This is a genomic window from Streptomyces sp. NBC_01571 (assembly GCF_026339875.1).
GTDB lineage: Bacteria > Actinomycetota > Actinomycetes > Streptomycetales > Streptomycetaceae > Streptomyces.
On sequence record NZ_JAPEPZ010000001.1, the window covers coordinates 2056404 to 2114074 of the forward strand.

General features: G+C 68.5%; 53 protein-coding genes and 3 pseudogenes (1 of these 56 only partly in view). 36 read left to right on the plus strand and 20 right to left on the minus strand.

Annotated features, from left to right (window positions below):
• Positions 1-80: 80 nt before the first annotated feature.
• Entirely contained in the window at positions 81-320 is a 240-nt protein-coding gene (locus OHB41_RS09180) for a hypothetical protein (protein ID WP_030213852.1), read from the minus strand.
• Between the two features lie 518 nt (positions 321-838).
• Positions 839-1270: a hypothetical protein gene (locus OHB41_RS09185; RefSeq protein ID WP_059073248.1), complete on the minus strand. Its 432-nt coding sequence runs from the start codon at positions 1268-1270 to the stop codon at positions 839-841.
• 274 nt (positions 1271-1544) lie between these two features.
• On the opposite strand from OHB41_RS09185, the gene OHB41_RS09190 reads away from it, so the two are divergent.
• Genes OHB41_RS09190 through OHB41_RS09200 form a run of 3 tightly spaced genes read left to right on the plus strand, consistent with a single transcriptional unit; the run spans position 1545 to position 2851 of the window.
• Positions 1545-1700, plus strand: coding sequence for a hypothetical protein (locus OHB41_RS09190; RefSeq protein ID WP_266697384.1), 156 nt, complete (start codon positions 1545-1547; stop codon positions 1698-1700).
• A 9-nt stretch (positions 1701-1709) separates the two neighbouring features.
• Positions 1710-2618, plus strand: a complete 909-nt coding sequence (locus OHB41_RS09195) for a site-specific integrase (protein WP_266697385.1) — start codon at positions 1710-1712, stop codon at positions 2616-2618.
• Positions 2615-2851 (plus strand): hypothetical protein, encoded by a 237-nt coding sequence (locus OHB41_RS09200; protein ID WP_030213840.1) that lies wholly within the window; start codon positions 2615-2617, stop codon positions 2849-2851. The genes OHB41_RS09195 and OHB41_RS09200 overlap by 4 nt, the downstream gene beginning before the upstream one ends.
• Before the next feature lie 103 nt (positions 2852-2954).
• Here the strand turns inward: OHB41_RS09200 and OHB41_RS09205 are convergent, their stop codons facing one another.
• On the minus strand, positions 2955-3797 hold the full coding sequence (locus OHB41_RS09205; RefSeq protein WP_266697386.1) for a hypothetical protein: 843 nt from the start codon (positions 3795-3797) through the stop codon (positions 2955-2957).
• Between the two features lie 27 nt (positions 3798-3824).
• Here OHB41_RS09205 and OHB41_RS09210 point away from each other — a divergent pair, with 27 nt between their 5' ends.
• Both OHB41_RS09210 and OHB41_RS09215 read left to right on the plus strand, forming a co-directional pair.
• Positions 3825-5132 (plus strand): NsdA family TPR-like regulatory protein, encoded by a 1308-nt coding sequence (locus tag OHB41_RS09210; protein WP_266697387.1) that lies wholly within the window; start codon positions 3825-3827, stop codon positions 5130-5132.
• Positions 5133-5276: 144 nt separating this feature from the next.
• The gene (locus OHB41_RS09215) at positions 5277-5633 is read left to right on the plus strand and encodes a hypothetical protein (protein WP_266697388.1); all 357 of its coding nucleotides are present in this window, start codon (positions 5277-5279) and stop codon (positions 5631-5633) included.
• Here the strand turns inward: OHB41_RS09215 and OHB41_RS09220 are convergent.
• Positions 5623-6443, minus strand: a protein-coding gene (locus OHB41_RS09220; RefSeq protein ID WP_526024903.1) for an IS5 family transposase whose coding sequence is annotated in 2 segments (ribosomal slippage) — positions 5623-6101 and positions 6101-6443 — 822 coding nt in all. Because the reading frame shifts where the segments join, the coding sequence is not laid out codon by codon here. The two genes, OHB41_RS09215 and OHB41_RS09220, sit on opposite strands and share 11 nt — an antisense overlap.
• Before the next feature lie 257 nt (positions 6444-6700).
• On the opposite strand from OHB41_RS09220, the gene OHB41_RS09225 reads away from it, so the two are divergent.
• Positions 6701-8137: an IS1380 family transposase gene (locus tag OHB41_RS09225; RefSeq protein WP_266705751.1), complete on the plus strand. Its 1437-nt coding sequence runs from the start codon at positions 6701-6703 to the stop codon at positions 8135-8137.
• A 151-nt stretch (positions 8138-8288) separates the two neighbouring features.
• On the opposite strand, the pseudogene OHB41_RS09230 reads toward OHB41_RS09225, so the two are convergent.
• The 4 genes and pseudogenes from OHB41_RS09230 to OHB41_RS09245 form a co-directional block, all read right to left on the minus strand.
• A pseudogene (locus OHB41_RS09230) lies at positions 8289-8718 on the minus strand (DUF6420 family protein).
• A 253-nt stretch (positions 8719-8971) separates the two neighbouring features.
• Positions 8972-9580 carry a hypothetical protein gene (locus OHB41_RS09235; protein WP_266697390.1) on the minus strand — a complete coding sequence of 203 codons (609 nt, stop codon included), beginning with the start codon at positions 9578-9580 and terminating at the stop codon, positions 8972-8974.
• Positions 9581-9826: 246 nt separating this feature from the next.
• Positions 9827-10513: a hypothetical protein gene (locus OHB41_RS09240; protein WP_266697391.1), complete on the minus strand. Its 687-nt coding sequence runs from the start codon at positions 10511-10513 to the stop codon at positions 9827-9829.
• Positions 10504-10953 carry a homing endonuclease associated repeat-containing protein gene (locus OHB41_RS09245; protein WP_266697392.1) on the minus strand — a complete coding sequence of 150 codons (450 nt, stop codon included), beginning with the start codon at positions 10951-10953 and terminating at the stop codon, positions 10504-10506. Before OHB41_RS09245 ends, OHB41_RS09240 begins: the two co-directional genes overlap by 10 nt.
• Before the next feature lie 622 nt (positions 10954-11575).
• Between OHB41_RS09245 and OHB41_RS09250 the strand changes: the two genes are divergently transcribed.
• The 5 genes from OHB41_RS09250 (at position 11576) to OHB41_RS09270 (ending at position 17407) form a co-directional block, all read left to right on the plus strand.
• Positions 11576-12409, plus strand: a complete 834-nt coding sequence (locus OHB41_RS09250) for a hypothetical protein (protein WP_266697393.1) — start codon at positions 11576-11578, stop codon at positions 12407-12409.
• 293 nt (positions 12410-12702) lie between these two features.
• The gene (locus OHB41_RS09255) at positions 12703-13110 is read left to right on the plus strand and encodes a hypothetical protein (protein ID WP_006378868.1); all 408 of its coding nucleotides are present in this window, start codon (positions 12703-12705) and stop codon (positions 13108-13110) included.
• A gap of 17 nt (positions 13111-13127) precedes the next feature.
• A complete protein-coding gene (locus tag OHB41_RS09260) occupies positions 13128-14264 on the plus strand; it encodes a hypothetical protein (RefSeq protein ID WP_266697394.1) in 1137 nt (378 codons plus the stop codon).
• Positions 14261-14815: a helix-turn-helix domain-containing protein gene (locus tag OHB41_RS09265; protein WP_006379184.1), complete on the plus strand. Its 555-nt coding sequence runs from the start codon at positions 14261-14263 to the stop codon at positions 14813-14815. The genes OHB41_RS09260 and OHB41_RS09265 overlap by 4 nt, the downstream gene beginning before the upstream one ends.
• 216 nt (positions 14816-15031) lie before the next feature.
• Positions 15032-17407: a DNA topoisomerase gene (locus OHB41_RS09270; RefSeq protein WP_266697395.1), complete on the plus strand. Its 2376-nt coding sequence runs from the start codon at positions 15032-15034 to the stop codon at positions 17405-17407.
• 244 nt (positions 17408-17651) lie between these two features.
• On the opposite strand, the gene OHB41_RS09275 is transcribed toward OHB41_RS09270, so the two are convergent.
• The gene (locus tag OHB41_RS09275) at positions 17652-18548 is read right to left on the minus strand and encodes a hypothetical protein (RefSeq protein ID WP_048818822.1); all 897 of its coding nucleotides are present in this window, start codon (positions 18546-18548) and stop codon (positions 17652-17654) included.
• Positions 18549-18682: 134 nt separating this feature from the next.
• Between OHB41_RS09275 and OHB41_RS09280 the strand changes: the two genes are divergently transcribed.
• The gene (locus OHB41_RS09280; protein WP_266697396.1) at positions 18683-23110 is read left to right on the plus strand and encodes a WD40 repeat domain-containing protein; all 4428 of its coding nucleotides are present in this window, start codon (positions 18683-18685) and stop codon (positions 23108-23110) included.
• A gap of 262 nt (positions 23111-23372) precedes the next feature.
• Here the strand turns inward: OHB41_RS09280 and OHB41_RS09285 are convergent, their stop codons facing one another.
• Positions 23373-24377 carry a hypothetical protein gene (locus tag OHB41_RS09285; RefSeq protein ID WP_266697397.1) on the minus strand — a complete coding sequence of 335 codons (1005 nt, stop codon included), beginning with the start codon at positions 24375-24377 and terminating at the stop codon, positions 23373-23375.
• A gap of 292 nt (positions 24378-24669) precedes the next feature.
• On the opposite strand from OHB41_RS09285, the gene OHB41_RS09290 reads away from it, so the two are divergent.
• From OHB41_RS09290 to OHB41_RS09305, 4 genes are read left to right on the plus strand one after another with little or no spacing between them, the layout of a single operon-like run.
• On the plus strand, positions 24670-25569 hold the full coding sequence (locus tag OHB41_RS09290) for a hypothetical protein (protein ID WP_103543565.1): 900 nt from the start codon (positions 24670-24672) through the stop codon (positions 25567-25569).
• A gap of 55 nt (positions 25570-25624) precedes the next feature.
• On the plus strand, positions 25625-27919 hold the full coding sequence (locus OHB41_RS09295; protein WP_266697398.1) for a hypothetical protein: 2295 nt from the start codon (positions 25625-25627) through the stop codon (positions 27917-27919).
• Positions 27916-31335: a hypothetical protein gene (locus OHB41_RS09300; protein WP_266697399.1), complete on the plus strand. Its 3420-nt coding sequence runs from the start codon at positions 27916-27918 to the stop codon at positions 31333-31335. Before OHB41_RS09295 ends, OHB41_RS09300 begins: the two co-directional genes overlap by 4 nt.
• Positions 31336-31380: 45 nt before the next feature.
• Entirely contained in the window at positions 31381-31917 is a 537-nt protein-coding gene (locus OHB41_RS09305) for a hypothetical protein (RefSeq protein WP_266697400.1), read from the plus strand.
• 72 nt (positions 31918-31989) lie between these two features.
• On the opposite strand, the gene OHB41_RS09310 is transcribed toward OHB41_RS09305, so the two are convergent.
• From OHB41_RS09310 to OHB41_RS09320, 3 genes are all read right to left on the minus strand, one after another.
• A complete protein-coding gene (locus OHB41_RS09310) occupies positions 31990-32559 on the minus strand; it encodes a hypothetical protein (RefSeq protein ID WP_266697401.1) in 570 nt (189 codons plus the stop codon).
• Positions 32560-32598: 39 nt separating this feature from the next.
• On the minus strand, positions 32599-33255 hold the full coding sequence (locus OHB41_RS09315; protein ID WP_266697402.1) for a hypothetical protein: 657 nt from the start codon (positions 33253-33255) through the stop codon (positions 32599-32601).
• 383 nt (positions 33256-33638) lie between these two features.
• Complete coding sequence (locus tag OHB41_RS09320; protein ID WP_234372776.1) at positions 33639-34232, minus strand: DNA-binding protein; 594 nt, start codon at positions 34230-34232, stop codon at positions 33639-33641.
• Positions 34233-34924: 692 nt separating this feature from the next.
• On the opposite strand from OHB41_RS09320, the gene OHB41_RS09325 reads away from it, so the two are divergent.
• The 18 genes and pseudogenes from OHB41_RS09325 to OHB41_RS09410 all read left to right on the plus strand — a co-directional run bounded on the left by OHB41_RS09325 (position 34925) and on the right by OHB41_RS09410 (position 49923).
• Positions 34925-35239, plus strand: coding sequence for an SH3 domain-containing protein (locus tag OHB41_RS09325; RefSeq protein WP_256905548.1), 315 nt, complete (start codon positions 34925-34927; stop codon positions 35237-35239).
• Between the two features lie 251 nt (positions 35240-35490).
• Positions 35491-35847 (plus strand): SH3 domain-containing protein, encoded by a 357-nt coding sequence (locus tag OHB41_RS09330; RefSeq protein WP_266697403.1) that lies wholly within the window; start codon positions 35491-35493, stop codon positions 35845-35847.
• 200 nt (positions 35848-36047) lie between these two features.
• Positions 36048-37328: an MFS transporter gene (locus OHB41_RS09335; RefSeq protein WP_266697404.1), complete on the plus strand. Its 1281-nt coding sequence runs from the start codon at positions 36048-36050 to the stop codon at positions 37326-37328.
• 121 nt (positions 37329-37449) lie between these two features.
• Positions 37450-38619, plus strand: a complete 1170-nt coding sequence (locus OHB41_RS09340; RefSeq protein WP_266705753.1) for an MFS transporter — start codon at positions 37450-37452, stop codon at positions 38617-38619.
• Positions 38616-39308 (plus strand): HAD-IA family hydrolase, encoded by a 693-nt coding sequence (locus tag OHB41_RS09345; RefSeq protein ID WP_030213744.1) that lies wholly within the window; start codon positions 38616-38618, stop codon positions 39306-39308. Before OHB41_RS09340 ends, OHB41_RS09345 begins: the two co-directional genes overlap by 4 nt.
• Before the next feature lie 271 nt (positions 39309-39579).
• A pseudogene (locus tag OHB41_RS09350) lies at positions 39580-39666 on the plus strand (hypothetical protein); the annotation flags it as partial.
• An 83-nt stretch (positions 39667-39749) separates the two neighbouring features.
• A complete protein-coding gene (locus OHB41_RS09355) occupies positions 39750-40679 on the plus strand; it encodes an ATP-grasp domain-containing protein (protein WP_266697405.1) in 930 nt (309 codons plus the stop codon).
• Between the two features lie 35 nt (positions 40680-40714).
• Positions 40715-41968: a glutathione synthetase gene (locus OHB41_RS09360; RefSeq protein WP_266697406.1), complete on the plus strand. Its 1254-nt coding sequence runs from the start codon at positions 40715-40717 to the stop codon at positions 41966-41968.
• Complete coding sequence (locus OHB41_RS09365) at positions 41965-42312, plus strand: hypothetical protein (protein ID WP_266697407.1); 348 nt, start codon at positions 41965-41967, stop codon at positions 42310-42312. The genes OHB41_RS09360 and OHB41_RS09365 overlap by 4 nt, the downstream gene beginning before the upstream one ends.
• 101 nt (positions 42313-42413) lie before the next feature.
• A complete protein-coding gene (locus OHB41_RS09370; protein WP_266697408.1) occupies positions 42414-43640 on the plus strand; it encodes an MFS transporter in 1227 nt (408 codons plus the stop codon).
• 46 nt (positions 43641-43686) lie between these two features.
• A complete protein-coding gene (egtD, locus tag OHB41_RS09375; RefSeq protein WP_266697409.1) occupies positions 43687-44679 on the plus strand; it encodes an L-histidine N(alpha)-methyltransferase in 993 nt (330 codons plus the stop codon).
• A 277-nt stretch (positions 44680-44956) separates the two neighbouring features.
• On the plus strand, positions 44957-46225 hold the full coding sequence (locus OHB41_RS09380) for an MFS transporter (protein ID WP_266697410.1): 1269 nt from the start codon (positions 44957-44959) through the stop codon (positions 46223-46225).
• Positions 46222-47061 carry a tryptophan synthase subunit alpha gene (trpA, locus tag OHB41_RS09385; protein WP_266697411.1) on the plus strand — a complete coding sequence of 280 codons (840 nt, stop codon included), beginning with the start codon at positions 46222-46224 and terminating at the stop codon, positions 47059-47061. The genes OHB41_RS09380 and trpA overlap by 4 nt, the downstream gene beginning before the upstream one ends.
• 31 nt (positions 47062-47092) lie before the next feature.
• Positions 47093-47713 carry a hypothetical protein gene (locus tag OHB41_RS09390; RefSeq protein WP_266697412.1) on the plus strand — a complete coding sequence of 207 codons (621 nt, stop codon included), beginning with the start codon at positions 47093-47095 and terminating at the stop codon, positions 47711-47713.
• Between the two features lie 171 nt (positions 47714-47884).
• Positions 47885-48271: pseudogene (locus OHB41_RS52595) on the plus strand (DUF8094 domain-containing protein); the annotation flags it as partial.
• 107 nt (positions 48272-48378) lie between these two features.
• Positions 48379-48846 (plus strand): DUF8094 domain-containing protein, encoded by a 468-nt coding sequence (locus OHB41_RS52600; protein ID WP_526025037.1) that lies wholly within the window; start codon positions 48379-48381, stop codon positions 48844-48846.
• Positions 48847-48889: 43 nt separating this feature from the next.
• The gene (locus OHB41_RS09405) at positions 48890-49615 is read left to right on the plus strand and encodes a hypothetical protein (RefSeq protein ID WP_266697415.1); all 726 of its coding nucleotides are present in this window, start codon (positions 48890-48892) and stop codon (positions 49613-49615) included.
• The gene (locus tag OHB41_RS09410) at positions 49612-49923 is read left to right on the plus strand and encodes a hypothetical protein (protein WP_158713645.1); all 312 of its coding nucleotides are present in this window, start codon (positions 49612-49614) and stop codon (positions 49921-49923) included. Before OHB41_RS09405 ends, OHB41_RS09410 begins: the two co-directional genes overlap by 4 nt.
• Before the next feature lie 172 nt (positions 49924-50095).
• Here the strand turns inward: OHB41_RS09410 and OHB41_RS09415 are convergent, their stop codons facing one another.
• The 6 genes from OHB41_RS09415 to amcB form a co-directional block, all read right to left on the minus strand.
• Complete coding sequence (locus OHB41_RS09415) at positions 50096-50908, minus strand: phosphotransferase family protein (protein WP_103544522.1); 813 nt, start codon at positions 50906-50908, stop codon at positions 50096-50098.
• 890 nt (positions 50909-51798) lie between these two features.
• Entirely contained in the window at positions 51799-52314 is a 516-nt protein-coding gene (locus OHB41_RS09420; protein ID WP_266697416.1) for a hypothetical protein, read from the minus strand.
• A gap of 44 nt (positions 52315-52358) precedes the next feature.
• The gene (locus tag OHB41_RS09425; protein ID WP_266697417.1) at positions 52359-53084 is read right to left on the minus strand and encodes a hypothetical protein; all 726 of its coding nucleotides are present in this window, start codon (positions 53082-53084) and stop codon (positions 52359-52361) included.
• A gap of 30 nt (positions 53085-53114) precedes the next feature.
• The gene (locus OHB41_RS09430; protein ID WP_103544525.1) at positions 53115-53801 is read right to left on the minus strand and encodes a pentapeptide repeat-containing protein; all 687 of its coding nucleotides are present in this window, start codon (positions 53799-53801) and stop codon (positions 53115-53117) included.
• A gap of 74 nt (positions 53802-53875) precedes the next feature.
• Positions 53876-54067 carry a multiple cyclophane-containing RiPP AmcA gene (gene amcA, locus OHB41_RS09435; protein WP_030213706.1) on the minus strand — a complete coding sequence of 64 codons (192 nt, stop codon included), beginning with the start codon at positions 54065-54067 and terminating at the stop codon, positions 53876-53878.
• A complete protein-coding gene (amcB, locus tag OHB41_RS09440; RefSeq protein WP_266697418.1) occupies positions 54064-55215 on the minus strand; it encodes a cyclophane-forming radical SAM peptide maturase AmcB in 1152 nt (383 codons plus the stop codon). Before amcB ends, amcA begins: the two co-directional genes overlap by 4 nt.
• A gap of 214 nt (positions 55216-55429) precedes the next feature.
• Between amcB and OHB41_RS09445 the strand changes: the two genes are divergently transcribed.
• Positions 55430-55951: an NUDIX hydrolase gene (locus tag OHB41_RS09445; RefSeq protein ID WP_266697419.1), complete on the plus strand. Its 522-nt coding sequence runs from the start codon at positions 55430-55432 to the stop codon at positions 55949-55951.
• Between the two features lie 8 nt (positions 55952-55959).
• Here OHB41_RS09445 and OHB41_RS09450 read toward each other — a convergent pair whose 3' ends face one another.
• Positions 55960-57414 (minus strand): hypothetical protein, encoded by a 1455-nt coding sequence (locus tag OHB41_RS09450; protein ID WP_266697420.1) that lies wholly within the window; start codon positions 57412-57414, stop codon positions 55960-55962.
• A gap of 201 nt (positions 57415-57615) precedes the next feature.
• On the opposite strand from OHB41_RS09450, the gene OHB41_RS09455 reads away from it, so the two are divergent.
• Positions 57616-57671 carry the start of a TnsA endonuclease N-terminal domain-containing protein gene (locus tag OHB41_RS09455; RefSeq protein WP_266697421.1) on the plus strand. It continues 328 nt past the right edge of the window, so the window shows 56 of its 384 coding nt (coding positions 1-56); it begins with the start codon at positions 57616-57618; its stop codon lies beyond the right edge, outside the window.

Sequence of the window (57671 nt, forward strand, 5' to 3'; positions counted from 1 at the left end):
CTTGACCTTGACCGACGCTCGCCCCGACCTGCTGCGCGGCGAGCCATCGGGGACGGCTGCCTGACCGGGCGTGGTGAACATCAGGGCCAGACGGTGTCGGACTCGGGACGCAGATCCGGCCAATCGGCCAAGAAGCGGGTGACCTTGTCGGCGGGCACGACGACTCCGGAGGACTGCGTCAGGAGCCGCACGTACTCGACATCCTCGACGACCCCGATGACTTCCTCCCAGGTGTCATCGTCGAAGGCCTGGAGCAGCCCGTAGCCGGTGTCCGTACGCTCCAGACCGGCGCCCCAGAAGGCGGGCGTCCGGCTGTGCAAGCTATGCGGCGCCGCCCAGGAGCTGTAGCCGCTGCTGCACGGCTTCGAGCGTGGCTTCCAGCCAGGCGGCTGACCGGGCACCCCGACAGGCCTGACCGGGCGTGCGACATAAGCGCGACACCCTCCCGCGATGCTGGTGAACGAACCGGCCGGGGAGGGGCGATGGGCGTCACGCCCATTGCGATGCAGCCGGGGCTGGCCGAGCTTCGCCTCGGTGATCGTCCCATCGACCAGGGCGGGCAGCGACCTGGCGGGCAAGTCGGGCTTGCCCTCATCCGCCGCGTCTTGCGGTCCGGACGGTTCATGTCCCCGACTGTGACACCGGCTGCAGCCAGCACCCGGGCGAGCTCGGCACCGTAGGCGCCGGAGTCCCTGTCCACACCGGGTCGGGGCAACAGAAGCAGCCGGATGATCTCGATCGGGTGCGGATGGCGCCCATGGAGTCCGCGCCTGCACCCGCAGGCGGGGCAGCCTCAGGCATGGCGTTGAGGGCGGTCAGATGAATGGAGTGCTGGTCTTCAGAGACCGTGCTTCTCGTGGTCGTAGGGCTCGTTCGGCCGGTGGACCGCGATGCGCACGACGGGTGTGGACCCGTCGGTCTCCGGGCGCTGCGCGGCCGGCGCTGGCGTCCGGGTCTGGGGTCTGAGCTCACGGGCGATACAGAGGATGCAGGCGACGATGGCCAGCACGATACAGAGGAGCGCCAGGCTCTGTAATGGCGTCAGGGGGTACATGGGGAGGTCCTTTCGGAGAGTGGAGCGTGGGAGCCGCCGAAACTCGCAGAGCTCGGCGAGGGTGTGGCCGCAGGAGAGGTAGGCGACCTCATACAGCGGGCCCTGGCCCCAGCTCGGGTCCCAGTCCTCGGGTGGCAGGGCGGGTTCGACGGTGCATTTGATGATGTCGCGGGGCGGCCCGGCTCGCTGGTCTCGTCGTAGGAGCAGAAGGGGCACCGGTCTGTTCCTTAAAGTTCAGCGCTTCTACGGATACGGCCGTGCGCAGTCCCGACCCGCGCCCGGAGGATGAGCCGTTTCCGGCTGCCTGACGGCTAGCTTTCAGGCATGGACGAGAACGACGAGCAGCCTCGACTTCGACAAGACAGAGATCGACTGGCGCCCTGAAAGGGCAGCCGCGGCACTTGCTGGCCCGTACGCGGACATCTATCGCAGCCACCTGGCGGTCGCCCGGTGGGCCGACGGTTATGCCGAGCGGTACCAGGCGAGCAACATGGCCGCCGCGCCCCCCGAGCACAGGGACGGGTTCGTGGAGGGAGTTCTGTGGATGGCCGCCTTCCTGCGGCAGCGTGATCTGCTCCCTGACGGTGACCTGCTGCAGCAGGACGAGCCGGGACTCCCGGACCGGGACAGCACGCCCGATTCGTAGAGTGACGGGATGGACTCCCAGACCCAGGCCCCGGACCCCTACGCGATCCTGCACGGCTGGCTCGCCGGATCGTACGTCCGGCCCGACGGTCAGCAGGTCATCGGGCGCGTCTGGGACGAGGACACCAAGTACCGTTACGGCCTCTACCTCGCCGGGATCGACGCCCCGCCCGGCTGGAAGCAGGACTGGTTCATCTACATCGGCGGTCTCGTCTGGCACTTCGAGCCCCTACACATCCAGGACTGGGCCGCACGCCTCACTGCCTTCGACGGCACCCCGCTCGCCGCCACCTCCCGCGGCCGCGCCGTCTCCGCCGTCCGCTCGTACTACGCCCACTGCGAGGACGACCTCGGCGCCGCCCGCTGGAACCTCCCGCCCCGCCGCGCGCTCGCCGGCCCCACCCCACCGGCCGCACGTGAGACCCTCACCCGGTTCCAGACCGACGCGCTGCGCACCGCCGCCGACCGCTACCGCGGCCCGCACCCCGAACGGGCCCGCCTCGCCGCCTACATGACCCTCGCAGGCCTGCGCCCGGGCCAGTCCATCGCGGCCGTCATGCAGTACGTCCAACGCGACAACCAGGCCGGTCCCACCTGGAGACTGCCGGTCAAGAACAACAGCGCCTCCGCCGTCGGCCCGCTCACCCCCATCCCCCGACCCCTGGTGTGGGCGCTGGACGAGTACCTGCCGGTGCGCACCCACAAGGCCCCGCACTCCACCGAGACCGAGGGCCCGCTGCTCCTCTCCCGCACCGGCCGCGGTCTCGATCACGTCACCTTCACCCGGCTGCTGCGCGAGGTCGCCGCCACCCACCCCGACCTCGAAGAGATCGCACCCGGCCTGCACCCGGACGTCGTCGCCCACTCGCCGAGCCCCTTCGCCGACGAGTCTGGCCCGGCCGACGGGGACGGGCGATGATGCTGTACCGGGCCGTCCTCCAATTCGTGGAGGACGGCCCGGGTGTCACCGGCGACTGGAGGGACAACCCCGCCCCCGCCCGCGCCATGTACAAGAAGTGCGTCGGGCTCTACACCCACGACCCCGCCGTCGTCGTCCAGTTCGTCGCCGTCGAGGACGACGGGACGCGCCGGATCATCCGCAAGTGGGTCGTCGACCGCGAGGTCGTCACCGAGGAGGGCGACCCGCTGTAGAACCCGTCCAGGCGCTTGCGCAGGGCCAGGCAGAAGCCAGGAAACAGCTGGTACGGCCCTCCTGCAAGCCGCCCCCGCGGGGGCCGTAATCCCTGCGCCAGGGTCAGCCCGCGAATGCGAGGTAGGAGCCGACCGTGAGGCCGGAGAACGTCAGGAGCTGGCGCGGCTTGAGGAGGGTGAACGCCGCGTGCAGGGTGATGCCGGCTGCGACGGCGTACGGCGTGGTCTGTGGGATCAACAGCACGATCTCGGCGGTGATGACGGCGGCGGCGACCAGGCGCCACAGGCGGATGTCACGGGGGGTGAGGTTGCTTGTGTGTCGTAGGACGACGCCGGGGATGGCGTTCTGGCGGCGGTACGGAAGCTGGTCCTTCAGCTGGGTGTAGGCATACATCCACTGGGCGAGGTAGAGGCCGGTGCGGAACTGGACGGAGCGGATCTTCTGCACGGCGCTGTTCCAGTAGAGGTCGGCGGTGACGAGCGCGAGGAGAATCTGGGCCCAGGTGTTGGCCGTGCTGGGATGATGCTCGATGGTCAGGCCGTGGCCGAGATCTCCGGCGACCACCAGGCACGCGCCGGTCAGGAGGGTGAAGCGCACGGCGGCGGGGCTCTTAAGGTAGAGGAGTTCCATCGCGGCCCCGGCCAGCACGAGCAGCAGCGTGAGGCGCGGGGCGATCCCTACGGCGAGGATGACGGCGGCGGCCGTGCGGACGATCAGGGCGGGCCGGTAGATGCCTGCGAGCAGACGGCTGCGGCGCGGGCCGAAGCGCTGCTGGGCGAGGCGCAGGCTGAGCGATCCGGGTGCGAAGCGGCTCCAGCCTCCCTGTCCGAAGGAGAGGGCGAACCGCAGGGCCAGGACGCTGCCGTAGGCGATGCGGAACAGTTGGAGTCGTCCGGGATCGGTCGGGCTGCGGAAGCCGGACGCGAGGGCGTCAAAGAACCACACGGCTGTCCTCGGCCGTCACCGGCCCAGGTGCCGCCCCATCTGCTGCACGACCCGAAGTTCGTCCAGGCCGCCCGCGATCACGACTTCACGACGCTCTTCGCCATGGCCCACAGTCACGGGGTCAGCTACTACCGGATCGGCGAGGCTGCCGGCATCAAGGCCGACCGGGTGTCCCTGATCGCACGGGGCAAAGCGAGCTTGACTGCGCTTGACACAATCGTCCGGGTTGCGGACGCACTTCGGATTCCGGGTGCCCATCTCGGGCTCGCTGAGCGACCCTGGGAGGACAGCACCCCCAAGCCCCACCTGGAGTCCGACGATGACAGAGACGACCCCATGAACCGCCGTCAGCTGCTGCGCGGCGTGCTCGCTGCCGGTCTCACCGGGACGGCACTCACCACCTTGGCCGACACCCGCCAGTCGCTGGACCTCGCGCTCGCCGCCGACACCGAACCGGCCGACCTGTCCGACCTGGAGACGGCCGCCGAGACGTACGGGTACGGCTACCACGGACAGCCCCCCGCCCAGGTCCTCGCCGACCTCGTCACCGACTTCGGCGAGCTGCGCCCCCTCCTGAGTACCCCTCAGCCCATCGCCACCCGCGCCCGGGTGTGCCGGACCGCCGGGCAGATGGCCGGCATGACAGCGATCGTGCTGATGGACCTCGGCGCCCGCAGGCACGCACGGTCGTGGTTCGCCACCGCCGCCACGGCGGCCCGGGAATCCGGCGACAAGCAGCTGCTCGCCTGGATCTGGGCGCGCGAGGCGATGGTCCCCCTCAACTACGGCGCCCCACAGGCCGCCGCCCGGCTCGCCGAGCAGGCCCGACAGGTCGCAGGGGACCGACCGACCGCCGCGGCGACCCTTGCGGCCGCCGTCGCCGCCCGCTCCTACGCCCTCTCCCACCGGGACGAGCAGGCCCGCGAAGCGCTCACGGCAGCCGACGCGTTCATGGAACGGCTCCCCGCCGGCGCACGGACCGACACCTGGTTCACCCACGGCGAGCAGAAGCACCACGTGCACCTCAGTCACGCGCTGACCACGCTCGGCGACACCGCGCGGGCCCACGAGAGCCAGATCCGAGCACTGGAGCTGTCCGCCCCGACCAGCACCATGACCCGCTCCCTGCTCCAGATCGACGCAGCCGCCTGCCTCCGCCACGACGGCGACCCCGAGCAGGCATGCCAAAGGACGATCGCCGTGATGGACGACCTCCCTCACGCCTACCGCACCGGACTCGTCCACCGCCGTGCACTGGACCTGTACCGCTCGATCGCCGCACAGCACCACCGCGAGCCCGCCGTACGTCAGCTCCGGGACGTACTCGCGGCCTGATGGCGAGACGTTCGGGGGCCTTCTCCTTCCTCACGGGCCAACTCGCCCCAGAATTGCGCCCCTTAGGGGTCGTTTCCTTTGGCTGAGGCTCCGTGCTTTTGACCGGCGACGATGTGTGTCAGTGCTCTGTGAAAGCCTCCGGGCATGAGCTACGACTTGGCTGTGTGGGAAGGTGAGAGACCGGCGGATGACACGTCCGCTGCCCGGGTCTTCAGCGACCTGTACGACCGCTATATCGACAGTGAGATCGAGGAACCTCCGTCCGAACGCATAGCGGCATACGTCGCGGCGCTTCTTGAGCGGTGGTGCGACCTCACCGAGGACGAGGAGGACACTTCGCCCTGGTCGACGGGCCCGTTGATCGGCGAAGCCAGTGGTCCGTTGATCTACTTCCCGATGCGGTGGAGCATGGCTGAGGAGGCGTCGGCCTACGCGGCAGCCGTGGCGGAGTCCATGGGTCTGGTCTGTTTCGACGTGCAGCAGGACCGGCTCAGGCCTTGAGCAAGGTCGCCAACCGGCGATAGCCGATGAGGACTGCGGCTATGCCGACGAAGGCGAGGAAGTGTTCAGCCTTGCGCTCGTATCGACGGTGGAGCCGACGGCAACCGGCGAGCCAGGACACGGTCCGTTCGACCACCCACCGGTGACGGCCGAGACGTTGTGAGGACTCGATGCCCTTGCGGGCGATGCGATGGCGGATGCCGCGTTCGCGGAGCCATCGACGCAGGTGGTCGTAGTCGTAACCCTTGTCTGCGTGGAGCTTGTGGGGGCGTCGTCGACGAGGTCCGCGTCGGGACCGGATCGGCGGGATGCCCAGCACGAGCGGTTCAAGACCGAGGCTGTCGTGCATGTTCGCGCCGGAGATGCCCAGTGAGAGCGGCAGTCCGTTTCGGTCGGTGATCAGGTGGATTTTGGATCCGGGCTTGCCACGGTCAGTCGGATTCGGTCCCGTCAGAGGCCCCCTTTTGCAGCCCGCATGCTGACGGAGTCGATGGCGCAGCGCGACCAGTCCAGTTCCCCGCGGGCGCCGAGTTCGTCAAGGATGACGCGGTGGAGCCGAGCCCAGACCCGGGCTCGGCTCCACTGAGCGAAGCGTCGGTAGACGGTCTGCCAGCTCGGACCGAACACCGGCGGGAGCTGCCGCCAGGTACAGCCCGAGGTGGCCACGAAGATGATCGCGGCCAATGCTTCACGGTCACCCGCCCTGCGCCGGCCGCCTCCCTGCGGGCGTATGACCTCCGTCGGCGGTACCACCCGCCGAAACAGCATCCACAACTCGTCCGGCACCAGCCGCTCGACCAAATCCGTCATGCACGGCTCAACGAACGATCACGCCATAAGAAACGACGTCTTAAAAGGTGATTCATGGGTGCAGGACTACCGACCGGTCGCACATATGAGCCCGGGCGGAGCGGTGGATCGCTACGCTGGTCGCAGGTGCGGCGCTCCCCCCGTGGCGCCGCACCGACCCGCTCTAGCCTCGCCGTTTCACTTGGGTACGGCTGGCTTTGGGGCGGAAATGCGAAAGTGCCTTCCTGACCTGGGACGATGAACCTTGCTGAGGAGTTCTGTCGGTCCAGGCGGAGGGCACTTTCTACGTGCAGGCTATCGGGTTGCGTCCCAAGATCCAGGTCAGTGCAGATGGTTCGGGGGTGGTCGGGCATGCCGGGGCACGGTTACTGGCCGATCTCGCTGATGCCACCGGGCTGACCGCCGCGTACTCCACCGCGCTCAGGCCACTTCGGCCGCGCGGGACCGGGCATGATCCGGGCCGGATCGCCACCGACCTGGCGGTGATGCTCGCCGACGGCGGTGAGGCCATCGCGGACCTGGCCGTACTGCGGGACCAGGCAGGGGTGTTCGGTTCGGTCGCCTCGGCACCGACGGCCTGGCGACTGCTCGCCGACACCGACGAGAGGACACTGGCTTCTCTGCGCGCGGCGCGTGCCCAAGCTCGGGAAGTCGCCTGGATGCAGGCCGCCGAGCAAGGCGAGGGCATACCCGCAGTCCGGGCCGCGGGACGCATTCTGCCCGGGCTGGTCCTGGACCTCGACGCCACGCTGATCACCTGCCACTCCGAGAAGGAGCAGGCCGCACCCACCTATAAAGGCGGCTTCGGCTTCCACCCGCTGCTGTGCTTCCTGGCCAACACCGGCGAGGCACTGGCGGGCCGACTCCGTCCCGGAAACGCCGGTGCCAACACCGCGAGCGACCACATCACGGTGTTCGACCAGGCACTCGCGCAGATCCCCGACGCGCAACTTCACGGCACCGACATCCTCGTCCGCACCGACAGTGCCGGATCCGCGAAAGCATTCCTCGCCCACGTCCGCGACGTGCGGAAACGAGGAATCCGTACCTTCTTCTCGGTCGGATACGCCATCACCGAGCCGGTCCGCCGAGCCATTCGGGCCATGCCCGACCGCCTCTGGCATCCCGCCCTGGACCAGGACGGGACTCTGCGTGATGGCGCCGAGGTCGCCGAGCTGACCGGCATGGTCGATCTGGACGGCTACCCGGCCGGCACCCGCATCATCGTGCGCCGGGAGCGGCCGCACCCCGGAGCCCAGCTGTCCCTGTTCGACCAGGACGAGGGCCTGCGGCATCAGGTGTTCCTCACCGACACCCCGTACTCCGGTGGCGGTTCCGCCCAGTTCCTGGAGGTCCGCCACCGCGGACATGCCACTGTCGAGGACCACATCCGGTGCGGCAAGACCACCGGCTTCGGCCGCTTCCCCTCCCGCGACTTCGCCGTCAACGCCGTCTGGCTCGAACTCAGCCTCGCCGCGATCGACCTGCTCGCCTGGACCCGTGTCCTCCTCCTGGACGGGGAGCTGGCCACCGCCGAGCCGAAGAAACTCCGCTACCGGCTACTGCACGTCACGGCCCGCCTCACCCGCGGCGGCCGACGCCTCCACCTGCGAATATCGGCGACCTGGCCCTGGAGACACGAACTGGCCACGGCCTTCCACCGCCTCGCCGCACTGCCCCGACCCGCCAGCTGACCAGCAAACCCCCGTCCGCCCACGACCCGAAAGAACCCGGAGAACCCGACCACCGCGCCGGGACTCCGACCTGCCCAAGCACCGAAATCACATCGGCCACCCAACAGTTGGCGATCAGCGACGCCGCCTCAGCCCAACCGAAACGGCGAGGCTAGCCGTCGGCGGCCTGATCCCTCTCGCCCTCCCGGCGAACAGACCCGGCCAGTGCTTCGACCTCCTGCAAGAGCCGGTCCGTGGGAGTGAAATCCCCCAGCTCGACCGCGAGCGCGGCGCGCACGAACGCGGTGAGCGTGATGCCCTCGGTGATCACCTCAAAGAGGCGCAGCGCACTGTCCTTGTACTCGGGGCGGTGATGGCACCCGGCATACGCAGTGAGCGTTGGCGGCCCGGGCAAGCCGCTTGTAGGCGGCGTTCTTCTCGTCGGTGAACTGAGCGGGACAGCCCATGTGGTCCAGCGTGATCCGGATGTGAGCGCGCATTTCAGCCGGGCGAATATTGTGCCGCCCGCCGCCGGGCGTGACGTAGCGGCCGGGCGTCACCGGGGCGTACGGATGGATCAGCGCCAGATCCTGATCCACCACGTGCAGGGCGGGCAGTCCGCCGTACTCGATGGGTAGGGGCCTGCGATGCCGTTGTGCTCGATTGCCAGGAAATGCGAGTGGGCGACGGCGCGGCGATACGTCGCGGTGAATCCGGTGCGTCTTCGCTCTGTACGTACGCGGGACGGCTCGATGGTGGAGGTCCCTGAGCTGGCCCCGGCGGACGTGCGGACGATGCCGCTGCCAGCGGGCAACCGTTGTTAGTCGGTGCTGCAACGTCCATAGAAGCAGCGATTCAGTCCCCTGTGCGGGCGACGCTAACGATCAGCGCCATGTCGTCGGCGTCTCGCCATTCGCCGATCACTCGCCACCCAGCATCGCTCAGAAGCCGCTCAGCCTCGCGCCTGCCGTCCTCAGGGTCTCCGCCTTTGGCGGCGATCGTGGTGCGCTCGCTGAACGCAGCAGGCGTGTCATAGTCGGGCGACCATGCCCGCTCGTCCCCCGGGTGCTCGCCGGTCAGCTTGTCCTGCCATACCGAAACATCCATGTGTGGCTGAGAGAGGTGACCGGTGCCGTAGGTCATCCAGGCACTGAAGTGTGGGCGGCTCGACCATTCGGCCTCACGCTCGTTCTCCAGGTCCCAACGCTTGAACAGCTCGCCGAGCTGAGCGTAGATATGACGGGCCTGCGTCTCGCTCAGAGTGAGTGTGCCGCCCCGGAGACTGCCGTCTTCGGTGGGGGCAATCGGTGCGTAGTACTCAATGCCTGCGCGGTACCGGGTGATGTCGCCGATGATCAGCTCATGGCGACCATGCAGCGACTGCTCCACCGGCAGCAGATGGTTGAGGTCGGCCTTGTAGTAAGGCGGAAGCTTGCGGACTTCGATGATGTCGCGTTCGGACATAAGGTTCCTCTTTCCTTTTGAGGTACTTTTCAGGTCATGCCTTCTTGTGCCGTGCCTGAGAGCACTTAGGCCAACCCCGGTAATGTCGTGCCATTCGGCGATGGACCGGGTCATTCCGAATGCGGTGAAGACTTCCGAGGGCTTCCTGGTATATATGCTGGGCCCTTCGACTAAATCGGGGGATTGAGTTCCCAAGCCCGACTCGCGCCGGGCTAGGAGACCTTGATGCCCCTCCAGGGCTGCTGGTTAGCGCGGCGCTTCGAACCGCAGCGTTAGTGTGGACGCTCGACCGCCGGTGTACGCATGGTCAGCCTTGTACTCGGTGATGGCAGTACCCTCGATGGTGAAATCATCACCTTCCAGCGGCCATGTGTACCGGCTCGGTGCTGCCTTGGTCGGATTCATCCTCACTTCGGATACACCGACTTCAGCAACGCTCAGTTGCCCCCGGAACTCGTTGGCCTCGTGACTGGTCCAGTGCACGGTCCAGCCCGATTGGACAAGCCCGATCAGTTTTTGGAGCCTTTCCATGTTTCCGGGGAAGATGACGTTTGCACCGGAGACCCTGGCGGATGTCTCTTTGACTCCCGGCTCAGCAAACAGCGGGCGATAGGACACACGACGATCCGGAAATTCCACGCCAGGCGGAATCTGATCGGCGTTCGGTCCCGGTTCGGCATCCCCGAACGGAACCAGAATCGGGGGAGCTGAGACACGCTCCACCTCGTAATGGCCAGCGTGCTTGTGGCCATCTCTGTAGCTGACCCTGGCGAGCCCATACACGGTCTCACCCTTCAAATGGACTCGTACGCAGAGACCCGTGAGAGGCCGCTTTTCGGTTGACATAACAGTTCCCCTTTCCAGATCCTTGCGGTTCAGCGCCCCATAAGGGGATCGAACGGTGTCGCAGATGCCGATGGATGTCAGCCGCAAGCCAGCTCTGTGGCTCGTGACCAACTGCCCATGCGGAAGCGGATAGTGGTGGCCGGCGGAACATCAGACTTCGGCTTCGCCGGATCCGTGCGCCAGACCTCGTAGGCCGCCAGCGTCGTGGATCCTGTTTCCAGCAGACACCGACGGATCGCGGCGATCAGCTGCTCCTGGGTCCACTTCGTCGTCGCATCCCGCAGCTGTTCGGGCTGTGCGACCGCGTCGAGGCCCGCGAGCTCCAGCGCGCGGTTCCAGCTGCCGAAGCGGCGCTCGTAGAGCGGAGCCGACGGGTCGGCATCTCTGCGGCGCTGCTCGAACGTGCGACGTCCGAGGGTGCTCTCCCCCTGTGCCAGGCGGATGAGCACGCATAAGAGCTGCCGGTCGGTGTAGACGACCGGACCTGGCTTCATGGGCGCGGGGACGTGCGCAGCATGCATTGTCATGGCCGGTGCTCTCCTTCTGGAAGCGGGCGCGCGTCAGAGCGTGTGCACCTGCAGGAGCTGCTGGTCGCGGGTGATGGACGCGAACACCGCGTTGAAGGTCCGAGGGAACTGGCCGCAGCAGGTCGAGTCGTCCATCTCGACGGCGAGGTACGGCCGTTCCTTGAGCCAGGCTGCGGCCTGCTGGTCGACGTAGACCGGGTTCTCGCCCTCGAAGACGATCGGTACCAGGTCTTCTGGTCGTCACTCACGTGCAGCGTGAGCGTCAGCAGGTCGACGTCAGTGGTGGTCCGAGCAGAAGCAAGAGCAGTCATGGGGAGCAGTCCTTCGTGGGGGGAGATGAGAAGCCCACGAACAGCCGCCCGGCAGGGGGCCACCCGCAGCTGACACGCGCACGACGTGTCACAGAGCCCTCCGGATCAACTCCGTTGATCGCCAAGCGCCAAACAGACCCGCAGGCACTCTGCGCGCCCGAGCCCCGCTCTGCCCATCCTCTGCATCCTCTGTCTCATGGCATTCCGACTCACCACAGGGTGCCATTCAATAGGTATTCGAATAGGATGCCCTCAGAGACCAGTCGATGCAATCGGACCGGTCGGCAACAGGAGATGCGAGGTGAGAAGCGATGAAGACCTGGAGGACGAGGAAGGCTGCACCCGCGGCCGCAGCACTCGCTGTGGCGGCGGGCGTTCTGCTCGCCGGATACTCCAGTGGCGACGGCACCACAACGCAGGCGCCGTCTGCGCCGAGTCCGACCACGAGCACCGCCAAGGTCACCGACAAGGCCCTCGACGAGGCGCTGAACAAGCTCGCCTTCCAGGGCACCGGGAGTTCCAGAAAGGACGGCGGGGCTTGCCTAGCCAGCGCAGCGCGGAAGGCGGGAATGCCGGAGGAGTCGCTGGACTACGTCGTCAAGGTCGACAGCGACGACATGGGTGCAGTCATCGACGGACTGAACAAGGTGAGCGAGGACGACGCTGCGCTCCTGGCGTCGCGGTCGCTGCGCGAGGACTTCGACGCGTGCATCGACAAGGCTGTACTTCCGAACGGCAGCAGCCTCAAGACTCAGAGCTACGTGCCGCCAAAGGGAGCCGCGAAGCCTGTAGCCGGTCAGCCGAACCTGGAGCCGGCTTACCCGGTCCGCGCGGATCAGCCGGTCAACTCGTCCGTCGAGCTCAGCAAGGGCCTGGTCTCCATGTTCTCCTCCTACGCCCGGGACGAGGGTCAGAAGAAGACCTACGCGGCGGCCGGCCAGTGCCTGTCGACCTTGGTGTACAACGCGGGCTTCAGCCAGGAGGCGCTGCACTTCTTCGCCGGCGGAGCGCCCCTCGGCACCGGGTCGATCGTCGAACACCTGCCGAACGACAAGGACAAGGCGATCTGGCAGTCGCCGAGGTTCACCCAGGGACTCGTCGACTGCACGACGAATGCGACGCCGACTCCCATGCCCGGCCCCTGAGCGGGAGTCCATCAGGCAGACGAAGGGCCCGGTGCGATGTGTCGCACTGGCCCTTTTCTCTTTTCGCCGTCACACGAAGGTGGGTGCGGTCCGCAGCAGGTGGCTCCGTCCGAGAGGAAAGGAATCGAGCAGGGCCACCTGCTGCGGCGATGCGCCGCCAGGGGGGACTGACTGGGCGCGGCTGCGACTCTACTGGCATTCGAGCCGAAACTCAAAGATCGCAGATAACTTATAGCTTGGCATTGATAAGATACCTTGATAGATCAGTCGAACAAGTCAAGGAGAAGCCGCGCATGACCGTCGCACAGGAGTTGGAGAAGACGACGCAGCCCGTGCGCGGCACGAAGAAGAAGCCGCCGGGCGCGACGCAGAGCAGCAGTAGTGGCCGCCAGGGCATGTTCGTCCGGCTGGATCCGGACGACAAGCAGCGCGCGGAGTACTGGGCTGACAAGCGCGGGTTCTCCTCGGTGAACGAGTACGTGGCCGAGGCGGTGGTCGAGAAGATCCGGCGCGAGAACCTCGACTATGACCTGCCGACCCTGGAGATCGCGCGACTCAACGAGCTTGTCGACCAGGTCGCGGCGCTGGCGAAGAACTCGGCGAACCTCGAACGCGTCGTCACCACAGGCTTCGACTCCCTAATCGGGCTCACCCGCGGCGACAACTACCTCCTGGATGACGAGGACGGTGAGCTCGGATGAGCCGGGACTTCGCAGAGATGCTGGAAGCGGCCACACCCACCGCCGAGGTGATGGAGGTGGACACGTCCTTCCTGGACGCCTACCGACGCGGCGGGAGCGAGGAGCTCAAGCGCGTCCAGGCCCAGGCGGCACAGTCTGAGCCTGGGGTGGCAACGCCTGAGCCGGAGGCGCAGCTTGATGAGGCCGGCGACGCCGACTCTCAACCCGAGGTTGAAGGTCTGCAGGCTGATCTCGATGAGGACGTCGAAGAGGATCGCCTGGACCTGGAGCCGGACTACGAGCCCGGCGCCGGCGACTCCGAGCGGGCCAGCGGATCCAACCTGCGTGGTGGTGGTGACGGTGGTGGACAGGGAGGAACTGCCGGGGTGCTCCCGGGCGGTGCGGCCGATGCTGTTCCGGCTCCCGGGGCACAGCCGGACGTCGAGGACGCTGCCGCGGCGGAAGTCACTTCTCACGACGTTGTCGCCACACCGGATGAATCCGGGCATGTAACGCCCAGCTCGCTCCAGCTCACCGACCATCAGGACGCCGTGCAGAGTGCGGCATCGAAGGGTGGATCGGGCAGCACAGCCGAGACCGCCACGCTCCCCCAGTCGGGCTTCCGGCTCGCCGGCGTGCAGAGCCAGCCGCACATCAAGGCGCTGCCCGAGAGCATCATGAACGCACTGCGGGAGCAGCTGCGAGCAGCCGCAGTCCGTGAGCTGGGCGTGAGCGACAGCGCTGCTCGGGAGTTCAGCCAGCGGCTGAGCCAGGGCACGCTGGTGACGGCGTTTCTGCTGGCGCAGCTCGACTTGCGCCTTGATGCCGACCCGGCCACCGAGCGCGCCGTCGAGCTGTTCCGCTCCCGCGACCCGCTGCTGGGCAGCGTGGTGGCACGCCTGGCGAACATCGAGACCGCTGAACGCGAGCGGGACGGGTTACTGCGCAAGCTGCGCGACGAGTTGGGCGAGGTGCGCCAGACCAGCGCGGTGGTCGAGCAGGCGCTGGCGTACTCCATCGCCGACCGTACGGAGAACTTCCTGCGGGGCTCGCACAACCTCCACGACGCGCCGATCACGCACAAGGAGGCGATCTACCTCCGGGACAAGGCCCGCGAGGCGACCAGGAAGCAGCTGAGGCTCGAACGCGAGCGGGAAGGACGGCCGATTCGATGACCACGACGAGCAAGGAGAAGCTCTTCCCCGCCCGGCAGCGCTGCAAGACGTGCGGCAAGGGTCTGGGCCTCCACGCCCAGGACCCGGTGTACCTCGGCCTGTACTGCACTCCGCGGTGTGCGGGTATGGCCGCGCCGGCCTCGCGCCCCGAGGACGCTCCGCGCGGATGCCGGACGCAGCGCGAAGGGACGTGGGCCTTCAAGCGCCGCTACCGGAGTGAGCAGGAGATCCCCGCGAAGCTCCGGGAAGATGCGTCAACGAGCTGGTATTGGTGCGAAGAGAGTTGTGGCGCGATCCATGTCGGCCACACGCGCATGGGCGAGCGGGAGAAGTTCCGGATGTTCGAGGACCTGACCGCGGACCTGCCGGATCTACTGATCAAGCTCAGGGGTGAGGCCACACGCAAGCAGGTCGCCGAGGTGGCCGGCGTGCGGCCCGTCCGACTGAAAGAGCTGGAGGAAGGCCTGAAGCACCCTGAGGGACTCGAGACGCTCGGCAAGGTGCTGCGGGTGTACCGCGTCCGGCTCGGAGTGGCGATGCCGACTCGGTAGGAGCGCTCGACAGACGACGGCCCCGAGAAGCACAGCTTCTCGGGGTCTTCTCTTTTTTCACAAGCGGTGATTGCTCGAGCAGCGTGCCGGAGCTGCCTTTCGCTGCATGACGCTCGCGCCATTCAAAGCCTTTTAATGCCCCTTTTGACTCCCATTCGGTATGCCCTTTCAAGTAGGCTCGTACTCGTTTCTGAGTCATGACGAGAAGGAGTCGACATGGTCGCGATCGTGGTCGCAGAGAAGCCGAGCGCAGCGAGGAACATGGCCAGCGCCCTCGGCGGGACGAAGGGCAGCTACAAGGGCACGGCCTACGAGGTGGCGAGCCTCAGGGGTCATCTCTACGAGTTCGCCCAACCGCACGCGATGGTGGACTCCTCGCTCGCGGACGCCTATCAGAAGTGGGACCTGAGCAATCTGCCCTGGGATCCGGATGACCTGACGTGGAAGCGCGAGCCGCAGAAGAACGTCGCGGACGTCATCAAGACTCTGCGTTCTGCGCTCAGCCGCGGCGACGAAATCGTCATCGCCACGGATCTGGATCCGTCCGGTGAGGGTGATCTGCTCTTCTGGGAGGCGATCGACGAACTCGGCTTCCACGGCAAGCGGTTCAGCCGCATGGAGTTCACCGACGAGTCGAAGGCCTCGATCCAGAAGGCGTTCGAACAGCGCCGGCCGGTGAAGTCCATGCAGAACGAGGGCGACTACCGCAAGGCGATGTACCGCTCCCAGTGGGACTTCCTGTCCATGCAGTTCACGCGTATCGCCACGGCGATGGGCCGCCAGTCCGGCCAGGACCTCGTGCTGCGCCAGGGCCGGCTGAAGTCGGCGATGGTCTCTCTCGTCGGCGACCAGCAGAAGGCTTATGACGCGTACGTCAAGAAGCCGTTCTTCCAGAACCGCTTCCGCGACGAGAACGACGTCATGTACACGAACCCTGATGAACCGCGGTTCGACCAGAAGGGCCAGGTGCCGCAGCAGTACGGCCCCTCCCCTGTCGTCCTGGACAGCAAGGCGGGCAAGAAGACCGCGCCGCCGAAGCTGCTCGACCTCGCTTCCTTGTCCTCGATGCTCGTCGGCAAGGGTGCGAAGGCGAACCTGACGCTCTCGACCTACCAGAAGATGTACGAGGACCAGGTCGTCTCCTACCCGCGCACGGAGGACAAGACGATCACGCCCGAGCAGTTCAAGGACCTCGCGCCGCTGATCGACAAGATCGCCGCCGTGGTCGGCGTCGACGCTGGGCTTCTGACGCATCGCCAGCCCCGGTCCACACACGTGAAGCCCGAGGGCGCGCACGGCGCGAATCGTCCGGGGCCGAAGGTGCCCTTCTCGCTGGACGAGGTCGAGCACAAGTACGGCAAGGCCGGACGGCTCATCTACGAGATGCTCGCGAAGAACTACCTGGCCATGCTCGCCGAGGACTACCTCTACGAGCAGCAGAAGGGCCACGTGGAGAAGTACCCGGACTTCGTCGGCATCGCCAATGTGCCCAAGAGCCCCGGCTGGCGGGCCGTGTTCGATCCGGACGCCGGCGACGACACGGCCGAAGGCGACGAGAACGAGTCCGGCAAGGGCCTGGGCCAGACCGCGGAGCCGTTCATCTTCGAGGGCGCGAACAAGCGCCCCGAGCATCCGACGATGAAATGGCTGATGAAGCAGCTGGAGAAGCGCGACGTGGGCACGGGCGCGACCCGCACCTCGACGTATTCCGAGGTCACCAACGGCAAGGCGAAGTACCCGCTGCTGACGGAGAAGGGCCGGAAACTCAGGCTGGCGCAGGCCGGCGAGATGAGCTGGCGGCTCCTGCCGGGCACGCGCATCGGCGACCTCGGGCTCACCGAGAAGGTCTACGCCGACATGCGCGACATCGCCGCCGGGACGGCGACGGCCGAGGAGCGCCTGGCCGTCGTCGCCGACTGGGTGCGCGAGGACATCGCCACGATGACGAAGAACGCCACCTCTATGCGCGCCGAGCTGGGCCTGAAGAAGCAGGTGGTCGCCGCCCGCGCCGAGGGTGTGTGGCAGGCCGCTCCGGGTGGGCCGAAGAAGGTCGCCTTGAAGAAGATCTGGTCGGGCCACGAGTTCAGTGACGACGAGGTGGCGAAGCTGCTGGCGGGCGAGACGATCTCGTTCGAGGCCACGAACAAGGCGGGCAAGCCCTACACGGCCACCGGAGCGCTCGGCGTCGGCGACTTCAAGGGCCGCAAGTTCGTCGGGTTCCAGCTGGAGGTGCCGGACAAGCCGACGAAGTGGTCCGGCCGGACGTTCACGCCGGCGGAGGTCACGGCACTCTTGGCGGGCCAGGCGCTGGAGATCGACGACTTCGTCAGCGCGAGGACCGGTAAGACCTTCGGCTGCAAGGTCAGCTGGGACGCGAAGGCCAAGAAGATCGTCCCCGACTTCGGCTCCGGCGACGAGCCGCCGCGGTCCTGGTGTCAGGTGACCTTCACCGACGCGCAGCGCAAGGACCTGGCAGCCGGCAAGACCATCCAGGGCACGGGGTTCGTCTCGTCGAAGGGCAAGACCTTTGACGCGAAGGTCGCCTGGAAGGAAGAGGGCGGCAAGAAGAAGATCGTGCCGTTGTTCGGCTGATGCCCGGACAGGCGCTGACGAGCAGCAGCGGGTCCCGGACCTCGGGACCCGCTGCTGCCTTTTCACGACAGCGACAACAGAAGGATGTGATGAGGACGATGAACGACATCGTGCAGCTGGGAGATCAGGTGGGCCTGATCGGCGATGTCCAGGGCGACACCAGGTCCCTGTACGACGTTTGGTTGCGATCGCATCTGTCGCTCTTTTCCCGAGTGCCCGCAGAGCCGTCGTAAAGGCTGTGAGATCAGCCCTTGGGGAGCATGGGGCCACGCGTCATGTGGCTGTGCACGGCGGCTGCCACCGGCTGCTGTTCCAGGTAGCGCCCTGCCGCATGCGGGTCGTCTTGATTGTCCACGGCCACGTCGGTCACGCCTGGTGCGATTGCGGAGAGTCCCACACCGGCGGTGACGGGATCGTTGGGGTCGAAGACGTTCAACCAGCGCACGTTTGAAGGTAGTTGAAGCTCGTCAGATGCGCGTACCCCGAGTTTGCGCCGCAATGGAAGCCATGCCAGGGGCGATCCGCAGGTGATGAGCATGCTCACGCCGCCATCAACGTCCGAGGGAATCCGGCCCCGTTGGAACATGTCGTACACGATGACGCTGCCCAGGGAGTGAGCGATGATCAGGCTGGCGCCGCTCTGTTCCACCGCCTCGCGCACGCGGTCGCGGACGGTGTCCGCCATGCCTTCGTACTTGGATTTGGCGCTGAAGTAGCCGTACACCTCACTGACCCTGCTGAGCAGCGCCTTCCCCACTCCAGGGCCGCATCTGCGGTCGATACGCGCGAGCGCCGCCGTGATGCGGGGCGAGACAGGCGGAGGTGCGCCCAAAGTGCCGGCCGCCGGCCGCTCTCCCAGCACGGGTGGCGTGTGGGCCTCCAAGGCCTGCGCCAGCAGTTCCAGCTGTTCCTCGTCGGTTTCGGCCAACCACTCGGACGGGTCGTCGTCGCCGAGCTGGAAGCGCCCTTTGGGGAAGACGTCGCCGTAGTACGGGGTGATGACCGACGGTGTGGGGGACGTGGGGCCGCAGTGCAGGGATATGCCTTCCGCCAGAGCCAGGTTCCAGTCCTCGGCCAGCTTGAGGGAGTTGGTGTCGCGCTGGCGGATTCCGTGGACTCCCACCACATGCAGATCGCTCACTGGACCGGCCCCCTCTCTCCTCCGCCTCCCCTGGCGGCACGCCGATGATGCTACCGGTGGCCCGCCGCGCCACGCCGTACGAGCGCGAAGGCGATCGTTCCCGGCGGTAGAGTGCCGCTTTCGAGCCGTAGGACATGGGCAAGCTGGGGGGCTTGATGAGCGGGGTGGCGCGTGCGTCCCGTCGGCTGATCGTCATCGCGGTGGACGACTACGCGGACGGCAACGCCGAGTTCACCAAGGGAATCAACGAGCAAGTGGGCGTCGTCACGGGCTGGTTGGCCGACTCCGCGCTGGGACCGGAGCGGCAGTTCTCGCTCCGGAGACCGGACGTGACGCTGCACTCGGTGCAGCAGGTACACCGGTTCCTGAACGTCCAGGACATCGCCGGTGCCAGGCGCAGGGAAGCGATCGTCATCTACATCACCGGTCACGGTCAGCGGGGACCGTCCTCGGGCCGGCACTACCTGCGCTTCGCCCGCACCGACGACGGCCGGCTTCCGGGCACCGCGCTGACCACCAGCGAGGTCATCAGCGCCGCGCTGGGCAGCTCGGCCGAGCATGTGCTGGTCCTTGTGGACTCCTGCTTCGCTGGGGCACTCGCCAACGATGTCCAGCCCGTACTGCGCGATCTGACGTCCCGTCGCAAGCTGGCCTCGCTCGCCGTGGTCACGTCGGGCGACTTCGACGAACAGCCTCTTGTCGGGTCGTTCACCGAACTCCTCAGGCGCACCCTGGAGAAGATCGGAGCCGAGGAGACCGGGTTCGCGAAGCCATATCTGTCGCTTCGTGAGTGGCGGGAGGCCCTGGAGTCCGTACAGCGCGAGGACCACGGGCTGGTCGAAGCCAGGTGGGTGTGGCCGGAGCAGCAGCTCTCCGACGAGGCGAGCCTGTGCCTGCCGAACCCACGTTTCGAGGCTCCGCAGGATCTGGGGACCGCGGTGCGTGAACTGCCCGACGCCGCCGGGCTGTTCGACGGCTACTGGCGTGATCGCGCCTCGGGCCGGATCCACTCGGAGGACATGGGCTGGTACTTCAGCGGGCGCCATCACGAAATGCGCACGCTGACTGAGTTCGTCACCCGCGGCAGTGGTGTGCTCGTGGTGACGGGAGCGGCGGGCTCGGGGAAGTCCGCCCTGCTGGCCCGCCTGGTGACGCTCACTGATCCGGTTTTCCTCGACCAGCCCGACCTGTCCCGAGTGGCGGCGGCGGTCCCCGCGGACGAACGTCCTGCTGCCGGTTCGGTGGACGCCGCCGTCCTGGCGCGGAACAAGACCTCGCTGGGCCTGATCGAGGATCTCCTGCGGGTGCTGGAGGCAGAGGCCGCCCCCGACGGGACAGCGCCCCTCCAGGCTCTGCTGGAGTGCCTCACCGCGCGTGCCCGCGAGAACCGGATGCCGACCCTCGTCATCGACGCGCTGGACGAGGCCCAGGACAGCCTCGCCTGCCTCAACGACGTCGTCCTGCCGATCGCACGGTTGCGGGTGGAGCGTCATAAGCCGTTGGTGCGGATGGTGGTGGGGGTGCGCAGCTCTCCTCACGACTCGCCCGACGTCGCGGAGCACCTCGTGGACGCGGACGCCGACGAGCTGCTGCATCGGCTGTGCTGGGCATTGGAGGGCGATCGTCTGCCGGTCCCGGTCACCGTGCAGCGCACGGACGGTCCCGGCGTCGCCGACGACATCGCCGCCTACGTCGAGGCCCTGCTCGCCGGAGACGAGGCCGGGCCCTACGCCGACAGGCGCGAGCAGGCCGGGATCGCCGCGCGTGCCGTGGCGCGTGCGGTGGCGCCGTCATTCCTGGACGGGCGGTTGGCCGCGGACCAGTTGCGGACCGCCCAGCAGGTTCAGGAGGTGACCGCGCGGACTTGGCAGGAGCGTCTGAGCCGGGGCACGGTGGCGTTGCTCCACGAGGACCTCCGCGAAGTGGCCCGTCAGCAGGGTCTGCCGGTGACCGTGCTGGTCAGAGTCCTGCGTGCCACGGCGTTCGGGGCCGGTTCCGGACTGCCCTGGGCGGAGGTCTGGCCCGGTGTCGCCCACGCGCTCGTAGCCCCTGGTGACAGCGGGGCGTCGGTGGAGGAACTTGCCGCCGCCATCCGCACCGTGCAGACGACTCGACTGACCGGCTATCTCGCCAGGAGCGAGGAGGATGGGCGCCTCACGTACCGGCCGGTGCACCAGCAGGTCGCCAAGGTTCTCCTGGAACAGCCCTCCTCTCTCGCCGGTACCTCACCCGTCGCACCCGGCGGTGATGAGGTGCCCCCGCCGCTCGCGGAGGAGCACGCCCGCATCACCCGTGAGCTGGCGCTTCTCCTCCCCGCGGAGCGCGCCACCGCGCACCCCTACGTCCGGCGGCATCTCGTGGCACACGCCACCGCCGGACACGTCCTGGACGACGAACACGTTCCCCTGCGACTGCTGTCCCAGGAGACCTCGCACACCCTGCGCGAACGACTGGGCCTACCGCTGCCCGAGGACCCGGAGGAGACCCACCGGACCCACGTCGCCGCGGCGGCACTGATCGAGCCCTATCTCACGGACGCCGTCGACCCGGCCTCCCGGCACAGCAGCATCGCTCTGCACGCACTGGCACTCCGGCACCGCGAGGAACCGCAGGAGCCGGGCGCCACGGTCTTGAGCCCGCGCATGGTGTGGTGGCGGTCCGCCACCAACGTCCTGGCCACCCCGGGACAGTATGTGCGCGCTCTCCTCACGATCGACGTGTCAACGGGACGCACCCTCGTCGTTGCCGGAACCAAGCAAGGGGCCCACGTCTGGGACGCGGCCGACGGCCGGCACCTGGCGGATCTCCCTGCCGGTCTCGTCGACGACCTGTGCGTCGTACGCGGGAACAGCAGAGCCTTCCTCGCCACCGCCGGACCTCGGGGTGTCGCGATCTGGGACCCGCTGTCCGGACTGCGGATCCACCACTCCAGTACGCCCGCCAGTGCGGTTCACGTCGTCACTGACGGTGAAGACCGGTGGCAGCTTCTCTCACGCTACGGCCACGGCCTCACCCGCTGGAAACCGGACCAGAACCGTTCCGAGACAGTGCCGTTCCCCACGGACGAAGCAGGTGGCCAGCGCCGTCCCGCGCACACCGTAATCCGCGACCGGAGAGGGCGACCGCTGCTCGTGTCGGCGGTCTCGGACGGACTGGTCCTGCAAAGTCTCGACGACGACGCGATCCACTCACGCGCGCGCATCGCTTGCCGTGACGTGCGCAGACTCCTGTGCCTGCGGCGCCCGGGGCGTACGGACATGGTGCTGGTGGCAAGTACCGGCCGCGTCCTGAGTTGGGATCCCGACACGGGGCAGGTGCTGCCGGTGGGCAAGGGGCCTGCCGCGTTTCCCGCACAGTTCGATCTCCCGGACGGCCGCGTGGTCATCGCTCTGGAGAGACGTCGACACCGGAGCGTGGAGGTGTGGGAACTCGGCGAGGGCGGCTGGGACTTGGTCGCCGACGTCACCGTGGGAGAGATCACCGGGCTGACGACGCTGCCGGCGGCGGACCGATGGCTCGTGGCCACGGCCGGCGAGGAAGGTCTGCGCCTGTGGCAGCCAAAACCGGCCACCCCCCGTACGCCGCCCGGAATGTCGGTGGGACCGGTCACCGCGCTGACGGCGCTTCGGATGCCTGCGGCGGACGGCCGGGGCCACCACCGATGGATCGTCGGCAACCCCGCCGGCGCCGTAGCCATGGATCTGGACGGCGGCAACAGCACCGATCTGGCCGTCGGCATGGTCGACGCGCTCCATCCGGTTTCTCCGGGGCGCGTGGCCGTCCGGGCCGGCACCGGCACACGGATCTGGCAGCCTCCGACAGCGGGAGACCAGCAGGGTCCGCGGCCCGCCCCGGGAGGAAGCCACCTCGCGGTCTTCCAGCGACGCGAAAGCTCTTCGGACTCGTGTGTCGTCAACTGGCCACCAGGCTCGACCCACTTGGCCCGCGCAAGCTACAGCGGCATTTTTCTGGAGGATGTCGAGGGCGGACCAAGCGAGCACATCACCAGTGTGGCCTTCCCAAGGTCCCGCGCGGTCGTGGCCCTGCCTGCGAGCGACGGAGTCACTCCGTGGCTTGCGATCGGCACGGACCGTGGTGTCAGCATCTGGGATCTGGAAGGCGGGAGAGAAGTCGTACATCTGCGGGTACGGGGGAGGCGACGCTCGGACACCTTGGCGCTGGCGGTCCTTCGATCGGCCGGCTCCGTTCTCCTGGCCGCGGCCGACCGCGAGGGCATTCACACGTGGGACACGGCCGACTGGGAACCGCGGGCGCGGATCACGACCCCCTGGACCAAGTCGCTGGCTTCCGTCACGCTCTCCCCCACCCGCGATGTACTCGCCAGCGGGAGTGGTCACGCCCTTCACCTGTGGGACCCGGTTTCCGGCGAGCTGTTGCACAGTCTGATCACCGCCGCGCCCGTCGACTCCATCGCCTCGGTGTACGAGGACGGCCAGGTCTCCCTCGCGATCGGCGGACCCGCGGGCCTGGCCGCTTTCCGCGTGAACCTGCCGTCTCCTGAGCCGTGGGCTCGGCGCGAAACAGGGGGAAGCGGAGGGTAGGTGCTCAGGCCCGGCCGGTGGCGCCGGTGTCCGGGTGATGAGTAAGAGGTGTGTGGGTTTCCAGGCTGCTGCGGGCCGGTACAGGGTGCGGTCCGAGGCCGTCGCCCGACTGCAGGGCCACCGGACCATCGGGCACAAGAGCAGCCATCTGTTCTTGGTGACCTCACATCAGGAGGCGGCGGCATCGCCTGGCAAGGAGGGTCCGTCGGCGTAGTGACTCGTGGGTGGGTAGGCCGAGTCGGGCCCACTGCGAGGCGATCCCTCAGATGCGCGCGACGGAATTGACAGACGGTACCGACCTGGCGAAGGACTCCGAGCCGGTGACAGTCGGCCAGGAACATCCGCGGCTGCCAGTGCAGCCTCCCGCCGCCATGAGACAGCGCGTGACGGTGTAGCGAGGCCATGAGTAGGGGATGACGGCGAGTACCACGCCGAAGGCGCAGACGCTCCGGGGGTGGTCGCCGAAGCTCCCCAGGAACGTTGTCGCCGCGCTGGACTCTTGATGCTCGACGACATCCAGGGCTGTGCGGGACCGGAGGAACAGGAGGGAGCCGATGACGCAGCTGATCACCTTGACGAGCCGATCGCCGCAAACAAGCTTGGCCTGGGTGCTCAGGTCGTCCCTGGAGTCCGCGGCGTTCACCCATCGCAGTGTCGACTGGCCCAGCGCCAGCACGGTGCCGATGAAGATGCCGTAGAGCCAGATCCTCGGTGGCGTGTGCCCGTCCACCATGAACGAGAACGTGGACGGGCCGCAGCCGCCTAGGACCGCGGCGACAGCCACCGTAGTCGCCGTACGGCGCAGCCTGCAGCCCAGGTTGGCCAGGGTGAGGGTTTCACGGCTCGGTGTTCGGGGCGAGGCAGGCAGTCCCGTGCGGAGGAGCACCATGAGCGACGTGAATCCGAGCCAGACGAGCGCGGAGAAGAAGACGTCCCACCTGAGCAGGTCGGGAAAGAGCGCCCACACGGACACCGCGCCTCCCACCAGCCCGCCGCAGGTACGGGCGACCGCCGCCGCAAGGACGGCGTGCTCCCTACACCACGTCCTGGCGCCGAGCCAGGCCGCGGCAAGGTGCATGACGATCAGAGCCACCACCCAGGGAAAGTCGAACCACAGGAACGCATTGGCGTAGGCCCGCAGGGGGACGCCGGAGGTGACCGCCCACGGTGCGACGCCGAGGACGTAGAGCAGGCACGCGACGGTTCCCCACAGCAGGGACCCTCCCACGGACGGGCGAGCGGCTGACACCAGCGGCAGAGCTGCCACCAGGCGAGATCATGCGTGCCCAGGCTGCGCAGGTCGCAGGCGAGGTGTGTGAGGCACCGGTGGGCGTCGTCCGGATCCAGCGGCCCGCGGACGGATCATGCCAGCCGCTCAGACGACACCCGATAACCCGGACTCGCCAGTCCGAGCCATCGAACGTCGCCATTCAAGCCCCTTTCATTCTCGATTCAAATGACCTATCTAAGATAGGATGCCATCTACACACCTCACGTATGAGGACTTTTCGATAGAACGAGCAATGGCCATTGGGTTGCAGGGGGGAGATGAGAGATTCATGGCGAAACTGTCCTATAAGGTGCCGAGTTCGCTGAACAGGAGCTTCCTCGACCACGAGATCACGCTGAGCAAGGGAGGGTGGGCGGCCAAGCCCTCCCCGATCAAGCAACTGCTCTTCTTCGGCGGCGGCATCCTCGCCCTGCTGTGGTTCAGCACGTCGACGTTCGTCGCGAGCTCGGGCCCAGTCGCCATCACGTTCTTCGTCCTCTGGGGACTGGCGGCGATCGCCTACTTCGGCGGGCTGATGAAGACGAAGGAGCTGCGCATCATGCGCGTACCAGCCTTCCTGGCTTACCTGCCGCTGAAGGCCCGCCATGTCTTCACCCGTCGCGGCTCGAACCCCACGGACTTCTACTCGATCGTCGGCATCGACGGGATCGACGAGGACGGGCTGATCCACTTCTCCGACGGCGGCGAAGGTCGGGTCTACCTGGTCGTCGGCTCGGCTAGCTACCTGCTCTTCGACGAGGACCGGGTCGGGATCCTCGATCGGGTCGACTCCTTCTGGCGCAAGGTCGAGACGGCCTGCGAGCACAGCTTCATCACGACGAAGGAGCCGCAGCGGGTCTACCACCAGGTGGCGAACCTGGAACGGCGCAACCAGGCCCTGCAGGTCCGCGATCCCGATCTGATCGAGCTGCAGAACGAGCAATACGACATTCTCACGCAGCACGTGGGCGGGAAGTTCACCTCGATCCACCAGTACCTGCTGCTCAAGGGCAAGAACGCCGACGCACTGCGCAAGGGGCACCAGGTCCTCCAGGCCGAGGTCGGCGGCTCGACTCTGATGATCAAGGAAGCCACGATGCTCGACCGCGAGGAGGCCCTGCCGATGCTCCGGGTCTTCTACCAGGGCATCGACGACGAACTGCTCGATCTCAAGGCGTCGCTGAACTGACCAGCGCCAGGCCGGCCACCACGACGAGGAAGGAACGAAGGACACCATGGCGCTGATGACGAAAGTCCGGGCACAGCTCGGCATTCCGGGAAAGAAGCCTGACGAGACGAATGAGACCGCGGAGCTTGTGGTCGATGATCTGCGGGCGGACGGTGCTGCTCAGGCTGAGGGCGTGCAGGACGCTGCGTCGGCGGACGGTGCAGCCGATGAGGCCGCCGAGCCGAAGAAGAACTGGTGGCAGCGCCGCCGGGAGGTGAAGTACCTCCAGGGTTCGTTCGACGCCTACCCTCACCTGCTCGCGCTGAAGCCGAAGGAGAAGTACCTCTTCCGCTCCGACTACTTCGAGGTCGACGGCTCGGTCGCCTGCATCCTGGCGTACTTCCACGACGACGCCGCGCACGACAACTTCGCCGCCTTCTGGGGTATCGACCGGATCCCGGACGGCCTGGACGAGCGGGTCACCGCCGTCGTGCTTGAGCAGGTCAAGCGGATGGATGAGAAGTGGATCGACTCGTACACCAAGCAGTCGGAGAAGCTGGACCGGCTGGATGCGAACGAGCAGGAGGAGACGGGCACGACCTCCTCCAAGCGCAAGGCCGCGAAGATCTCCGGTGACCTCGGGATCACGATCGGCGAGATCCAGGACGGTGCGAGCTACCTCTCGGTGCACAATCGGCTCTTCCTCAAGGCCCCCGATCTGGCGGCCCTGGACGACACGATCGACCGGGTCACGCGTCTGTACATCGACCGATTCGGCACGCTGAAGGCTGCGCCCTACGCCGGCGAGCAGCGTCAGGAGCTCTCGGGCCTGTGGAAGAACAACGAGAAGAAGAAGGGCAAGGGCTTCCACTTCACCTCGACCGAGCTGGCCGGCTCGTACTCGCTGGTGACCAACGGCCTGAACGACAAGGGCGGCGAGTACGTCGGCTACATGGTCGGCGACGTCAACAACAGCGCCGTGCTCATGGACGTCAACGCCTACGACCACCACGCGATCGTCGCCGATGCCACGCTCAGCGAGTACCTCGACCGCCAGCGGGTGGCCAATATGTGGTGCTCGAAGATCTCTCAGGCGGCGCTGCTGAACAACGGCCAGGTCGTCCACCTCATCCTCGACGGAGCGAACCTCGACAAGCTCGGTCCGAAGTTCGAGCGGCTCACCTCGCGCGTGGACCTGAATCAGGGTGATGTGAACATGTTCGAGATGTTCGGCGAGGAGGAGGACGAGCTGATGGTCTTCTCCGCCCAGATGGAGAAGCTCAAGCTGATGTTCGAGCAGCTCTACGAGACCAGCGACGGAGCGATCGGCTCGATCATCCGCAGCGCCCTCGAAGACACCGCGACCGACTTCTACATCGAGCAGGGCATGTGGCGGCACAACGCCAAGGAGCAGCGTCACCGCCTGCGCGTGGTGAACATCCCGCACGCCCAGGTGCCGCGTCTTCAGATGTTCGTCTCCTACTTGGCAACCGCGCACAAGGCACTGCTGAACTCCAGCAAGACCGACCCGGACCAGCTGCGCGCCTACAACGTGCTCAGGGGCATCGCCAACGCGATGCTGAGCACCAACGGCGACCTGTTCAACAACCACACGGCCTCGGCCGTGGACGGGGTCCGGGATTCGCGGCGCGTGGTCTACGACTTCTCGCGGCTCATGCGCCGCGGCAAGGGCGTGGCGATGGCGCAACTGGTGAACATCGTCGGCTTCGCCGTTGGCAAGCTGGGGCTCGGCGACACGGTGATCATCCACGGCACCGAGCACATCGACGACCGGGTGAAGAAGTACATCAAGGACCAGTTCGACCATATGTACGAGCGTGGCGGCCGGGTGGTCTACAGCTACAACGACGTCGACACGATGCTGGCCGACAGCGACTTCAACAAGTTCGACGCCGCGGACTACACGCTCTTCGGCCCGATGCGCGATGGCACGGTGGCGGAGTACCAGAAGCAGCTGCACCAGCGGATTCCACCGGATCTCGCCCAGCTCATCACGACCAAGGGCGAGAACCTCACGTATCTGCGCCGGGGCGTCTCCAACGTGGTCTTCCACCTGGACCTGGCACTGGGGATCAACCCCTACCGCGAGGCCCAGCGCAGGCAGGTCCGCCTGGAGGCGGCAAGGGCCGAAGAGGCGGCGCGGATGGACGCGATCATGCACGACAAGCCTGCACCGGGCGCGAACCTCACCAGCATCCGGAAGCACAGCGAGGGCGGCGACGGCGAGCCTGACGCGGGCCAGAGCGACGGGGGCAAGCGCCGCGACGGCAAGAAGAGCCTGCAGGAGCCTGAGGACAGCGCAAGGCGGCCAGCGAGGAAGCCAAAGCCCAAGAAGCTGGTCAAGGCATGAACGAGGTCAGCGCTGATACGAAGGCGAGGAGCAGGGGAGAGACGATGAACGGGACGATCACGGCGGTGGCGCGGATGCGTGCCTGGGCCGGCCCCGGCGGTGGCGGAGCCCGCCAGGGCAGGCTCGCGCGCGGGCTCGCCCTCGTGCTCCTGGCCGCGCTGTTCGTGCCGGTCCTCATGATGGCTGCCTCTTCGCCAGCGTCCGCGGACGACCAGAAGGAGCGCGACAACTACAGCCTCTACCAGCTGGCTTCGAATGCGAGCTCGTACTTCAGCGAGGAGAACTCGCCGTCGAACGACAAGGGCATGCACGACAAGTGGAAGCCGGTCGTCGGCAGCCCGGCCTCGGGCGGCTCCATGCTCGGCTACGCCGACCCGGATTTCAGCCTGGGCAACATCGTGGGCTGGTTCTTCGCCGAGGTCTCGGGGTCCTCCCAGACCGTCACGTACGAGACTCTGGCCGCGAAAGACGACAAGGGCAACGCGAAGTACTCGGGCATGCTCGACTACGCGCACTTCGGGGCCGCGAACAACGACCTCGGCCTGGACACGATGTCCTCGGGCATCGGCGGCCAGATCGTCAGCGTGATCGGAGGCTCCATCATCTGGGTCCTCTACGCCCTGGCACTGGCGGTCGGCACGCTGTTCTACGTCGTCCTCCAGTTCCTGAAGCTCATCAACCCCTTCATGTGGTTCTACCAGGCGGTCAGGGCGGTCAATCCGACCTTCGCCGACGGGATGACGGGAGGTGACACCGGAGGCGGCGCGCTCTCGGGCCTCCAGCACTGGATCAGTGGCTGGTATGGCCTGCTTGTCGATATCTCGTGGCAAGTGCTGGTGCCGATCTTCATCGGCTTCCTGCTCATCGGCCTGGTCATGTTCAAAAAGATGGACCGGGGTTCGGCGATCAAGAAGCTCATCGTGCGCGTCGTCTTCATCGGCGTCGGTCTGCCGCTCATCGGTTCGATGTACACCAACGTGCTCGACAAGTTCGACAACTCGGTTCTCGGCCAGCATGCCGGTCCGACGCGCGTCGTGCTGAGCACGTACGTCGACTTCGAGGCGTGGATGATGAACGACCGCCTCGGGATCCCGGACCAGGCCACTGTCTCCTGGAACGGCGACCAGGCGAGCTCTGACGCGATGATGTCGGTGCGCACGAGCGCGCTGGCGATCAACAAGCAGTCCCACGGAGCGACGTTCAACGGCATCAGCATCGGCACGAAGGCCAACGACGCCGAGTCGGCCTGGAAGGACGGCACGGTCTCCGTCGGCACCGGTGCGTCGGACGACTTCAAGGCGGTGTTCTCGACCTTCGGGATCATCGGCAAGTACATCGGCAGCAACGAGATCGCAGCTTCCGACTTCGAGTCGGGGATCAAGAGCTCGATCACGCAGCTGGACGAGAGCGCGGATGTCAAGAAGAGCTGGTTCGTCGACAAGGACAGCTACGGCGACGTGGAGGATTTCGGTGAGGAGAAGGGGCCGAAGCCGGTGGATCACCCGGTGATCTCGACCGACGGCACGGGCCTGACCTCCTCTCGTCCCGGCAAGGACTCGACGGTCTTCACGACGACGGGGACCAAGGCCGGCTGCGGCTTCACGGTGGGCAAGACGCCCTCCTCGTGCAACCTGTCTCCCCTGGCGGCGTACAACTACCTCAACACCGGGTTCAGCCCCAGCTCGCTGAACATGTACAGCTCGAACAACGCCACGTCCGGCTTCACCCGCGAGAACCACATGGCCGTCAGCCAGGTGGGCACGGGGCCGGCGAAGTTCATGTACTGGTCCAACGCAGCCACGGTCCTGGGCTCCATCGTCCTGCTCGGCTTCTGGTACGCCGTCGGCATGCTGGCCGGCTCGGTCAAGCGGATTTTCGGCCTCGTAGCGGCCGTGCCGTTCGCGACGCTGGGCGCGATGGCCGCGATCGCCAAGGTAATCGTCTACTCCATGGCGCTGATCCTGGAGGTCCTCGTCACGCTGTTCATCTACCAGTTCGTCTCGGAGTTCCTGATCTCGGTCCCGGACATCATGGCCGGGCCCGTGTCGAGCTTCATGAGCCCGGGCGGCCTGTGGGGCAGCGCTGCGCTCGGCGGGACCATCGTGGTGATCCTGACACTCATCTCGTCGCTGATGATCATGGGCATCACCTTCGCTCTGCTGCGGGTCCGCAAGACGGTGCTGCAGGCGATGGACGAGGTGGTCACCAAGCTCGTGGACAAGTTCCTGGAGACCAACTCCGCGCCGAAGCCGGACAAGGGTGGGCTGATGCCTGCTCTGGCCACAGGTGCAGGGGCCGGCGCGGGTATGGCCATGGGCAACAAGCTCGCCAACGGGTTCAACAGCAAGACCAGCGGCCCGGCGTCTCCGAACACGGGCAAGCCCGCGGGCAAGACGGCGTCGACGAACGCCGGCGGTACGAACGGCGACCCCACGGCGCTGACCGCGGGCAACCAGGCGCTGGCCCTGGAGGGCGGCGGCGAGGGTGGCCCGGGCGATCCGAACAGCCCGGCACTGGACGGTGGTCCTGGCAGCGGTGGCGGCGGCGGTGACGCCAAGGCTCTGCCGGGCGGCAGCGGTCCTGCTGGTGCCCTGGGCGCGTCCGGCCAGAGTGACGGCCCCGACGACAAGGGTGGCCCGCTGCAGCTGACGAGTGGTGGAGCGGGCAGCTCGCACTCTGACAAGCAGACGGCGCTGGGCCTGAGCAACCAGGGCGGCCTGTCGAACCTCGGGTACACCTCGGACGGCAACAAGGTCATCCCCGGCGAGGTTCTGGCCTCGTCGACGGAGCCGTCGAGTTCTCGCGGTGGTGCTCAGGGGCAGAGCAGCGCTGGTTCTGTTCCGACCAGCGGAGGCCGTAGGACCGTCGCCGGTCAGACGGGCCCGGCGCAGTTCGGCATGGGTGCCCAGGGTGCGCAGAGGCAGCAGGGCAGCAACCAGCAGGCTGCACCGCAGCGCTTCAGCGGCGGAGCTACTCCTGGTCTTGTGCCTGTCCCTGCTTCCGAGCAGCCAGCCTCGCCGAGCACGCGTCCGACGCGCTCCGCTCAGGGCACCCCGGCTCCGAGGCAGCTGGGAGCCGGAACGTCGGCTCCTCGTCCCGTGGCCGCTCCGGTTTCGGGTCAGACTCCGGCTGCGCCTGGTGCGCGGACTCCGGCTCGGACGCAGGCAGCGCGTCAGCCGGGTGCGATCCAGGCGGCGACGCCGACGCCGCGCCAGGCGCCCGCCCCGCGGGCTCAGACTCCGCGGACGTCGGCTCCTGCACCGGCTTCTTCGCCGCGGCAGGCTCCGGTTCCGCGCCCTCGTCCCCGTCCGCGCCGGGTTGCCGATCCGGCTCCTCAGAGCGTGGAGACTCCGGAGCCGCAGCAGCGGCCGGCCGGTGGTCTTCGCCGGGGCCGACGCGAGAAGCCGCAGGACTGATCGGGCGAGCGTGGAGGGCTGACGCACCCGGTGAGGATGATCGCAATGCTCGTCCTCACCGGGTGCGTCGTCTTTGCGCGGCAGGAGGAGAAGGGGAAGAGCATGAGGCTGGGATCGAGGCTTCGCGGCGTTTTCCCGCGCGGCTGGTGTCGCTCGGCGCGATGGTGGATCACCGGGATCCGCGAACTGGCATTGAGCACTGCGGCGGCTGTGGCCACCGTGGTGTTCGTCGGCGAGATGATGCGCGCTGTGCGGCATCGCGACGAGCCGCGGACTCTGGCGCACCTGTCCGGCACGTTCGAGGGGTACGTGGCCAGCCTCTTGGGCAACAGCGCAGGCTTGGTCGTTCTGGTCACCATGGCGATCGAGGACGGTCTGCCTGTGGTGCTGACGGCGTTGCTGGCTGGGTGGTGTCTGCTCAACATCGCCATCAGTGCCACGGTGTTCGTCGTGGTCGCCCGGTCGAGGATCCGGCAGTCGGCAGCGTGGGCTGAGCTGGATTTCGCCGAGCAGCACGCGCCGAAGTACGGCCGGCCACCGGAGACGATTGAGGAGTACCGGGCGCAGCAGCTCCAGGAGTAGGTGTCAGAGAAAAGACAGAACCCCGTGGACGTGATGTCCACGGGGTTCTGTGCTGCCTCGGTGGTGCGGCAATCAGCTGTGCTGGTTGCAGTCCTTGGCCATCAAGGCCTTCGCCTGGTCGCTGTCGGCTGGGATGAGCTGGACCTGGTCGATCGAGTAGGCGAAGGTGTACCCGAGCGTGATCATGCTGTTCGACATCGAGATCGAGCCGGATCCCGGGTCAGTGCCTGTCTGGTCGGAGCCGTTGACGTCGTCCCAGAGCACACTGGTCCGGCTGTCGTTGATCGTGCCGGTTGAGAGAACCTGGTACTGACCCTTGTCGGTCTTGCCGTCCTTGACGATCGAGCCGTGCTTGATGTCGTCGAGGGCCTTCGTCGTCAGCTGGCACTGCCGGTCGCCAGCGGTGACGTTGATGTACGTGATCTTGTGGCCGTCGATTGCGGCGATGCCGCCGCGCGCCCCGTCGGTGATGGAGATGTAGGCACCGTCGAAGCTGGAGGCCTGGCTGCTGCTGGGGCTCTGCGAGGAAGCAGCATCGCTGCTCCCGCTACAGGCGGTGAGCATGAGAGCACCCGCGGCCAGGGCCGCGGCGGACACGGCGATCCTGGTCCGCGTCGCACGTGCGGTCCTGGTGGAGTTCATGGTGTTATTCCTTCATTCGTTCTGGACAGTCGGTTTGGTTCAGCTCTGCGGAGGTTGGACCGGCGGCATGCTCGGCATCGGCGGAACCGCAGAGGCCTGACGCGGCGACAGCAGGATGAGGACTGCAGCAGCCAGCATCACGACCGACAGCAGCGCCAGGAGCACCACGCCCGCTCCGACGGAGGCGTAGCGGGTGCCGCTGACGGAGCCCATGGTCCCGAAGCCGTCGATCATGCCGATCAGGCCGGCGACGATGCCCACGACTCCGGCGGTGACGCGGGACCAGTTCGTCTTGCGGATGACTGCCACGACAGAGGCGGCGATGGCCACGAACATGGTGAAGAGCAGGAAGCCGCCCTCGCCGCCGGCCTCGTCGCTGAAGTAGTTGACCGAGAAGCCCATGGCTGAAGCGATCGGCATGAACAGCGAGATGATCGCCAGGAACGCCGCGGCGGGAAGGATGAAGGTGGCCAGCCCTCTCAGCTTGGCCAGTCCGGGACGCGAGGTGCTCTGCTGCATCGAGCGCGCGGCGCTTTGCGCGGCGGGGGCAACGCGGTTGCTGAGGAACTCCTTGACTCCAGAGTTCTCGACGGCCGGCGCGACCTTGGTGTTGAAGAAGTCCCGGGCACCGTTGACGACCTGCTTGGCTCCGTTGGCGGCCGTGACAACTGGCGGAACCTGCGGTCGCGGCGGCACGGCCTGTGATGCTGTTGCATGGCCCTGTGTCGGCTGCTCGGGTAACTGAGGCTGATCCTCAGTCATAATCGCCCCCGTTTTCTCTCGTTCAGTTCTGCGTGTCCAGGCGGTGCCATCTTCACAGGGACCAGCGTCTCGGCTCCGCAGTTCCACACTGCATCCCCGAGACCCCGATCCCGACCACGCCCGGGAGCCGAAGTTGGCCCCCTTGATGGCCACCCGACCGATTTCCGAGCTTTCTTCTCGTACATGAGCACTTGCGAAGGCATTCACAAGCGCACTGTCAGTATTGCAGATTGATGTACCAGATGTACCACGTAACGACAGAAAGCCAGTCAAAGTCGCCTATGGATAGGTGACTTTGACTGGCCAGGACTCTTCTGTCAGGCGCCTTCTCGGAGGTTGTCGAGTCGATGCTCAGTCAGCGCCAGTGCGACTTCGGACTGGTTGAGCGCGTGCTCGCCGTCCTGGATGCGCCACCGAAGACGCTGCACAGGCGGGGCGTCAGCTTCCTGGAGCGCCAGGTCACCGAGCTCGCGCAGCTCCGCGTACGCGCCCTGCAGCTGCTCCTCGTGGTGCGCCGACCGGACCCTGAGGCGGGCGACCCGCTCTTTCCACCAGCCCACCCGCGACTCGCGGTCGAGCGAGGTCTTCCCCTCGAGCCAGGCACGGAGCTCGGTCTGGTCGACGTCGCTCGGGAGCCCGGTAGCGAGGGGCCCTTCGGGTTCCGGCATGTCGATGGGGATGTGCGACAGCAGCACCGCGGGGGTCGTGTCGAGAGCGTAGGCGATCGCGACGAGGTCGTCGACGGTCACGGGGCGAGCACATCGCTCCATCTCCGCGAGGGCATCGGCTGAGATCGGGTGATCGAGCATCCGGAGCACATAGGCCAGCTCGTCGACGGTCAGCTCGCGCAGCTGGCGGTAGTGGGTGATGGCGTCGGACACAGCAAGGGACGTGGGAAGGGACGACGGCATGCACCGATCATAGGCACGCTCGGCGCGGTCCCCAGGTGGGTTGTCACATTACTCCCGGGCGTCGTCACACAGACCCGTAACCGGTCCCGAGAGAGGTGTTATCCGCGCCCCCTCGGGCCGAGGGCAGGCGCCAGAAGAGGCGCACCTGGCGAAGAAGTTCAGGTCGGTCTTGTCGTCGCAGCCAGTACTGCAGATGTCCCGCGCAGTGGCGCTCATCGAGTCACAGTCGATCGCCTATTGAATGGTATTCCAAGTCGTGTTTCAATAGAGCGCAATAGGCACTCGGTCCACTCTATACAAGGCGGGCAACATGTTCGGGCGCGACTCTTCCGCTGATTGCGGTGTGGTTGCGACCGTGCGTGCCTCCTCGGCGAGTCGAGTGCGAGTCTCCACTGCCGCGTCTCGCGCAGTCTCGCTTCGCCCGATTCCCATGGAGGCCATTCAGGTCGGAGCCACTGCCGCTGCATCCATTGCCTTGCGGCGCGATGCCATGACGACAACTCAGGCCTCGGTCGCACGCCGGAGGAAGGCCGCATAGAACCGCCGGCGCCTCGGACAGCCATGCCCACCGTCCATGCACTGACAGCGGACCGTGCGGCCGGTGGGGCGTCTCGCCCCATCACCCATGTCACCCCATGAATTGAAGGGATCCCATGCGACTTCGTGCTCCCGCTCGAATTGCCGCCACGGCCATGCTTGCCCTGTCGGTGACCGCCGGCCTGGCCGCGACCACCGCCCCGGCCGCCACTGCGGCCGAGATGCCGTGCAAGCCGCGCGTCTACTACGAGATCAACACCAACGCGGTGAACTTCAGGACGGGGCCGTCGACCGCCTACAAGTCCAAGGGCCTGCTCTACAAGGGCGACTGGGGCAAGAAGGTCGCCACCAAGGGCTCCTGGATCAAGCTCAAGCTCGGCCAGAAGTCCAGGACCGGGCTGGCCAAGAACACCACCGGCTGGGTCGCCAAGAAGTACGCCTACGACTGCGTCCCCATGCAGCTCGACTGAGTCGGCCGCGGCTCGCCGATCCACGCCGGGCAACTCAAGGCGTCATCAGGCAGACATACGCCCCGCATCACTCACCAACGCACCACTCCGCACCCCCACACAGCGCCCAGCACCGGACGCGCCTCTTCCCATGCCCGACAGGGCGGCCTCACGCCGCACTTCTGACGCAGGGGCCCCGACCAGTGGCTACGCCCTGGCCGGGGACGGGGCGACGCCGTGCCCCCTCCTCCCTTTCGGAAGGTTGTTTCCCGATGATCCGCAATCTCGCCCTCCGCTCGGTTGCGCCCGCCGCCCTCGCACTCGCGGCCGCTGCCACCCTGACCGTGGCCTCCGCTCCCGCCGCGCACGCCGTCGGTGAGAACAGCAAGTGCACCGTCAACTGGCCGAACTACGGCGCCACCGTGGCCAAGGCCGGCTGGAACTACCGCACAGGCCCATCCACCGCTTACGCCAGCCGCGGCCTCCTGTACCGGGGCGACAAGTTGACCGTGCTGTGCAGCCACGGCAACTGGGACTACAGCCAGCTCACCCAGCGCTCCAAGTCCGGCATCCCCAAGGGGACCCGAGGCTGGGTGCGCGACGACGGCCTCTACCAGCTGGCCGGCTGACCGGCCCGGCCCCTCGCTTCCATCCCCTGGGGCGACATCCCCGCGTCCTTCCGGCGCGGGCGCTGGCCCGGCTGCTCAGTGGGGGCGTCGTCCACCCACGGCGACGCCCCCACGCGCCGCCCTTCCCGTCCGGCGCCCGAACCAGCTGACGCCGGCCGCCCCACCAGGAACGTCTCGCCCCTGCTTTCCCCGGAGCGTCCGTGTCAGCCACCACCATGCCCGTCTCCACCGCCAAGGACGCTGAACCGTCCCGACCGCGGCCCTGGCCGCCGACCATCTGGGCACTGCTCGTCATCACCCTGGTGGCGCGCGGCTTCGGCTTCGCCTATCCCTTCCTCAGCTATCACCTCAAGGACCTGGGCTACACCACCGCCGCTGTCGGCCAGGCCCTCGCGGTCTTCGGCATCGGATGGCTCGTCGGCCAGCTGCTCACCGGCTGGGCCGCCGACCGGCTCGGCCGGCGCCGCACCCTCGTGGCCGCCATGCTCACAGCCGCCGTCTGCCTGCCCGTGATGTCCCAGGCACACGCGTTCGCCGCCGTGTGCACCGGAGCCCTGATCGCGGGCATCGTATACGACGCGCCGAGGCCGGTTGTCTCCGCGGCCATCGCCGACCTCATCGCCGACGACGGACAGCGCGCCGCCGTCAACGGCTGGCGCCACGGGGCCGTGAACATCGGCGCGGCGATCACCGGCGCGGTAGGCGGCCTGCTGGCCGGACAGCTTGGCTTCCCGGTGCTGTTCTGGTTCAACGCCGCCGCCTGCGCGGCCTGTGCCCTGCTCGCCCACCGCTACCTCGACGACGACACCCCGGCCGCCTCCGCCCGCCCCAGCGAGCCCGCCGCGCGCACCCCGCTGCGCTCGGCCGTGCGCGACGCCCGCCTGTGGCTGCTGTGGATGGCCAGTGTGGCCGCCCTGACCTGCGCTGCCGGCATGTTCACCGTGCTGCCGCTGCTGATGGAGGACGACGGGCTCGCCGCCGACGCCTACGGATGGACACAGGTCGCCAACGCCGGCGCCGTCGTCGTGCTCACCCCGCTGCTCAACCCGTGGCTGCGGCGCCGCTGCGACGGGTCCCAGCCAGTCACCGGCCTGCTCGCCGTCGGATCGCTCCTGCTGGGCGCGGGCATGGGCAGCGCAGGCCTCGCCGACACCACCGCGGGCTACAGCCTCGCCGTGGCGGCGGCCGTCCCCGGGGAGATCGTCTTCTTCATCGCCGCCAACGACATCGTCACCAAGATCTCGCCCGTACACGCCCGTGGTCTGTACGCCGGGATCTGGGGTTCAACCCTCGCCGTCGCCGTGATCATCGCCCCGGTTCTCGCGGCCGTGTCCCTGACCTCGGGCGGTGGGGTTCTCGCCGCGCTTACCACCCTTGCCGCCGGTGCCATGGGCGCAGCCCTGTGCCTGCCGCTCGCGGGCCTCACCCAGCGCCGCACCGCCTCCCGTGTGACCGCCGTCCCTGTCCCCGCCGCTACCTGACCGCCGAACCGGAGAACCGGACCATGAGACACAGCACCACATGCCCGAACTCGTGGGCAGCACCGCACAGATGACCTCCTGTTTCGACAGCCCGGCCCACGCCCGCGCCGGGGGCAGGCCGATGACTGCGATCGCTCCGGCCGAGCAGTCCGCACCGCCGACGGGCGACCGACGGCTGCTGCTCGGTGTCTTCGCCGTGATGGGCCTCGTCATGGCGGTCTGGGGCACGAGGATGCCCTCAGTGCAGAGGGTGGCCAACCTTGGGACGGGCCACCTGTCACTCGTTCTTCTCGGCGCCGCAGCCGGCATGGTCGCCGGGCTCCAGCTCGGCGGGCGCCTGGCCGACCGGCACGGTCCCTCCCGACTGCTGGTCGTCCCCGCCGTCGTCTTCGGCCTCGCCCTGGCTCTCCTCGGCCAGTGCCGCACGCTGCCGACCCTGATCGCGGCTGCCGTCGTCTTCGGCTTCGCACACGGGCTGCTTGACGTCGGCTGCAACGTATCTGCCGTTCACTGCGAGATCGCCTTCCAGCGGTCGATCATGTCCGGGCTGCACGCCGCCTACTCGATCGGTGCTCTGTGCGGGGCCGCGCTCGCAGCCGTGACCACCTGGATGTCCCACGAGGTGCTGTTCGCGATGGTCGGTGCCTTCACGGTGCTCGCCGCTGCCACCGCCGTTCCGGCCGTACGAACGGCCACCTCCCTCGACCACGCACCCGAGCGTCCCGAAGCGGTTCCGGACGAGGCAAAGCCGGCGCAGACCTCCCACACCAAGGTGTGGCTGCTCGGCGCCCTGGCCGCTGCGTGCCTGCTAGCCGAGGGCGCCGCCGCCGACTGGTCGGCAGTGCACCTGCACTCCCTCAACAGCTCCGAGGCAACAGCGGCGGCCGCCTACGCCCTCTACAGCGCCGCCATGGCCGTAGGCCGGCTCGCGGGCGACCGGCTGACCGGCCGCTACGGAGCACCCGCCCTGGTACGCACCGGCGCCACCCTCGCCGCCGCCGGACTCGGCGCTGCACTGATCGCCGGCAGCGCCCCGGCCGCCCTGCTCGGCTGGATGGCCCTCGGAGCCGGCCTGTCCACGGCCATGCCGGCCCTCATCACAGCCGCCGGACGGGGAGGACCACGCGCCGTGGGCACCGTCGCCACCATCGGCTACCTCGGCCTGCTCGCCGGACCGGCCGCCATCGGGGCGATCGCCTCGCTCACCAGCCTGACCACCGCGCTGGCCCTGCTCGTCGTCCTGACCGCGACCGTCGCTGTCGTCTCCCACCGAGCCCTGGAGTCCCGTTGACCTCTTCCCAGCCCACCACCCCCAGCGGCGCTGGCCTCGAGGCCCTGATCCTCGACTACAACGGGGTCATCGGCCGCCAGCCCGGCCCGCCCCAGTGGGCCCGGCTCGCCGAACTCGCGGGCTGGCACCCCCAGGAGACCCACGCCTTCCAACAGGCCTTCTGGCAGCGGCGGGAGCCCTACGACCAGGGCACCGCCACCACCCACACGTTCTGGAGCGGACTGCTGCGCAACGGATGCACCGCGCCTGCGGGCAGCACCCTCCTGGCCGCCCTCGCAAGCGCCGACCTCGACATGTGGACCGCCACGGACCCCGCCGTGCTGGACCTCCTGCACACAGCCCACGCCACCGGGCTGCGCCTCGTACTCCTGTCCAACGCGCCCAAACCGCTGGCAAACGCCCTCGACGACGCCGAATGGTGCGCCACCTTGTTCAGCCGGACCGTCTACTCCGCCCGCATCGGAGTGAACAAGCCCCACAAACGGGCCTACGAGGCCGCGCTCGAGGCCGCCGGAATGCCCCACCCCGCAAAGACCCTGTTCGTCGACGACCGGCTGGACAACGTCGAAGCCGCCGAGCAGCTCGGCCTGCAGGGCCTGCACTACACCGGCGACCCGGCCGCACTCACCCGCCGGCTTCCCCGGCCGCCCGCCGTCACACGCCCGGGCGTCCTCGCTACGAGCGCATGACCGCCCTCGCGACGCCGTCCCACCGGACCGGCACCCGCCGCATCCCGATCACCGAACCGGAGATCCGACCATGAGTCTGACCGCCCTGCGCCCCAACTCCCGTGCTGTGACAAGCACATGGCACTCCTCGGGATCACCGCTGCTCGTCCTCATCGGCGCTGGAAGCCGCATCTGGCGCGGATACGGACTGCAGCACATCGCCGCCCGCCACCGCGTCGCCCTCCTCGACGAGCAACCTCCCGCCTGGGCCAACGACCACGCGGCTATCTCCATGGCCGTCGACCTGGCGGACACCGAGGCCGTCGCCCAGGCCGTTGCCGCGCTGGCCGCGGACCAGGGCGTTGCCGGGGTGCTCACCTACATGGAGCAGCACGTGGCCCTCACCGCCCGGATCGCGGAGCGGTTCATGCTGCCCGGCAACACCCCCAGCGCCGTCGAGGCTTGCCGGGACAAGTACCTCAGCCGCTCCCTGCTCGCCGCGGCCAACGTGCCCGCTCCTACCTCGTCCCGGACGCCGAGACCGCCGTCGAGTACGCGGTTCTCCTGGGCGGCCCTGTCGTCCTCAAGCCGCGGTCGATGGGCGGCAGCGCCGGCGTGCGCCGCGCCGACACGGCCGATCAAGTCCGCGACGCCTACCGGGCGGCCCGCGGCGCGACCCTCTTCGGGCTGGAGAACACCGGGACCGGGGGCGTGCTGATCGAGGAGTACCTCGATGGTCCGGAGATCAGCGTGGAGTGCGTCGTCCTGGGCCACGAGACCGTCCACATCGCCGCGATCACCCGCAAGTATCTCGGCGACGAACCGGACTTCCAGGAGACCGGCCACCTCGTCGACACCACCGACCCTCTCCTGGCCGACCCCCGCATCCACGAGGTGGCCCTCGCTGCCCTGAACACGGTCGGCATCACGAGCGGTGTCATGCACGTCGAGATGCGCCTGACCCAGCAGGGCCCGCGCATCGTCGAGATCAATGCCCGGCTCGGCGGAGACCTCATCCCGCACTTGGTCCACCTGGCCACCGGCCTCAATCTGCCGCAGATCGCGGCCGACCTCGCCGTCGGCGCCGACCCCGAGCTGGTCCCCAGCCGGCACCAGAGCGCCGCCGTCCGCTTCCTCTACCCGCCCGTCACCGGTCACGTCACGGCACGGCACACCGGCGTGTTCGCCGCCTGGCTCGACCGTTTCGAGTGGATCGCCGCACCCCGCAGCCACGTCAACGCTCCGCCCCGCGCCACGCTGCTGGACCGCCTGGCACTGGCCGTGGTCACCGGGCCCGACCCCGACACCTGCCACCGGCGACTGCAGCTGGTCGAAGAACGCAGCGGCATCCACATCCAGCCCGACAACGCCACCACCGCCTGCGTCGCCTGACCCGCACGGCACCGACACACACAGGAGACCCGACCATGGCCCTCGCCGCACCCCTCCACGCGGCGGCCGCGCCCGCGTACCGCACCGGCACCGCCGCCGTCATCGCTCCCGCTGATGCCGGCGACCGGTACGTGCCCGCGCTGGCCCGGCACGGCTGGAACTCCGTCGCGGTCACCGAACCCGCTCACCATCCGGACGACAACACCGGCTACCTCCGGCACGTCACCCACCGCACGAGCCTGCGCCGCACCGCCGCCCACCTCGACCGCCTCGGAGTCCAAGCCGTCCTCGCCGGCTCACCAGCCGGTACCGAACTCGCCGACCTGCTCGCCGCCCGACTCCACCTGCCTGGCAACGCCCTCGACACCGCGGACATCCGCCGCGATGCCGGTCTCACCAGCGCCGCGCTACTCGACGCCGGTATCACCGCGCCCCGCAGCATCCGCACAGCCCGCCTCTCCAACGCCCTCGAATGGGCCACCTACACGCAGACAGCCGAACTCGTCCTCCAGCACCCCGACCCCACCCACCCCCACCCTTCCTCCGTCTGCCGCACCGAAGACGACATCCGCTCCGCCTGGCACCGCCTCCACCACTCCAGCACCCAGCCGCTGGTCCTGCGCGAGCACCTCGCCGGCACCCACTACCGCATCCACACCCTCACCGGCCCCGGCCCCGGCCCCGACGGATCCACCGACCACAGCATTACCGCGATCTGGTCCGAGACCCGCACTGCCGACCAACAGGTATGCCGCGCCGACCTCCTGAGCCGCCACGGACTCCTGGCCCGCGCCCTGGCCCTCTACACGATGCGCACGCTCACTGCCCTCGGCATCCGCTACGGCCCCGCCCACGCCACGGTCACCTTCATCCCCGACCGTGGACCCGCCCTGCTGTCCCTGCGCACCGACCCCTACGCAGACTTCGCCACCGACGTGCTGCGCCAGGCCACCGGCCACGACCCCATCCGTGACACCGCGCTGCTGCTCACCACCGGCAACCGCCCCGCAGCCCGCCACCGTCCCCACGCCCACGTCACGAAGATCGCCCTGCTGCCGCGGCACGACGGCGCACTGGATCACGCTCTGCTGCGCACCATCACCGCGCTGCCCACCGTCGCCGCCACCACCGAGCTCACCGCCGACACCCCGGTGCGAGCCGACGAGACCACGGGATGGCTCCTCCTTGTCGCGGACGACAGCCGCGCTATCAACCAAGACCACCAGGTCATCCGAGCCGCCGAGAACCTCGGCCTGTACGGGAGGCCGGTATGCACTCGTCCCTCATGACCGTCCCGCCTTCGGCCTCGCGGGTCCAGGCCGCTTGCCAGGGCCTCCCCAATCTGTTCGCGGTGGTGGTTCTCGACCCCCTGCCCCTGTGGAGCGCACCGCAGGCGGGGCGGACTCTGCCCGAACGCAACCGCGAAGGCCATGACTTGCTGGTCCTGCGCTGGCACGGCCCCCCGGACATCGACGCCGAGGTCCTCACCGCCCTCGAATCGGCCGCCGACCGGGCACCGACCCCGCCCGTGAGCACCGCCGAACTCGCCCACTACCAGGACTCTCTCCCCGACCACCTGCACCTGGTGGCCGTTCCGGCCAGCAGCGTCCTCGGCCCCTGGTCCCACAGCTGACAAGCCAGTCAGCCCCCCGGCGCCGGGCCGAAGGAGCCCGCCCGCCCCCCACCTGGATCCCTTCCTTCCCGGCGCCATCCCATCAGTCCTCAGGAGACCCTGTGCAGACCGCCCCCGCCAAGGCCGACAGACCACTGCGCGCTGTCACCTATCGCAGCGTGCTGCGGGTGCCCCATGCCGCCCGGCTGCTGATCGGCACGCTGACAGGACGCCTGCCATCGGGAATGGTGCCCCTCGCCATCGTCCTGATCGGCACCGAGAACGGCGGGTTGCAGACGGGGAGCGGACTGGCTGCCGTGTACTTGCTGGCCAACGCCGTGGGCGGGCCCTTGCTCGGCCGCCTGGTCGACCGGCACGGGCAGACAGCAGTGCTGACGACGAGCGCGGCCACCGCGGCCGCCGGACTCCTTCTGCTCACGGCGGACGGCGCCTCATGGGGGGTCGTGCTTACAGCAGTGGCCCTGGCCGGACTGACCAAGCCCCCGCTCGACGCGACGTTGCGTGCCTTGTGGAGCCCACTGATGCCGGACCGCGAGCACGAGCGGGTCGCTGTCTCTTTGGACGCCGCCGTGCAAGAGTTGATCTTCATCGCCGGCCCCTTGCTGGTGGCCGCCCTGGCCTACACGTCGTCGGCTCGCTGGGCCGTGGTGGCGACGGCCGCTGTCGGGTTGGCGGGCACGGTCCTCGTCGTCACCGCACCCCCGTCGCGGTCGTGGACGGCGCAGCCTCGCGAAGTGGACTGGCTGGGCCCGCTGCGGTCTCAGCAACTGCGCGTTCTCTACACGGCCATGCTGTTCATCGGCGTACCCATGGGTGCCCTCACTCCGCTCGCGGTCACCTTCGCCGACCAGTTCCAGTACGCCGGTCTATCGGGCGCACTGCCCGCCGCCGTCTCCGCCGGTGCCCTGGTCGGCGGGCTCCTGTACGGGGCACGCTCGTGGCCCGGCCCGACGGCAGTGCATCTGGTGATCCTCTGCGCCGGCTTCGCGACGGGCTGGATCCCCCTGCTGGCGGCCGGGAACTCCCTTCTCGCGGTCGCGGCGTGCTTGCTCCCGGGCCTCGTCATGGCCCCGTTGCTCAGCGCGGCCTATCTCCTCACCGTCCGCTTGGCGCCGGCCGGCACGGTCACCGAGGCCAGCGCCGTGCTGGTTGCGGCTCTCGACCTCGGATGCGCCGTGGGCACCGGGGCCGCAGGACTCTCCTTCGCCCGCGTGCTCCTGCCGGCTGGCGGGGCCGCGGCCCTCGTCGTGCTCTGCGCCACCCGCGGACTGAGACGTCCTCGGGTCCTTCCCCCCGCCGTCGCCGAACCCCAGCACGTGACCACGTGAACACCGTCCCCATCCGCGCCACCTCACTTCTCCAAAGGACTTCGCGATGACCGCACCCGCTCTGCCCGCCCTGACCTCGCCCGCACCCGATCACCTTGCTGAACTGCGCACAGACGTCGTACGAGGGTTCGCCACGTCCCCGAAACAGCTCTCGCCGAAGTGGCTGTATGACGCGGACGGGAGCCAGCTTTTCGACGAGATCACCCGGCTGCCGGAGTACTACCCGTTCAGGACGGAGCAGGCGATCATCGCCGACTCCTGCACCACCATCGCCTGGCTCACCTGCGCCAGAACCTTGATCGAGCTGGGTTCCGGTTCGTGCTCGGCCAAGACACGTCTGCTGCTCGATGCCCTGAGCGGACCGCTCACCACCTACGTGCCGGTCGACGTGAGCTCCAGCGCCCTGGCCCAGGCCTCAGCCTCCATCGCGGCGGAGTACCCCGGCCTGACGGTGAAACCCCTCCTTGCCGACTTCACCGCCGCGGTCGACCTTCCGCCCACCGACGGGCCCCGCCTGTTCGCCTTCCTCGGCGGGACCTTCGGCAACCTCCTTCCCCCCGAGCAAGCGGCATTCCTGGCCACCCTCACCTCCCGCCTGGCCCCCGGCGACCGCCTGCTCCTCGGCGTGGACCTGGTCAAGGACCCAGCCGTCATCATTCGCGCCTACAACGACGCTGCAGGCGTGACCGCCCGGTTCAATCTCGGCCTGCTGCATCGCCTCAACCGGGAACTGGACGCCGACTTCGACGTGGCCGCCTTCGAGCACGTGGCCGTCTGGGACGCGGACCACGAGTGGATCGAGATGCGTCTGCGGTCCCGCCGGGACCAGACCGTCACCCTGCGCGGTGTCGACCTGGTCGTGCCCTTCGCCGCGGGAGAGGAACTGCGCACCGAGGTCAGCGCAAAGTTCCATCCTCACGGCCTTGCCGCACAGCTCAGCGCCGCTGGCCTGGAGCTGAGCCACTGGTGGACCGACCCCGCCCGCCTCTACGGACTGGCCATGATCGCACGCGCCGACGACATCACCCCGGCGGCCTGATGCCCGTCCCCGCCGATCCCTCGGACACATCCACCCGGCGTCGGGCCTTCCATGTCAACCGAAGGACGATGATGCGCACCACCGACGGCTCAGCGCACGCTGCATGCGCCCTCGCGTGCCCGGGCGCGCACGCCCTTCCGTCCCGCGACCAGCCGACGCAGGCCCACGTGCCTGTTCGTCGGCCCGCGCCCATCGGCGCTGAGTCACGGACCGCCGAGGCGAATGACCACGGCAGCCGGACCCGGCGGCACACGAGTCTGCACCGCGGAGCGCACACATGAGCGCGGTCGACACACCCCCCGCCCCCATCGTCCGCGCCGCGCCGACGCACCACACCCAGCAGCGCCCCGTGCACTGGGGCACCGTGCTGCGGCTGCCGTACGCAGCGCGCCTGTTGACCGCCACGCTCGTGAGCCGGTTGCCGCTGGGCATGACGCCTGTCGCGCTGCTGATCGCTGCGCGGGCGAACGGCCACGGATACGGCGTTGGGGCTGCGCTCGCCTCCCTGTACGGGCTCGCGGTAGCGGTCGGGCAGCCGCTGCTCGGCCGCCTGGTCGACCGGCGGGGACAGACCCGCACACTCATGGCCGGCGCGATCACGTCGGCGGCCGCACTCCTCATCCTTGCGGCCGCCGAAACGCTCAACCTGCTGATTGCAGCCGCCGCCGTCACCGTCGCGGGAGCAACAGCCCCGCCGATGGAGGGGGTCCTGAGGGCACTGTGGCCCGCGATCACCCCCACGCGGCGGCATTTGCGTGCGGCGCTGGCCCTCGACAGCGGAAGCCAGGAACTTGTCTACGCCGCCGGTCCTCTCACCGCTGTCGCAGCTGCAGCGGTGGCACCGCCCGGCCTCACCTTCGCCGTGGCCGCCGGCCTCGGGCTGGGAGGGGCTCTCGCCGTCGCGGCATCGGCTCCTTCCCGCAGGTGGCGACCCGCGCAAGTGCGAAGCGGAGCCCTCGGTGCCCTGCGCTCGGTCGGCATGCGATGGATGCTGCTCGTCCTCACCGTGGTCGGCGGGACACTCGGCGCGCTGTCGGTGGCCGCCCTGACCGCGAGCGAACGGCATTCCGCTCAGTGGCTGGCAGGCGTCCTGCCCGCCGGGGTGTCGATCGGTGCGCTCCTGGGGACCGCCGCCTGGATCGCGCTGCCGCTGCCCGCTTCCCTCAGCCGGCAACTCGCGTTGACCGCCGCAGTATTCGCGGCCGTCTGGGTGCCGCTGAGCCTCGACCCGCCACCGTTCGCCGCCCTCGCGCTGACGGTGCCGCCCGGCATGGCCTTCGGAGCGCTGCTGACGTGCGCGTATCAGGTGGTCGCAGAGCTTGCCCCACCCGGCACGCTCATCGAGGCGTACGGCTGGCTCATCGCGGCCTTCGGGCTGGGCCAGTCCCTGGGGACAGCGGCCGCCGGCGTGCTCGAGGGCCCCTGGGCCCTCCCGGCAGGCACGGCCACGCTCGCCCTCGTCCTCTCCGCCCCAGTCTGCCGGCGCCTCGCGGTGCGCACGGCAGCCGCCCCTTCCCCTCGCCCGTCGCCCGAGAGGCCGTCATGAACAACTCCACGTCGCCGTCCTGGCCGCCCGCCGACCGCCTCGACCGGGCCTTTGCCGTCAGCCACGCGAAGGGGCGGGCCGCGCTCGGCCTCTACCTGCCACTCGGCTACCCCACCCCCACAGCCAGCCTGGACGCGCTGCATTCGATGGCCCAGTCCGCCGACGTGCTGGAGATCGGCGTCCCGCACCACGACCCGGTCATGGACGGCCCCCTGATCCGGGAAGCCACCGCCCAGGCACTGGCCGCTGGCTTCCAGATGCACGATGTCTTCACGGCCACATCCGAACTGACTGCGTCCACACCTGCCGCGCTGCTGGTCATGTCGTACTGGGCCCCGATCGCGCAGTACGGCATCGAGCCCTTTGCGCGTCGGCTGGCCGCTGCCGGCGGCGCGGGGGTACTCATCCCTGACCTTCCCCCGCCAGCGGCGGAGGCATGGAGAGCAGCAGCAGCCTCGGCCGGCCTGCACACCATCCCCCTCATCCAGTCCCGCGCCTCCACGGCACAACTGGCGGCGATCGGCGCTTCCCACAGCGGCATGGTCTACGCCCCCGCGACCTCCGGCCTCACGGGCTCCCAACACCCGCTCAGCCCCGACCTGCCGAGGCTGGTCCACCGCCTGCGCACCACAACCCACCTGCCGGTCGCGGTCGGCATCGGCATCAGCACACCGGGCCAGGCCGCACAGGCGTCCGCGTACGCGGACGCCGTCGTGGTCGGCTCGGCTGTCATCCGGCGCATGCGAGACGAGCCCAACACGCCCGCCACCGCCGCCGACGAGATCGCTCGCGACTTCGCCGCCGGAGTCCGCCGCGCCCGGCGCTCCGCAGCCTGACCCGTCCCCAGTTCCTGAAGGAGGAACCACCATGCCCCATTCCTCGACCTCGATCCCGCGCCCGCGCCACCTGACCGTGCTCGCCGTCGGCGTCGCCACGGCCCTCACCCTCACCGCCTGCGGCGCACACTCGGACACCGGCGCGACCAGGGAGAAATCTGCCTCGACGACCAGCGCGGGCAAAGAGAAGACGACGTTCAAGCTGGGTGAGGCCAGCCCGGTCCAAGAGAGCCAGATGCAGCGCTCCCGAGGGGCCACCTACACGGTCACGCCCACCAAGGTGGTCGTCGGCAGCAAGGCCGACATGGACAACTCCGGGCTTGAGCAGGACAAGGAAGACGGCCCCCAGGTGCCCGTGTACGTCTGGTCGACGCTCACCCACAAGAGCGGCAAGCCGATGGCGCTGGGCGACATGGATGACGATCTGGTTGTCAGAACGGATACAGGCCAGCGCACCCGCGCCCTCATCGTGCTGCTCGGCCAGGCGCAGTGGCCCAACTGCCCGGCGTTCGACTCCGACAAGAAGCTCGTCGCAGGCCAGTCGCAGCGCATTTGCACCGCCTTCCTCATCCCACAGGGCCAGAAGGCCGCCGCAGTCCAGCTCAGCCAGGGCTTCTACAGCAAGCCCCTGGAGTGGCCCATGAAGAGCTGACCGGACGCCGCTCCAACCACCCTCACCGCGAGAGCGGACGCGGGGACCGTCCGACCGCCGCCCCCACAGCACTGATACCCGCCCGCCGGAGCGGAGCACCCCTTCCCTCGCTCGATTCCACCAGGGGTGATCCAGATGCCCTCCCCCCAACAGCACCCGTCCCCACCCCGTATGCGTGCCGGTGCCGCAGCCCTGGGCGCAGCGGCGGCGCTGTGTCTCACCGCCTGTGGACCAGGCTCGGACACCGGCTCGGCCCCCACCTCGAGCGCGAGCCCCGCTCCGAAGGGGGTCGTCGACCACAAGACTGCCGGGTCCATCCTCGACCACTACCAGGAGATCAACAACAAGGCGAACAAGACGCGCGACGCGAGCCTCCTCTCCACCGTGGAAGCCGGCCAGCTCTACGCCCGCAGCAAGGCCGACTATGAGCAGTTCGACACCCTGAGCGCGAAGGAGAAGAAGGACTACGGCACCCCGTTCTACTTCACCCGGCGCTCCTTCTACATCCCGCCCACCGGCAACTGGTTCGCGGCCGAGGCCTCCACCAACGGCACGAACCACACATTCATGATCTTCGAGAAGTCCGCCGACACCGGCGGCACCTGGAAGAAGGTCATCTCCCTGTTCCCGCAGCAACCGCTCCCGACCCCCGGACCAAGGGCGGCCTGGCCGTCCCCGCAAACGCGGACACCCCGGTCGGCAGCCTCGCACCCAGCGGCGTCACCAACGCCGTCGAAGACCTCTTCGCCAGCGGCGGCACCAAGGACGGCAGCAAACTCTCCCACGCCAACGACAACGCCAAGGCCATCCTCAAGACCTACAAGGAACGCGGCGACCACCTCGGGTCCCAAGCCACGGTGAACTTCTTCCCGATCACGCCGACCCACGACAAGACCTACACCCTGACCACCTCCTCCGGCGTCCTGGCGATCACCTCTCTCGCCCACAAGGCAGAGACCCTCGTCACCAACGCCGGCCTGCAGATCACCCCCGGCAAGACCGAGTCGGTCTACAACAAGACGCCACGTGCCGTGGTGGTGAACAGCTTCCAGGGCGAGGCCGTCGTCCACCTGCCCCGCCACGGCAAGCCCGAGATCCTCGACTACCGCTACGCCCTGGTCGACTCCCGCTGACGGCCCACCCCACCCCATCCAGCCACGACCGAGGAAGACCACCATGCCCCTGGGCCCGTCACTCACCGCCGACATCCACGAGACGATCATCGTCCTTCCCGGCGGCGGCATCCACGCCCAGGGGCTGCGGCAAGACGGCCACCCCGACCAGGCCGAGGCCCTCATCGAGCGCGTCCGCGGCCCCCTGCGCGCCGCGGCCCAGCGACACGGCCGACCGATCCTGCTGTCCATCGGCCACCCCTACGGGCACATCGACCAGCAGCAGATCGCCGCCGACGGCACGGTCCACCCCGGCCAGGACCCGCCCGCCAACGCCCAGCCCGTCGACCCGATATGGAACCAGGGCATCCCCGAGGACACCGGCCTGCTCGAGACCCCGCGCGCACCTCAGCGCGCGGGGCACTGGCGTGCCGCACAACAGGCCGCCCACCGCGCCACCCAGCACCTCATCGCCCGCCACGGCCACGACCACCCGTACGCAGCGATGGGCACCGAACTCCAGGCGTACTTCGCCGTGATGGCCCAGGACCGCGCCGCCGCTGCCTCTCTCTACACCGAGGCCGCCGTCGCGATACACCGGCTCGGCGGCCCGCCAGAACAAAGCCGCCGCACCCTGGTGAACGCCATCGCCGCCTGGCTCCACTCCGACCGCGACACCAGCCCCGGCGGAGCAGGCTTCGCCGCCGCCCACGCACTGATCCGCATCACCCCCTACGACCACACCACCCTCGCAGCCCTGCTGCACCGACTGACCAGGGATCGCGCATGACAACCCTCTCCCCGCCGCGCCCCGCCACCCACCCGCACGACCGCAATCTCACCGGCCGCGGACGGGCGTACCGGGCACGGCCCGTCCGCCAGGCCCCGCGCACACCGCCGGACGCCCTGAAGCCGCGTTTCTCGCACGCCGCCGCGCTGCCGCCCCGCCTCGTGCTGCGGGCTCCGCGGCCCAGTTCCACCCCGTTCACCGAGCCCGCCCACGAGCCGGTCACGGCTCCTGTCACCGCCGCTGCGAGGCCGGCGGGCAGTGACTGGCTCAGCAGCTCCTTCAGCACAGCGCGGCGGCGATCTTCTTGAACGTCAGCAGGGGCTTGCCGCTGCGGGTGCTGGTGGAGCGGGCGGCCAGCAGCAGGACGGCCTCCGGGGTTCCTAGCTGCTTCGGTTTTCGTCATCGGGCTTCATTGTTTCTCAACTCCCCTCCCTTGCCGCTGCGTTGTCGGTGATGGCTGCCGAATCGCGTGTTGGCTGCTCAGTGGGTCATGCGGAAGGGAGTCCACGGGGCCTCGGCGCCTTCGCGAAGGCCGTGCAGGCGGAGGCGGACCTGTTCTGCGAGACCGGGGCTACTGTCGAGGACCGGCAGGACAGCAGTGAGGACCTTGAGTTCCCTCAGCCGGCGGAGAACGGGCCAGCCAGACCAGGTCCGTATGTCGGCACCGTAGAGCTGGCACAGGAGGTCGTAGTCGGCTATGGGGCGTCGGTACCGGATGCAGGCCACCAGCTCCGGGATGAGATCCCACTCGGCGGGGCCGCGGCACAAGGAGTCCAGGTCGCACAACACGGGGTCGCCATGGGGGCCGCGGAGCAGGTTTCCGATGTAGGCGTCTCCGTGGATGACACCACCCCGGTGTGGGAGTGGGTAGGTGAGATCCCGGAGCTGCTCGTCGAGTTCGTGGACGCTGTCGCCGAGCCACGCCTGGTCCCCGGGAGGGAGGATCGACGAGTCGGCCAGGCGTTCGCGCATCTCCCGGATGGGCTCCCACTGGGGAAGGCCGAACTCCGGCGTGGGCAGGGCGTGCAACTGGAGCAGTGGGCCAGCGAGTTCGTAGGCACGCGGCGTCGGGCGGCCGTCTTGCGGCAGGTAGAGCCAGAACGTGGCGATGTGGTCGGTTTCGTTGATGAGTAGCGGCTGAGGGATCTCGGGCAGCAGACGGACGGCGGGGAAGTCGACGGCTTCGAGCCAGCGCGCGACCTGAACGAGACGTTCGGTGTCCGCCAGGAGAGTGGCAGACGGGGCGATACGGACGATGACCGGATCGCCGGGGATCTTGAAGAGCGCGTTCATCGTGACATGGATCAACTCCGGTTTATCTGTCTGCGGCAATCCGGCGTGCTGGCACGCGAGTTGGACCGTGCGGTTGAGTCGGTGTTGGGCGAAGGGGCCACGGGACTTCGCCAAGGGAGCCACCCGCCCATTTCACCGGCCGGTCGCGCGGGGCAGCAAGATGCTCTCTCTGTAAGCGGTCACCTCATCGATGGCCGCCCGTCCGATGGGGGCGTCGCCAAACCGCCCGCGCAGAAGGTGAAGGACCCGAGCGCAGCGGACGTTGACGCTTGCGACGCGCAGGTGAGGTGGCAGCCCATCATTGCCGCTGGCACTGACAGCGCCTATTTCCGGTCGGGATCTATCCCGGTGGCCGGTTTGTGGTGCATGGTGTGCGGACGGCCCCTCACCCCCAGGTGGAGGCCCCTCGGGCCCTGCCGCTTCCCCCCGTGGCGGCGGGGCCCGCCGCGCCTCCCGGCTCCCCACGGGAGGCCTCGCGGCTGCCCGCGCCCGCCGGCTTCTCGCGGGTACGGGGCCACGGCGTCACAGGTCGCCGGTATCCAGCCCGAGGTCGGTCATGGGCTGGGTGGTGGTGACGACGTCGACAGGGTGGGTGCGGGAGTAGGCAGTGAGCGCCAGGGACAGCTTCGGTTCACTCGCGGAACGCGCGCGAACGACGACGCGATCCCGACGGGGCCCGGGTCAGGACGATGGCCGGCGACCGAGGCAGGAGCCCGGGCACCGTGTCGGCCGCGAAGAACAGGTTCGTCTCCTTCACCAGGTGCCGGTCGGGTCCGTGCAGGTCGCACAGCGCACACACCAGCTGGTGCCAGCCCAGCCCGCTCAGCCCGGCCTCGTGCAGGCTCGGCGGGAACTGCTGCCGGAAGGGCTCGCATGGTTCGTCCCCTCATTCATCCGTGCTTGCCGAGAGTGGGCAGTCCACCCGAGATCGTTCGGACGCTGCGTCCGCGCCGGGAGGATCGTTTGGCCAGCAGCAGTTGGCGGGCCATCGTGCTCCACTGTGCGGCGTCGTCTTGGTTCCCCGCGGCTCTCTGCTCGCGGCCGGCCGCGAGCATGGCGGCTCGGGTCTTCCCGTACAGCGGCTCCGCGATCGAGGACACGGCTCCGCTGATTCGGACCGCACCTTCCCAACCCCGCTGGCAGAGCACCAGACGGTGGTCCGCGCCGTCCTCCGCCAGGCGCACGGCGTACAGGCCAGCACGGCTGTTGCCGAGCGAGATCTTCCCGAGCTGTATCAGGAGTTCCGGAGAGCACGGCAGCAGGACTTGATCCGTTGTGGTGCCGCGTGCGGGCGCTACAGCTAGCGACACGAGGTCGAGACGCTCGCCTTCCCATCGAACCCACATGCCGAGCGTGGGCCAGGCGATGGCAGGGTCGAGCGCGGGGTGTTGCGCCCTCGCGTCCATGCGAGGGTCTCCCGGTCCTTGAGCTCTGTCTCGCGACTGATCGGTCATGACGCGTTCGGTCGCTGGCCGAGCCAGAAGGCGGCGACGGAGGGCTGGTCGATACCGGCGGTCGAGCCGTCGTGAGCAAGGAACTCGGTCGGAGCGATGTAGCCGTCGCCCGGATCGAGGCGGATGCGCAGGCAGCGCAGCGGGTGTCCTGCGGTGACGTACCGGCGGATGTCCTCGGTGTGGGGGTGGTGCCGGTCCGGGTCGGCGTGGAGCGTGCGGCAGATCTGCTGAATGTCGTGGTCGCCGATGAGCAGGTAGCGCGGGCCAGGGCCGAGATTGAGGCAGAGCCGTCGGCGACCCTGGTGGCGTCGGGCGTACGGCAGTCGGTCGAAGTTGTCGACGTGCAGTCCGATCCGGCGACCGGTGGTGGAGTCCTCTGTGGTGGTGGTCCAGTGGCCGGGGCTGGCGGCGCAGCCCAGGAGGGTGGTGGGCCAGTGGCCGTTGAGGGGGTCGAGGCGGGCGGCGGTTTCGAGGCGGCCGGCCAAGTCGTCGGAATCGAGGTCCGGCAGCGGTCGGTGTACGAGTTCGATCCGGATGCTGTCCGGCACCGAGTCATCGGCACGATGCTGCTCGGCGTCGGCCGCGGTGATCGATTTCCAGTTCTCGTCGGGGACGATAGCGCCGTCGTCGTAATCGGACTCGCTGGTGGTCTGCCGGACCGGTGCGGTGTCGCACCGGCCGCGTAGGTCGTCGAAGGAGTGGAATGCGAGCTGTGGGCCCATGGCCGTGCCTCCCCAGGGGCAGGTGCGGGGCTACTTGTCGTCGAGGTCTTCACCGAAGGTGACGTCCAGCTCGGCGGCGAGGGCCTCGGCGAGCTGGAGTGTCTGGGCGTGGTCGATGACGATCTGCTTGAGCGAGGCCAGGCCGCGGAGCTGGGAGAGGTCGTTACCCCGGAGGTCCAGGCCGCGGTTCTTCCCGCCGTCGAACTCGGTCAGCCGTAGATCGCAGTCATCGATCAGGGCGGCGCCGAGGTCAGCGGCGGCGAAGGTGGTCTCGCGTAGAGAGCACTTGGCGAAGATCACCGGGCCGGTGGCCCGGACGCGGGTGAGGGTGCTGTAGTCGAACTTGCAGTTCTCGAACAGGACGTTGTCGAGCGTCACGTCTTCGAGTGCGGCGCCCATGAGCTTGGAGTCGCGGAAGACGGTTCGGGAGATCTTGCTGTCGGTCCACTGCAGGGAGGACAGGTCGCATCCGGTGAACTCCACGGAGTCGACGCGGAGCTTCTCCAGGCGGGTGCGCTGGGCCTTGAGGCCGGTGATCCGCCCGTCCATCAGGTGGGTGTCGGCCAGGTCGAGGTCCCGCAGGTCGGCGTCGGCGTAGTGGAACTCCGCCACCCGGCCACGGCCGCCCTCCAGCGAGGTGACGTTGGAGAGGTAGAGGCCCGGCTCGTTCAGGGCAGGGAGCGTGACGCTCGTACGGCGGATCGTGCGGGTGTCCATCAACAGCCTTTCAGCGCGGTGGCTCGGTCGCCGGTGCTGCTGGCACGCCCCAGGCGTGCCAGCAGCGGCGCGGCCTACTTCTTCTTGTTCCAGTTGTCCCAGGTCGGGCGGTTGTCGAAGGGGGCCGGGTTCTTCGCCCAGTTGTCCCACGTGGGCCGGTTGTCCCACGCTGCTTCAACGATCACCGGGGGCGGGACGTCGTGCGTGGCTATCAACTCCATCACGACGGGGGTGTCGGATGTGGTGAGTCGGTCCAGGATCTTCATGCAACAGCCTCCTTGGTTGCGAGCGTGGACAGGGCCGTGACCAGGGCCTGCCGGGAGACCTGGCAGTAGTTGGTCTCGGTGGTCGTGAGGTCACCGTTCTCGAAGTAGCGGTTGGCGGCCTGGGCGCCGCGGCAGAAGTCGAAGAACTCGCATTCGGCCTGGCAGCGGTCCAGGCCGGTGAGAAAGTCGCGTACGTAGCGCAGCCGGTGGGCATCACGGAGGATCTCGGGCAGGGGGCGGTCGAGGATGTTGCCGGCCACGAAGTCGCCGTACTCGGGCGCCGCCGTGTCCGCGAGTTCCGGGGAGAGCAGGACCATGTCGCCCTTCCAGGAAATGGTGGGGATCGGGTCGAGGCGGCGCCCGTCCCACTCAGCTCTCCGGCCGGAACGGATCAGCTGGAGGTACTCGGCGAGGCGTTCGACTTCCCGGAGCGCCGGGGCGCCAGGATGCCGGCGGGTCCAGGTGAGGATGCGGCGCCAGAACTCCTCGGCCTGGCCAGCGGTGGGCGGCTGGCGGTCGGCGTTGACCCCTTCGATCTCCTCGATGTTGAATCCCACCGAATGGCCGCCCAGAGAGGTCAGGAACTCCAGCAGCTCCTCCGGCATCGCGATGCCCAGGGTGCCGACCACCGAGATGACGGAGAACGGGATGCTGTGCTCGCGCAGCTGCGCGATTCCGCGCAGGATCCGGTCGAAGGCGGGCTTGCCTCGCAGGTCGACGCGCTCGGCGTTCAAGGCGGCCGGGCCGTCGATGCTCACCCCGACGCGGACGTCGTACGCGGCCAGCAGGTCGCACCACGTCTCGGTGATCAGTGTTGCGTTGGTCTGCACATAGTGGTGGACTCGGCCCGCCTGCCGCAGGGCCTCGAACGGCGCGAGCAGGGCTGCGAACTTCTGCTGGCCCACGGCGAGCGGCTCCCCGCCGTGCCAGACGATGCCAATCGGATGGCCGCTGTCGTCGAACTGGGCCACCGCCTGCGCCAGGGCCTCGGCCACCTCCAGGGGCATCTGGTGCTTGAGCTTGCGAAACGGCAGGTAGCAGTACCGGCAGTCCAGATTGCACCAGGTCGTGGGCTGCACCACCACGGTCTGCGGGGCCGCAAACCGCTGCTGGTACCGGGCACGCCACGGGGACGGGCGAGAGCGCATCGGGGTCCTCTCCTCGACGGACAGGGGCATCGCCGACCGCGAGCGGGAGCCGCGGGCCGGGGATACGACCACAATCCGTCCCGCAGTGACGTGTACGCGATGACATCGCGCTGTCATTGCCGATGACATGTCATCGGCGCGGCGCTGACACCGCGCTGAAGTCGCTTCACCTGCACGGGAGTTCGAGTGGTTGCCTGTGGGCTATCGTGGCGGGGTGCCTCGCTCGATTCTGATCCACGACGGCCAGACCGCCCGCGACATCGGTCTGGTGTACTGCTGCTCGGGCTACCTCGTCGAGCGTGGCAAAGTGCTGCTCGTGCACCACAACCGCTTCGACAAATGGGTTCCGCCGGGCGGTCATATCGAGCCCGGGGAGTCCTTCGCGGGCACGGCGGTGCGCGAGTTCAAGGAGGAGACGGGGCTGCTGGTGGAGGCAATCTCCAGCCAGCCGGCCATCCACCCGGCCGACCACAACGCCACACCTGAACCCGTGCCCTTCTACGTGGACATCGAGCGCGAAGGCTTCCCGACGCCGGCGCTGGTCCAGTTCTTCTACGTCCAGCGGCAGCCCGGCACCCGCCAGCAGGCCGTGGAGGCGCAGCTCGAAGAGGTGCACGGGGCCGCCTGGTTCGGCCTGGAGGACCTCGACACCCTCAAGACCTTCGACCAGGTCCGTTCCCTGGCGCGGTTCGCCCTGCTGAACTACCCGGCGGCCGGGGAGCGCGCCACGTCGTAGGCGGCGGCCTACCGCCCTGCGAGGCGGTACCCGCTGGACCCGTCCACCGTGCTGGCCAGCAGCAGCCGGGCCGGGGCGCCGCCGAAGGCCGCAGAGACGGCCTGGTTGAGGCGCTGAACGTACTTGGGCACCGAGGACGGGGCGACGTAGAGCTTCGCCGCGATCCGCTCGGTCGACATTCCGGCCTCAGGAGCGTCGTACACGACCTTCACCACGTCGAACAGGCGCTCCGACAGCTCACACGCCACCCTTCCTTCGCTGTCGCACGCCCCGAGGAGGACGGTCCGGCCAGGACCGAGGGCGACATGGACGATGACCATCTCGGCCGACGCCTCGCTCGCGTCCTCGGAGGCGGGGTCGGCAAGGTTCAACCGGGCCAGACGCTGCATCGCTTCCTCGTAGGCCGACACCGTGTAGTACGCGGCCCGGATGGTGGCGCGCTTACCCGAGGCACCCGGCTCGTTCCACAGTCCGGCCTCCGGGTCCCACAGGCCGTTCATCAGCTTCCACGCCTTGGCGAGGCGGGGATCACGCGGGCTCGCACCGGCCCGGATGGCAGCCTGGGTGCACAGCGCGTACGCCATGTGCTCCCAGGCCGTGCCCTGCACATCCTTGTCGTCCTCGACGAACTCCTCCCACCGGTGGTGGTTGTGCAGCAGCCACTGTCCGGCCTCGACGACCACTTCGGACAGCCGCTTCCGCTGCACCGGGCCGTGCACCCCACCCGCCTCCCGCGGGCCGTCCCGAAAGGCAGGCTCGCCGCCGGGCCCGGTGCCCGAGCAGACGGCCGACAGCGCGAGCAGGCACAGCGCGGTCTTGCTCGGGCTCGGCTCGGTGTCGATATAGGTACGCCACCCCCATGCCCCGCTGGGGCGCCGGTGGTAGAGCAGACCATGCACTCCGTGGCCGATCAGCGGCTCGACGCGCTCCAACAGGCTGCTGGTCTCCACCCCGCCAGGTAAGAGGAGCCCGGGGCCGAAATCATGGAGGGTATCTCGGAGCTCGGCGAGCCGGTGCACCACCAAGGCGGTCTGGTGCAGCGAGGTGTCGTCGAGTCCGAGGACTTCGGGCCAGCCGTGGTCGACCTGGTGGTCCTCCAGCCAGCCGACGCACCAGGCCGCGGTCTCCGCGACGCCGTTGTGGTGGAAGAAGCGGGGGTGGGACAGCAGTCCGGCCAGGCCGAAGGCGATGAACCGGGTGTGCTCACCACGGCCGCCTTTGGGCCGGGGCCGCGAGTGCTCCGGGATGGCGCCGGTGAGGAAGTCGAGCCCCTGTCGAACAGGCTGTCCGGCGATACCGGCGGCCCGCAGAATCGGCAGGACCTCGCTGGTGTTGACGATGGACGAGACCGAGGTCAGGGTGAGGCCCCACCCGCCGTCGTACCCCTGGTTGTGCAGCAGCGTCCGGGCAGCCTCGCCCGCTCTGGTCTCGAACGCCGCGAGCCCGACGTGCGCACTCTTCATGATTCGCCTCCGCCCTGACCGACCCGGACTGCCGGTCGGACCGTACCCAACTCGGCTACTACCAACGCGCGTTCGGGGCCGAGACGCTACGGTGCATGGTCATGAAGCCGTTCGTGACGGGAGGTCGGCGTTGCTGGCCACGTCGTCTACGAGTCCCGGCTTGAGCTGACACGGCTGCTCTACGCCGACTTCGACCAGGAGGTGACGTCCGTCTTCGCTCAGCCGTTCCCGTTGTCCACCACCGTTGATGGTCGCCG

Coding starts and splice junctions, on each gene's coding strand:
- OHB41_RS09280 (WP_266697396.1), top strand. CDS start 18,683: ATGGGCAAGCTGGGGGGCTTGATGAGCGGGGTGGCGCGTGCGTCCCGT.
- OHB41_RS09260 (WP_266697394.1), top strand. CDS start 13,128: ATGCTGGAAGCGGCCACACCCACCGCCGAGGTGATGGAGGTGGACACG.
- amcB (WP_266697418.1), bottom strand. CDS start 55,215: ATGCGCTCTCGCCCGTCCCCGTGGCGTGCCCGGTACCAGCAGCGGTTT.
- OHB41_RS09255 (WP_006378868.1), top strand. CDS start 12,703: ATGACCGTCGCACAGGAGTTGGAGAAGACGACGCAGCCCGTGCGCGGC.
- OHB41_RS09390 (WP_266697412.1), top strand. CDS start 47,093: ATGCCCCATTCCTCGACCTCGATCCCGCGCCCGCGCCACCTGACCGTG.
- OHB41_RS09380 (WP_266697410.1), top strand. CDS start 44,957: ATGAGCGCGGTCGACACACCCCCCGCCCCCATCGTCCGCGCCGCGCCG.
- OHB41_RS09325 (WP_256905548.1), top strand. CDS start 34,925: ATGCTTGCCCTGTCGGTGACCGCCGGCCTGGCCGCGACCACCGCCCCG.
- OHB41_RS09320 (WP_234372776.1), bottom strand. CDS start 34,232: ATGCCGTCGTCCCTTCCCACGTCCCTTGCTGTGTCCGACGCCATCACC.
- OHB41_RS09295 (WP_266697398.1), top strand. CDS start 25,625: ATGACGAAAGTCCGGGCACAGCTCGGCATTCCGGGAAAGAAGCCTGAC.
- OHB41_RS09330 (WP_266697403.1), top strand. CDS start 35,491: ATGATCCGCAATCTCGCCCTCCGCTCGGTTGCGCCCGCCGCCCTCGCA.
- OHB41_RS09450 (WP_266697420.1), bottom strand. CDS start 57,414: ATGAAGAGTGCGCACGTCGGGCTCGCGGCGTTCGAGACCAGAGCGGGC.
- OHB41_RS09430 (WP_103544525.1), bottom strand. CDS start 53,801: ATGGACACCCGCACGATCCGCCGTACGAGCGTCACGCTCCCTGCCCTG.
- amcA (WP_030213706.1), bottom strand. CDS start 54,067: ATGAAGATCCTGGACCGACTCACCACATCCGACACCCCCGTCGTGATG.
- OHB41_RS09425 (WP_266697417.1), bottom strand. CDS start 53,084: ATGGGCCCACAGCTCGCATTCCACTCCTTCGACGACCTACGCGGCCGG.
- OHB41_RS09250 (WP_266697393.1), top strand. CDS start 11,576: ATGAAGACCTGGAGGACGAGGAAGGCTGCACCCGCGGCCGCAGCACTC.
- egtD (WP_266697409.1), top strand. CDS start 43,687: ATGACCGCACCCGCTCTGCCCGCCCTGACCTCGCCCGCACCCGATCAC.
- OHB41_RS09265 (WP_006379184.1), top strand. CDS start 14,261: ATGACCACGACGAGCAAGGAGAAGCTCTTCCCCGCCCGGCAGCGCTGC.
- OHB41_RS09270 (WP_266697395.1), top strand. CDS start 15,032: ATGGTCGCGATCGTGGTCGCAGAGAAGCCGAGCGCAGCGAGGAACATG.
- OHB41_RS09340 (WP_266705753.1), top strand. CDS start 37,450: ATGACTGCGATCGCTCCGGCCGAGCAGTCCGCACCGCCGACGGGCGAC.
- OHB41_RS09245 (WP_266697392.1), bottom strand. CDS start 10,953: ATGACAATGCATGCTGCGCACGTCCCCGCGCCCATGAAGCCAGGTCCG.
- OHB41_RS09360 (WP_266697406.1), top strand. CDS start 40,715: ATGGCCCTCGCCGCACCCCTCCACGCGGCGGCCGCGCCCGCGTACCGC.
- OHB41_RS09305 (WP_266697400.1), top strand. CDS start 31,381: ATGCTCGTCCTCACCGGGTGCGTCGTCTTTGCGCGGCAGGAGGAGAAG.
- OHB41_RS09235 (WP_266697390.1), bottom strand. CDS start 9,580: ATGTCCGAACGCGACATCATCGAAGTCCGCAAGCTTCCGCCTTACTAC.
- OHB41_RS09195 (WP_266697385.1), top strand. CDS start 1,710: ATGGACTCCCAGACCCAGGCCCCGGACCCCTACGCGATCCTGCACGGC.
- OHB41_RS09300 (WP_266697399.1), top strand. CDS start 27,916: ATGAACGAGGTCAGCGCTGATACGAAGGCGAGGAGCAGGGGAGAGACG.
- OHB41_RS09410 (WP_158713645.1), top strand. CDS start 49,612: ATGACAACCCTCTCCCCGCCGCGCCCCGCCACCCACCCGCACGACCGC.
- OHB41_RS09415 (WP_103544522.1), bottom strand. CDS start 50,908: ATGAACGCGCTCTTCAAGATCCCCGGCGATCCGGTCATCGTCCGTATC.
- OHB41_RS09215 (WP_266697388.1), top strand. CDS start 5,277: ATGAGCTACGACTTGGCTGTGTGGGAAGGTGAGAGACCGGCGGATGAC.
- OHB41_RS09310 (WP_266697401.1), bottom strand. CDS start 32,559: ATGAACTCCACCAGGACCGCACGTGCGACGCGGACCAGGATCGCCGTG.
- OHB41_RS09405 (WP_266697415.1), top strand. CDS start 48,890: ATGCCCCTGGGCCCGTCACTCACCGCCGACATCCACGAGACGATCATC.
- OHB41_RS09420 (WP_266697416.1), bottom strand. CDS start 52,314: ATGGACGCGAGGGCGCAACACCCCGCGCTCGACCCTGCCATCGCCTGG.
- OHB41_RS09365 (WP_266697407.1), top strand. CDS start 41,965: ATGACCGTCCCGCCTTCGGCCTCGCGGGTCCAGGCCGCTTGCCAGGGC.
- OHB41_RS09200 (WP_030213840.1), top strand. CDS start 2,615: ATGATGCTGTACCGGGCCGTCCTCCAATTCGTGGAGGACGGCCCGGGT.
- trpA (WP_266697411.1), top strand. CDS start 46,222: ATGAACAACTCCACGTCGCCGTCCTGGCCGCCCGCCGACCGCCTCGAC.
- OHB41_RS09290 (WP_103543565.1), top strand. CDS start 24,670: ATGGCGAAACTGTCCTATAAGGTGCCGAGTTCGCTGAACAGGAGCTTC.
- OHB41_RS09190 (WP_266697384.1), top strand. CDS start 1,545: ATGGCCGCCGCGCCCCCCGAGCACAGGGACGGGTTCGTGGAGGGAGTT.